The following is a 55,709-nucleotide window of genomic DNA, read 5'->3' on the forward strand; positions in this document are numbered from 1 at the left end:
AGCGTTCGTCCTGAGCCAGGATCAAACTCTCCATAGAAAAGTTATCCTTAGCTTTTGTACGCTTTTCGCTTCGTTCAGTTTTCAAGGAACATCTCCGTCAAACGACGGCTTGGTTATTCTAACATTTCTTTTTGTTATTGTCAATCACTTTTTTCTATCGTCAGTCGTTTTTTCGTCGCTGACGACGTTTATTAATTTAACATACGTTTTATTTTATTGTCAACAGTATTTTTTTAAAAAATGTTCTCATTTATTCATTAATCATATCGTGTTATTTCTTGCATAAGATGGTCATAAAAAGGACAAGGGGGGACAAATATTGAAGTTTTTTTATATACTCGACGGAAAAAAAATTAAAAAATGGCTTCTCATTATATCAATCGCCTTTGTCACAGCCTCTATTTTTTATATTCAACAACTTGCAAGCGAATCTGTATTTTCTACCGATCCCGGACCAAAAGCCATTTACAAAGTCGAAAATAAAAAAAACGAGCTTGCTTTGACATTTGACATTAGTTGGGGTGAAACAAATGCTTTAACTGTTTTAAACGTATTAAAAAAACACGGGGTAAAAGCTACATTTTTCTTATCTGCTTCTTGGGCGGAACGTCACCCTCGCATCGTAAAAAAAATTGCTGAAGATGGTCACGAAATCGGTAGTATGGGTTATGAGTACAAAAATTATACTGAACTTGAGCGGGGAAAAATTATTCGCGACTTAGCACAAGCTAAGAAAGTGTTTGATACGTTAGGCATTAAACATACTCCTTTTCTTCGTGCGCCGACAGGAAATTTTAATAAAAACGTTTTGAAAGTTGTTCACTCCTTTGGCCATACGGTCGTCCACTGGAGTGTTGATTCAAAAGATTGGCTTAATCCTGGAGTACATGCCATTGTTGAAAACGTCACGAAAAACGCTAAAAGCGGTGATATTGTGCTGCTTCATGCATCAGATTCAGCTAAACAAACGGCCTCAGCATTAGAACAAATTATCATATGGATGAAAAAAGAAGGATATAGGAGCGTAACGATATCCGATCTTGTCAACAACGCTCATATCAAAAGTAAAGAAATAAAATGAGGCGGCAAGCCTCATTTTATTTTCGTAAAAGCCTATGCAACGTAAGCAATTGGTACGCATTGCAAATTAATAACGGGAACAACATTAAATATAACCAATTTTCTTCATTAATTCGCAATACCGGGAACCATTCAATCACCGTAACAACAACCATAAAAAATAAGGCGGGAATAAATGCTTCTTTGTTCGTTTCACGCATTTTCACGTATGCAACAATGAGTCCAAACAGGAAAATGAATAAAGCAACAAGCACGTAACTAACAATTGATTCTCCTTCTTTAGCAAACAGTTGATAACGAAAATAAACGAGATCAAATAAAACAAAAGCAATGAGAACGATTTGTACCGCATTCCATAAACTGACGGAACGAAAAACTCCGAGACCAAAACGATGAATCGTTAAATACGCAAAAAAACCCATTTGACTAATGACGCTAAAAATGAAACCAACTCCAATCAGCCAAACGAGAACAGATAAAATTTCTTTTATCTCAAACGATGTAAAAAGATGTGCGTATTCATTCCACTTCACAGCAAATCCAACAATCCCTGTACTTATTCCACCGACAAACAATGTTGAAAAAAACAATTGAACCCACTTTCGACTGTTCACTTGTATACCCTCCACTTCTCAATATCCCTTTCAAAATTCTATCAACGAAATAAGAAAAATGCTAGCGAATATTTTTGCAAAGAATATTGAATATTAACAGTAAGGAAACTTGTTGAAAGGGGCCCTTGATGATGAATCGAACATTTTTGCTCCTCGCATTTAGTTGTGTATTAGCGCTAGCAGGGTGCGCCCAACAAGAAAAAACCCCTGCGCAACCTGATTACGATCAAACGAAAAAAATGGTCGTTGATATTTTAAAAACGGATGAAGGAAAAAAAGCGATTCAAGAAGTGATGAGCGATGAAAAAGTAAAACAGCAGCTCGTCATGGACCAAGAAGTTGTAAAGAAAACGATTGAGGAAACGTTAACTTCAGACAAAGGAAAAGCGTTTTGGAAAAAAGCATTTGAAGACCCAAAGTTCGCTCAAAATTTCGCGAAAAGCATGAAAGAAGAACATGAAAAATTATTGAAAGCGCTAATGAAAGACCCTGAATATCAAGCAATGATTGTAGACATTATGCAAAATCCAGAAATGAAAAAATTAATACAAACAGAGATGAAAAACAAAGATTTTCGCGCCCATTTGCAAAAAGTGATTACAGAGACATTTAGCAGCCCGCTATTTAAAGCAAAAATTGAAGATATTCTTATGAAAGCAGCAGAAGAAATGCAAGGCGGCAAGAAAAAACCTGATCAAGAGGGGTCGAGCGAGGATCAAACAGCATAAGGGTGTCCTTCGATTACTAGGACACCCTTTGTAAATAACATATGCACAATCCATCATCAAAGAAAGACGCCACTTCATCGTAACTTTGCGATAATTTTTTTAGCAATATCCATATACACTTTTCCAATTGGATGATCTTCACCATATACAGAAGGGGCAAAGTCATCATCGTTCCAGTCAGGTTGTCCGAGCGGTAGCTGTCCAAGTAAGTCCGTCTGTAATTCTTCAGCTAATTTTTGGCCACCGCCTTTTCCAAAAATATATTCTCTTTCACCTGTTGTTTTGCTTTCAAAATATGACATATTTTCGATAACACCGACAACTTCATGATTCGTCCGAACCGCCATCGCTCCCGCTCTTGCGGCAACAAAAGCAGCCGTTGGATGGGGCGTCGTCACAATAATTTCTTTCGATGTCGGAAGCATCGTATGCACATCTAACGCTACATCCCCTGTGCCTGGAGGTAAATCTAATAGTAAATAATCTAATTCTCCCCATTCCACTTCATCAAAAAAGTTTTTTAACATTTTGCCGAGCATTGGTCCGCGCCAAATCACCGGTGAATTATCTTCTACAAAAAACCCCATAGAAATTACTTTTACACCAAACCGCTCAACCGGAATAATTTTTTCTCCACGGACGATTGGCCGTTCTGTAATCCCCATCATATCTGGCACACTAAACCCGTAAATATCCGCATCGATTAACCCAACCTTTTTACCAAGCCGCGCAAGCGAAACAGCTAAATTAACGGATACCGTCGATTTCCCTACGCCACCTTTTCCGCTTGCAATGGCTAAATAAATCGGTTCATTCGTTGATCTTTCTTCTAACGGCAATTGAGCAAAACGAAGCCCAACAGATGATGCTCCTGCATCTTTTAAACGTTGGACAACCGTCTGTTGCACTTGAAGTTGTTCCGCCGTCCCAGTTTTAGCTAAAGCAATTTTTACGCTCACTAGCCCTTTTTCTTCATTTATTTTGACTTCTTGAATCGCTCCTGTTTCTTTAAACGTTTTTTTCAAAAAAGGGTCGTAAATCGTTTCAAGAAGCTCTACAACTTGTTTTTCTGTCAACATCGCGCCTCACCAATCCTTATGTATTCGGTTTCATACTTTCAATATAACATAATTTTCTGTATAAAAAAATGAATCCTTCTCACTCAGAAGGATTACGTTCATTTGATACGTAACGTAAAATACCTTTGTAAATCGAAGCGGCAAGCTGTTCTTGATACGTTGAAGATGCTAGTAATTCCCGTTCTTCTTCATTTGACAAAAAGCCGATTTCAACTAAAGCTCCTGGTTTTTTAGCCATTTTTAATAAATATACGGTTTGAATGGGCTTCGCCAATCGATGTGTATTTTCCAAATTGACGCGTAGCTCTTGTTGAATAAACTTAGCTAGCCTTGCATTTTCCTCTAATGAAGGATAGTAAAAAACTTGTGCGCCCCTCCATTTCGGCGAAGGGATGGCGTTTAAATGAATACTAATAAAAAAATCTGCCTCTGACTCATTCACAAATTGAACTCGCCGTTGTAAATCTTCTATTTTTCTTCGGCTATATCCCCTTGTTTGTTCACTTGCTAAATCATGGTCTCCCTCTCTTGTCATTTGAACGAGCGCACCTTGTTGTTGCAAATAATCGCGTAATTTTAACGCCACATCTAGTGCGACTTCCTTCTCCAAAACATCTCCCCCGACCGCTCCTCCGTCAGGTCCTCCATGCCCAGGATCAAGAACAATAATTTTTCCTGATAACGGTAAACTCCATGCTTTCCAAGAGCGATCATGAAAGACATAAAACTGTAAAAAAAGGGCAAAAACAATGAAAACAATAATAATACGTATTTTCATCCCTTCTCCTCCCCACTATTTATGTTATATGGGACAAGAGGAGAATTTAGAACGGTTACTTCAAACGAAGACGTTGACGGCGCAGTCCTTTTTCGATTCCTTCTTTCCACCATCCATCGATGTAACGGGCACATGCATCGTACATGTCATCTCCGTATTCTTTCATACGGTCATACAATTCATCAATGAGTTGCATATATTCATCGATACAACGTCTTCTGACCGTTTCCTTTGACTCACCATAATATATAAAGCGGCTATAATGCGCTCCGATCAAATACGCTTCAATCGCCACATCGATACATATCGTTTCGATACATTCAGAAACAATGATGTATCGTTGCCAATACGTGCGCATACGTTGCCATAGTTCACGATAAGAAAGATCGCGCAATGCATTTCGTTCATCAGTTAGCTGCTTTTCTATCTTTTTTGCTGTAAACGATGTAAGTATTCCCATTTTTTTATCCCTCCTCATACATATTGTTCGCATGAAAATGAGAGACATACAAAAAAATCTCGGCAAATAATTGCCGAGATTTTTTGACATTAACGTTTTGAGAATTGTGGTGCACGACGAGCGCCTTTAAGACCGTATTTCTTACGCTCTTTCACACGAGAATCGCGCGTTAATAAGCCTGCACGTTTTAATGTTTGACGGTATTCAGGGTCAACTTGTAACAATGCACGAGCGATACCGTGACGGATCGCACCTGCTTGACCTGTAAATCCACCACCGCTTACGTTTACTAATACATCGTAGCTACCGAACGTTTCTGTTAAAACAAGTGGCTGTTTTACAACTTCCACTAACGATTCATATGGAACGTAGTCACGAATGTCACGACCATTTACGATAATGCGTCCTTCACCTGGAACGAGACGCACGCGCGCAACTGAACTTTTGCGACGGCCTGTGCCGTAGTATTGTACCTGTGCCAAAATAATGCCCTCCTTTAATCAATTATCCGCGAAGTTCATAAACTTCTGGTTTTTGTGCTTGATGCGGATGTTCACTTCCGCGATAAACGTGCAATTTTTTGAACATTTGACGACCAAGGCTACCTTTTGGAAGCATGCCGCGAATTGCTTTTTCAAGCATTTGCTCTGGGTAATTTGTGCGCATTTCAAGAGCTGTTCTTACTTTTAACCCACCTGGATGTAAGCTGTGGCGATAGTATAATTTGTTTGTTAATTTTTTACCTGTTAATTCAACTTTTTCTGCGTTGATGATGATCACATGATCACCTGTGTCAACATGCGGTGTGTAAGTTGGTTTATGTTTACCGCGCAAAATTGCAGCAACTTCGCTAGCAAGACGTCCTAACGTTTTGCCTTCTGCATCAACAACGTACCATTTACGTTCTACTTCATTTGGCTTCGCCATATACGTACGCATTTGTTTTCCCTCCTAAAATAAAAAATAAACAAGCGATATTTATTTCAACACGATTAATTTCCGGGGCTAATCGTGGGTTTAAAATACATACCATATGATATAATATCTCTTTCATAACCTAATGTCAAGAAAATGTTACACCTGGATTAGTTGTCATAAGAAACGTGCCATAAATATAGGCCGTGACCTGGAGCCGTCTTCCCCGCAGCACTTCGATTTTTTTGTTGCAAAATCGTTTTCATCTCTTCAGCACGTCGTTCCCCGCGCCCAACTTCTAGCACTGTTCCAACAATAATGCGAACCATATTGTACAAAAAGCCGTTTCCAACAAGACGGAAGATTAGCTCTTCTCCTTCTTGAATCACTTCCGCTTCATAAATGGTACGAACTTTATCGTCAATTTCCGTTTTTGCCGAACAAAAACTTGTGAAATCATGCGTCCCGATCACATAACGAAGCGCTTCGTTCATCGCCGTGACATGAAGCTTGTACGGATAGTGATATACATAATGGCGTAAAAATACGTTTTTCTCTCCTATCCAGACGCGGTAACGATATTCTTTCTTTTTCACGCTAAATCGGGCATGAAAAGAAGGGGGTACTTCACTTGCTTCTTTGACAATGACGTCATCCGGGAGAAGAGCATTTAACGCCTTTGGCCATTTTTCATCTGGAATCGCAAGCGGCGTATCAAAGTGAATCACTTGTCCATATGCATGAACCGTTGCATCCGTTCTTCCTGACGCATATACGCGAACAAATTGCCCTTTATGAATGATGGAAAGTGCATGCTCTAGTTCTCCCTGCACCGTTCGTTTTTGTTGTTGAATTTGATATCCAGCAAAATGCGTACCATCATATGCAATGGTACATTTTATTCTTCTCATGATTTTCGCTCCTTCTCATGAACGAAGTAACCATAACGCAATAGCCAATAAGCCGATGAAAAGCATAAAAGCCGTATCTATTCGTCCCCACGTCAACTCGCGCCATTTTGTTCGATTTTGACTACTACGATATCCACGTACTTCCATCGCGACAGCTAGCTCTTCTGCTCTTTTAAATGCGCTAATAAATAGCGGAACGAGCAACGCCGTCATCGCTTTCATTCGTTCTTGTAACGGACCGCTCGAAAAATCGACACCACGAGCGGTTTGAGCTTTCATAATTTTTTCGGTTTCTTCCATTAACGTCGGAATAAAACGAAGAGAAATCGACATCATGAGCGCTAGTTCATGAACAGGTACATTCCATTTTTTTAACGGCGAAAGTAACGACTCCATCCCATCTGTCACTTCAATCGGCGTTGTTGTTAACGTCAATAGCGTTGTGACGACAATAAGGAGCAAAAAGCGTAAAGAAATAAACGCCCCTTGTTGAATCGCTTTATCGTACACTTCCATGCCAAGCCATTGAAAAACGATATGTCCTTCTTTTGTTAATAGCACATGGAGAAAAAAAGTAAATACAATGACCCACAAAACAGGTTTTAACCCTCTAATCATAAATGAAAAAGGAATGCGTGATAAAAACAACAAAAGGCATGTAAACAAAGTCAATATTCCATACGTCCATCCGTTGTTTGCAAGAAATACGATAAACACATAAATAAACATGAGCAACAGTTTTGTACGTGGATCGAGCCGATGAATAAAAGAATCCCCAGGAACATATTTTCCGATAATCATACCGTTCATCATATACGCTTCACCCTAGTAAATAACGTTTGTAAAGATCGTTCGACGTCTTCTATCGTCAAACATGGTTCTGGAAATTGTATCCCGAATTTTTGTTCGATTGCCCGCTGAAACAAAACTGTCTCAGGGACATCTAATCCAAGATGTATTAAATCATCGACGTTACGGAAAATTTGTTCTGGTGTCCCTCTTCGAACGATCGTTCCTCGATGCATAATAATAATATCATCCGCGTAACGTGCTGCCTCTTCCATGCTATGTGTCACAAGTACAATGGTCATCTTTTTTTGCCGCTGAAGGTTTGCGAACATATCCATCATTTCTTTTCGTCCGCGAGGGTCTAATCCTGCCGTAGGTTCATCTAACACAAGCACTTCCGGCTCCATGGCTAACACACCTGCGATCGCTACGCGGCGCATTTGTCCGCCGCTTAAAGCAAATGGAGATTTATGTCGCACTTCTTCCGGCAATCCAACAAGCGCTAACCACTCGCCAACACGAGCTTTTGCTTCTTGTTCTGACATGCCGAAATTCATCGGTCCAAAGCAAATATCTTTTTCTACTGTTTCTTCAAACAATTGATGTTCAGGGAATTGAAAAACAATGCCTACTTTTTTCCGTAAAGGCTTTAAATGTTTTTCTTTTTTTCCCGCTACAATTGTATAATCGCCAAGGTGGACGGTTCCTTTTGTCGGTTGAAGTAAACCATTGAAATGTTGTAAAAGGGTAGACTTGCCCGACCCTGTATGACCGATTACCGCTACATATGAGCCGCTGCGAATATCAACATGAATATCGTACAACGCTCGCTTCTCGAAAGGGGTATTTATTTGGTAACGATGTTCGACATCGTGGAATACAATGTCCATAATTCACTCACCAACCCCTCCATTGTTAAATGATCAGCTGTCATTGGAATGCCATTGTTCTTCAATCGTCGACTTAGTTGTAGCGAGAATGGTAAGTCTAACCCCATCTCTTCTAACTTCTCCCCGTATGAAAAAATATGTGCAGGCGTTCCTTCGAGCACAATTTTTCCTTTATTCATCACAATAACCCGATCTGCTTTTGCGACTTCATTTAAATCATGAGTAATCGAAATAACCGTCATATCGTGTTCGCGACGAAGCGACTGCATCACATGAAGAACTTCTTTTTTCCCGCTGGGGTCAAGCATGGATGTCGCCTCATCTAAGATGATGACATTCGGCTGAAGGGCAATGGCGCTTGCAATGGCGACGCGTTGTTTTTGTCCACCTGACAAGCGATGCGGCTCATGATGAATGAAATCTTCCATTTTTACTTTTTTTAACGCTTCGTTTATGCGTTTTTTCATTTCCTCTTTTTGTATCCCTCTATTTTCAAGACCGAAAGCAACGTCATCTTGAACCGTCGTTCCAACAAACTGGTTGTCTGGATTTTGAAATACAATGCCTAATTGCTCACGTACGTCCCATATCGTTTCTTCATTTAATGGTATTCCACATACATGAATCGTTCCACTTGTCGGTGGCAATAAACCAATTAACAACTTCGCTAATGTTGATTTACCTGATCCATTATGCCCGACAATTGTTACCCATTCACCTTTATACACTTGAAACGATATGTTTTGTAGAGCATACGTTTGTTCATTTGCGTATTGAAAACTTACATCGTCCACACGTACTGCAACTTCCACGACTCTCTCCTCATCTCTTCTGAATGTTCTTACTCTCTACTCTACTACAAAAAAGAAAACAAAAAAAGGGCATAGATCCAGTTCAAAAACTGTCTCGCCCTTATAAAAACGTATTAAACTAGTTCAATAATTACCATTGGCGCACCGTCACCGCGGCGTGGTCCAAGTTTCATAATGCGTGTGTAGCCACCTTGACGGTCTTGGTAACGAGGTGCGATGTCGCTAAACAATTTTTGAATCGCATCTTGACCTGTTTCTGTGTTTGCTACTTCTTTGCGAACGAATGCCGCAGCTTGACGACGTGCATGCAAATCGCCACGTTTTCCTAATGTAATCATTTTTTCTACAACAGAACGCAATTCTTTTGCACGAGCTTCTGTTGTTTCAATTCGCTCATTAATGATTAAGTCTGTCACTAAGTCACGAAGCAACGCTTTACGTTGAGAGCTTGTGCGTCCTAATTTTCTGTAAGACATGTGATGTCCCTCCTTTATTTCACTTTTAACATGAAAATGCCTAGTTAACCGAACGCTTAACTAGTCATCTTTACGTAAGCTTAATCCTAGCTCTTCTAACTTCGCTTTTACTTCTTCAAGCGACTTGCGGCCTAAGTTGCGCACTTTCATCATATCTTCTTCCGTTTTTTGCGCAAGCTCTTGCACTGTATTAATGCCAGCACGCTTTAAGCAGTTGTACGAACGAACAGAAAGATCAAGCTCTTCAATTGTCATCTCGAGCACTTTTTCTTTTTGATCTTCTTCTTTTTCGATCATGATTTCAGCGTGTTGCGCCTCATCTGTTAAGTTCACAAAAATGTTTAAGTGCTCCGTTAAAATTTTTGCCCCTAGTGAGATTGCTTCTTTCGGGCCGATGCTACCATCTGTCCACACGTCGATCGTTAATTTGTCGTAGTTTGTCATTTGACCGACGCGCGTATTTTCGACTTGGTATGATACGCGCGATACCGGCGTATAAATGGAATCGATCGGGATAACACCTATCGGTTGATCCTCGCGCTTATTAGCATCAGCTGGCGTATACCCACGTCCACGTTTTGCCGTCATTCTCATCCGTAAACGACCGTCTTTTGCTAATGTCGCAATATGAAGGTCAGGGTTGAGAATTTCTACATCGCTATCGTGAGTAATATCAGCAGCTGTAACGACTCCTTCACCCTGTACATCAATCTCAAGCGTCTTTTCTTCGTCCGAATAAATTTTTAGCGCTAGCTTCTTAATGTTTAAAATGATCGTTGTTACATCTTCCACGACGCCATCAATTGTTGAAAACTCGTGCAATACACCGTCTATTTGAACAGATGTTACAGCGGCACCAGGGAGTGAGGATAACAGGATAAGTCGTAAGGAGTTACCCAAATTTGTACCATATCCACGCTCAAGTGGTTCAACGACGAATTTGCCATATTTGGCATCCTCGCTGATTTCAACCGTTTCGATTTTCGGCTTTTCAATTTCTAGCATTCCTTTAACCCTCCTTCAAAACGTCGAAACCCCGATTAAACCGATGACAGCTCAATCGAAATTCCCCCATGAATAAGTTCCCGAATGTGCACAACAACTGTTTTTCATTTCCCTGTATAAGAATGACTATATCCCATTATTGACACATACGCAAATTCTATACAGAGAAATTAAACACGACGACGTTTTGGCGGACGGCATCCGTTATGTGGAACCGGTGTAACATCTTTAATTGCTGTAATTTCTAATCCAGCCGCTTGAAGTGCACGAATTGCTGCTTCACGACCAGCACCCGGACCTTTTACGTTTACTTCAACAGTTTTCATGCCATGCTCCATTGATGCTTTTGCAGCAGTTTCTGCAGCCATTTGTGCAGCGAACGGAGTAGATTTACGAGAACCTTTGAAACCTAACGCACCTGCACTTGACCAAGAAATTGCATTTCCATGAACGTCTGTAATTGTGACGATTGTGTTGTTAAAAGTCGAACGGATATGAGCGATACCAGATTCAATATTCTTTTTTACACGACGTTTACGCGTATTCGTTTTACGTGCCATTCGTTCATGAACCTCCTTTACTTAATTATTTTTTCTTATTCGCTACTGTACGACGTGGACCTTTACGTGTACGAGCATTGTTTTTCGTATTTTGGCCACGAACTGGCAATCCGCGACGATGACGAAGACCACGGTAGCAACCGATCTCCATTAAACGTTTAATGTTTAAAGATACTTCACGACGAAGATCTCCTTCTACTTTTAAGCGATCTACGATTTCACGAATTTTACCTAATTCTTCTTCTGTTAAGTCGCGAACGCGAGTGTCTTCAGATACGCCAGCTTCTGCTAAGATTTTTTGTGCAGTTGCTTTACCGATTCCGTAAATGTATGTTAATGAAATGACTACACGTTTGTCACGAGGAATATCTACACCTGCAATACGTGCCATAATTTGTACACCTCCTCAAGTTTTATCCTTGTTTTTGCTTATGCTTTGGATTTTCACAAATAACCATAACTTTTCCGCGTCTGCGAATGACTTTGCATTTTTCGCAAATCGGTTTTACAGATGGTCTAACCTTCATGTGAACTTACCTCCTTGTTCGTGCGGAGTGTTATTTATATCGATACGTAATTCTTCCACGTGTTAAATCGTAAGGTGACAATTCAACTGTCACTTTATCACCTGGTAAAATACGAATAAAATGCATGCGAATTTTACCTGAAACGTGAGCTAAAACGGTATGACCGTTTTCAAGTTCCACTCGGAACATCGCATTTGGCAACGTTTCAACGACTGTACCTTCCACTTCAATTACATCGTCTTTCGCCATTGAACGGCTCTCCCTTCTTTTTTGAAATGAGTAACATGTTCAACTAACACGACCAGTTTAAAGCTTACGATGCGCATCCGCAAAGAAGGTTAAAGCGTTCAAAGTGTTGTTAAAATTTCATACCCCGTCTCAGTAATAGCGATCGTATGCTCAAAATGAGCACATAGTTTGCCATCTACTGTGACGACCGTCCAATTATCTTCTAACGTGCGAACATAACGGGTTCCTGCATTCACCATCGGTTCAATGCACAGAACCATGCCTGGCTTTAACCGCGGCCCTTTATTTGGCGGACCGTAATGTGGGATTTGCGGATCTTCATGTAAGTCTTGACCAATTCCATGTCCAACATACTCACGCACAACAGAAAAGTTATGCGCCTCAACGTACGTTTGGATCGCATGAGAAATGTTCGTTAACCGTGCGCCAGGTTTCGCTTCTTCCAATCCGCGATACAATGACTGTTCTGTCACTTCTAACAGCTTTTTCGCCTCTTCGGAAATGGCTCCGACTGGATATGTCCAAGCCGAATCGCCATGATATCCGTTATATTTCGCGCCAATATCGATGCTAATAATATCTCCTTCGCGAAGCACACGGTCTCCCGGAATACCGTGAACGAGCTCTTCATTTACCGATGTACAAATGCTCCCACGGAATCCATTATATCCTTTAAACGAAGGAATTGCATCATGTTTGCGAATGAACGTTTCCGCAATATGATCGAGCTCTTTCGTTGTTATGCCTGGCTCAATATATTTTTGTAGTTCTTGATGAGTTAAGGCAACAATTCGGCCAGCTTCACGCATAATTTCGATTTCGCGTGGGGTTTTGCAAATGATCATTATTTTAAGCCCCCAAGTAATTCACAAATGTCAGCAAACACTTGATCAATATGTTGTTGTCCATTAATATTGCGCAAGTACCCTTTCGCTGCATAAAAATCAAGCAACGGTTGCGCTTGCTTCATATTGACTTCAAGGCGATTGGCTACTGTCGCTTCGTTATCATCTGCACGTTGATACAACTCGCCACCGCATTTATCGCAAACGCCTGCTTTTGCTGGTGGATTGAACACGAGATGATACGTTGCGCCACATTCTTTACAAATGCGTCTGCCCGTTAAACGTTCCATTAAAATGTTTTTATCTACTTCAATGTTAATCACATAATCAATGGAACGATTTAATTGTTGAAGAAGAGTCTCCAACGCTTCAGCTTGAGCGACTGTTCGCGGAAATCCATCAAGCAAAAATCCGTTTTGGCAATCATCTTTGCTTAATCGTTCACGAACAATGCCGATCGTCACTTCATCCGGAACAAGATCGCCGCGATCCATATATGATTTCGCCTGTAAACCGAGCTCTGTTCCTTCTTTCATCGCTGCTCGAAACATATCCCCAGTAGAAATGTGAGGAATTTTGTATTTCTCAACAATTTTCTCTGCCTGCGTCCCTTTTCCAGCGCCCGGCAGTCCCATTAATACTAAATTCATCAATTTCTCCCCCTCAGCTCTATATGAGGTAGAGGGAATAAAATTCCCAACACCTCTTTTTATTTAATAAAGCCTTTATAATGGCGCTTCACTAATTGGCTTTCTAGCTGCTTCATCGTCTCTAAAGCAACACCGACGACGATCAGCAAGCTCGTTCCTCCAATTTGAGCAGAAGGCGGTAGTTTAGCGAACTCGATAAAGAAGACAGGAAGAACAGCGATTGCTGCTAAAAATAGAGCTCCGACGAAAGTTAATCGATATAAAACGCGTGTAATGAATTCTTGCGTGTTCTTTCCTGGACGAATGCCTGGAATGTAACCACCTTGCTTTTTCAAATTGTCCGCCATTTGTTCTGGATTGACTTGAACAAACGCATAAAAATACGTAAAGGCAACAATTAAAGCGACGTATATGATCATACCAACTGGTTGCGTGTAGTCAAAAACCTTCTTAATCCACAATGTTACATCATTCGAGCCGAAAAACGATGCAATCGTCGGTGGAGTAATAATAAACGACACCGCGAAAATAACCGGAATGACACCTGCCGGATTCACTTTTAACGGAATGTGTGTCGAATGACCACCTACTGGACTACGTCCTTCTAATCGCTTTGCATACTGAATCGGGATTTTTCGAAACGCTTGTTGCATATAAATAACGCCAACAATAACTGCAACAACAGCTAAAGCGACTAACAATACTGTAACGATGCGTAAAAATAGCTGATCGCCAGCATTTTCAAACTGTTGGACGTAAATTTGGTTAAGCGTTGTTGGGATCCCTGATACAATTCCTGCAAAAATTAATACAGAAATACCGTTCCCAACACCTTTAGCTGTAATTTGCTCACCGAGCCACATTAAAAAAGCTGTTCCTGCTGTTAAAACGAGCGCAATAAGCAAATATGTCGGAATGCCTGGATTTTTAATAAGCACGCCTCCGGACATATTATGGAAACCATAAGACATAGCGAACGCTTGGATAAACCCAAGCACAATTGTGAAATAGCGAGTAAACTGAGCGAGTTTACGGCGGCCCACTTCTCCTTGTTTCGACCATTCCGTAAATTTAGGAACAACATCCATCTGCAATAGTTGTACGATGATGGATGCCGTAATGTATGGCATGACGCCCATCGCAAAAATAGAAAAGTTTTTTAAGGCGCCACCACCAAACGTGTTCAACACGCCAAAAGCGTTGAACTGATCTTGCATTTTTAACACATCTGCATTTACGCCCGGCACGGGAATAAACGTACCGATGCGAAATACAATGAACATAAGAAGGGTGAACATAATTTTTCTTCTTATATCACCCACGCGCATAAAATTGGAGATTGTTCGAAACATTAAATCACCTCAGTTGTACCGCCAGCAGCTTCGATCGCTTCTTTTGCAGAAGCAGAGAATTTATGAGCTTTTACTGTTAATTTTTTCGTAAGCTCACCATCACCAAGAACTTTGATGCCTGCTTTTAATTTGCTTACTACGCCTGTTTCAAGCAATAATTCTGGTGTGACTTCCGTACCGTCTTCAAAGCGATTTAATACTTCAAGGTTAACGATCGCATATTCTTTACGATGGATGTTTGTAAAGCCGCGTTTTGGTAAACGACGGAATAAAGGTGTTTGACCACCTTCGAAGCCGATGCGTACACCGCCGCCAGAGCGAGCGTTTTGCCCTTTATGTCCTTTACCAGAAGTTTTTCCGTTACCAGAGCCAATACCACGACCAACACGGTTGCGTTCTTTACGGGAACCCGGTGCTGGTTGCAATTCATGTAGCTTCATGCCGAGGCACCTCCTTATTCTTCTAATTCTTTTACTGTTACAAGGTGAGAAACTTTATTAATCATTCCACGAATGGCTGGATTGTCGTTATGAACAACTGTTTGATGCAATTTTCGTAAACCTAATGTTTTAACCGTCACGCGTTGGTCTTGCGGACGACCGATTACGCTGCGAGTGAGGGTAATTGCTAATTTTTTCGCCATCATTTTTCCCTCCCTTATCCTAACAGTTCCTCAACTGTTTTACCGCGCAATTTTGCTACTTCTTCGGCACGTTTCAATTGTTTCAAACCGTCGATTGTTGCGCGCACCATGTTAATTGGTGTGTTGGAACCGATTGACTTCGATAAAATATCGCTAACACCTGCTAACTCTAATACCGCACGGGCAGGACCACCAGCGATAACTCCTGTACCTTCAGATGCTGGTTTTAAAATGATTTGACCTGCACCGAAATGTCCGATCACTTCATGTGGAATTGTTGTACCAACGATCGGTACAGTAATTAAATTTTTCTTCGCGTCTTCAATCGCTTTGCGAATTGCATCTGGAACTTCTTGAGCTTTTCCAGTTCCAAATCCGACATGACCGTTTTTGTCACCAACAACGACTAACGCAGCGAAACGGAAACGACGTCCACCTTTTACTACTTTAGCTACGCGGTTAACGGCAACAACGCGTTCTTCTAGTTCAAGTTTATTTGGATCAATGCGACGCATCTCTGTCCCTCCTTCTTAATTAGAATTGTAATCCAGCTTCACGAGCAGCGTCTGCAAGTGCTTTAACACGTCCATGATATAAATATCCGCCACGGTCAAATACAACCGATGTAATGCCTTTTTCAAGTGCACGTTTAGCAATTAACTCGCCCACTTTTTGAGCTGCTTCAACATTGCCTGTTGATTCTAAGTCGAATTCTTTATCTAAAGTTGACGCGCTAACAAGCGTCACTGCTTTCATATCGTCGATAATTTGCGCGTAAATGTGTTTGTTTGAACGGAACACATTTAAGCGTGGACGTTCCGCAGTTCCTACTACTTTACGACGAACACGAGCGTGTCTTTGTTTGCGAACTGCATTTTTATCAAGCTTAGTGATCATTCGTGTCACTCCTTTCATTTACCTAAGCAGCATTATTTCTTACCTGTTTTACCTTCTTTACGGCGCACAACTTCGCCTTCGTAACGAATACCTTTTCCTTTGTAAGGTTCTGGTGAACGAACGGCACGAATGTTTGCTGCTAATTCACCAACACGTTGTTTGTCCGCACCTTTAACGATAATTTTTGTTTGTGAAGGAACTTCGATTTCAAGTCCTTCTTCAGGCTCGATTTCAACAGGATGAGAGTATCCAACGCTTAATACAAGCTTTTTGCCTTGTTTTGTTGCACGGTAACCGACACCGACAAGTTCAAGAGCACGCTCATAGCCTTTTGAAACACCTTCAACCATGTTTGCGAGCAAGCTGCGAGTCGTTCCGTGAAGCGCACGATGATGCTTCTCATCGCTTGGACGCTCAACTGTTAAAACATTACCTTCTACTTTAATGACCATATCTGGATGGAACGTACGAGTAAGTTCACCTTTCGGACCTTTTACAGTAACTGTGTTACCGTCTAATGTAACTGTAACACCAGCTGGAATTTCCAATGGTTTTTTACCAACACGTGACATGTACTACACCTCCATTCGTTGCAAAATAATTACCAAATGTATGCTAACACTTCGCCGCCAGTACGTTTTTGACGTGCTTCTTTGTCAGTTAAAATACCTTGAGATGTTGAAAGAATTGCGATTCCTAAACCGTTCAATACGCGCGGTACTTCGTCAGCTTTTGCATATACGCGTAAACCAGGTTTGCTAATACGTTTAAGGCCTGTAATTACACGCTCGTTATTTGGACCGTACTTTAAGAAAATACGAAGAATACCTTGTTTGTTATCTTCAATGTATTCGACATCACGAATGAAACCTTCACGCTTTAAAATTTCAGCGATTTCCTTTTTAATTTTTGAAGCAGGAACTTCAAGTTTCTCGTGACGCACCATGTTCGCATTACGAATGCGAGTAAGCATATCTGCAATTGGATCTGTCATCACCATTATGTTTTACCTCCTTCCCAACTCATGGGTTTATTACCAGCTTGCTTTTTTCACACCAGGAATTTGACCTTTATACGCTAATTCACGGAAACAAATACGGCAAAGTTTAAATTTGCGATATACAGAGTGCGGACGTCCACAACGTTCACAACGAGTGTACGCTTGCACTTTAAACTTTGGTGTGCGTTTTTGTTTCGCGATCATTGATTTTTTAGCCACGTTTTCGCCTCCCTCTTTTTACGAATGGGAATGATTATTTTTGGAATGGCATACCGAGCAATGCAAGTAATTCACGAGCTTCCTCGTCTGTTTTCGCAGTTGTAACGATCACGATATCCATACCGCGAACTTTGTTTACTTTATCGTAATCAATTTCAGGAAAAATTAATTGTTCTTTTACACCTAATGTGTAGTTTCCGCGTCCGTCGAACGATTTTTTAGAAACGCCACGGAAGTCGCGAACACGCGGTAAAGAAACGGAAACGAGCTTATCAAAGAACTCGTACATACGCTCACCGCGAAGCGTTACTTTCGCACCGATTGGCATTCCTTCACGAAGGCGGAAGCCAGCGATTGATTTTTTCGCACGTGTAACAACTGGTTTTTGACCAGAAATTAACGCGAGTTCTTCTACTGCGTTATCTAACGCTTTTGCGTTTTGTACCGCATCACCAACACCCATGTTGATGACGATTTTTTCGATTTTCGGAACTTGCATCACAGATTTATAGTTAAACTTGCTCATCAGAGCAGGAACAACTTCTTTCAAATACTTTTCTTTAAGGCGGTTCATTTGAGTACCTCCCTTCCTCAGTCACTTCATTATTTGTCTAAAATTTCACCAGAACGTTTCGCATAGCGAACTTTTTTACCGTCAACTACTTTGTATCCAACACGAGTTGGTAATCCTGTTTTTGGATCAAGAGGCATTACGTTTGATACGTGGATTGGCGCCTCTTGGCTGATGATGCCGCCTTGTGGATTTGCTTGAGAAGGTTTTACGTGTTTTTTCACGATGTTTACACCTTCAACAAGCACTCGGTTTTTCTTTGGAAACGCAGCAAGAATAACGCCTTGTTTTCCTTTATCTTTACCAGAGATCACTTGTACTTTATCACCTTTTTTTACATGCATCTGAATCGCACCTCCTTAAAAGGCTTTTCCTTTTCATTAAATCACTTCTGGAGCTAAAGAAACGATTTTCATAAAGTCTTTTTCACGTAATTCGCGAGCAACTGGTCCGAAAATACGCGTACCACGTGGGCTCTTGTCATCACGAATGATTACGCAAGCATTTTCATCAAAGCGGATGTAAGAACCGTCTGCACGGCGTACGCCACGTTTTGTACGAACGACGACCGCTTTAGCAACTTGACCTTTTTTAACAACGCCACCTGGTGTTGCATCTTTAACTGTCACCACAACGATGTCGCCCACGTTCGCATAACGACGACCAGAACCACCTAGCACTTTAATGACAAGCACTTCACGTGCACCAGAGTTATCAGCAACTTTCATACGAGTTTCTTGTTGAATCATTGACGAAACCTCCTTTCGGATTTGTATCCATCATCCCGAACAATATTAATTAAACGATAACAGCTTTTTCAACTACTTCAACAAGACGGAAACGTTTTGTCGCAGAAAGAGGACGTGTTTCCATAATTTTTACGATGTCGCCCACTTTTGCTACGTTGTTTTCGTCATGTGCTTTATATTTTTTCGAATACTTTACGCGCTTGCCGTAAAGAGGATGCTTTTTATAAGTTTCTACAAGAACCGTAATTGTTTTATCCATTTTATCGGAAACAACACGGCCGACGAGAACTTTACGATTGTTGCGTTCACTCATTGTGCGAACCTCCTCTCGATATCAATTATTTATTAGCAGCGATCTCTCTTTCGCGAATCACAGTTTTCATACGCGCAATCGCTTTGCGTACTTCACGAATACGAGCTGTATTCTCTAATTGACCTGTTGCCAATTGGAAGCGAAGGTTGAATAACTCTTCTTTCAACGCTTTAATTTTTTGTTCAATCTCGGCAGTGGTAAGTTCACGAATTTCTTTAGCTTTCATTTGATTCACCACCAATTTCTTCACGTTTTACGAATTTGCATTTGATTGGAAGTTTGTGAGAAGCAAGGCGCAACGCTTCACGAGCTACTTCTTCAGAAACTCCCGCAATTTCAAACATAACTTTACCAGGTTTCACAACAGCTACCCAACCTTCAGGAGCACCTTTACCGGAACCCATGCGCACTTCAAGTGGTTTCGCTGTATATGGTTTTGAAGGGAAAATTTTAATCCATACTTTACCGCCACGTCTCATGTAACGAGTCATCGCACGACGAGCAGCCTCGATTTGACGGTTTGTGATCCATGCTGGCTCTAACGCTTGTAAGCCGTATTCACCAAAATGTACTTCTGTACCGCCTTTCGCGCGACCTTTCATGCGACCGCGATGTTCACGACGATATTTTACGCGTTTTGGCATTAACATGATTAATTTCCTCCTTCCTCAGTTTTCTTTTTCGTAGGAAGGACCTCTCCACGATAAATCCATACTTTCACGCCGATTTTTCCGTATGTTGTGTCCGCTTCTGCTGTCGCATAGTCAATGTCAGCGCGAAGAGTATGAAGTGGAACTGTTCCTTCGCTGTAATGTTCTGAGCGAGCGATATCTGCTCCACCTAAACGACCAGATACCATTGTTTTAATTCCTTTTGCACCTGCGCGCATTGTGCGTTGGATTGCTTGCTTTTGCGCACGACGGAATGATACGCGGTTTTCAATTTGACGCGCGATATTTTCCGCAACAAGTTTTGCTTCTAAGTCTGGCTTTTTGATTTCAACGATGTTGATATGAACGCGTTTGCCAGTTAATTCGTTTAACGCTTTACGAAGCGCTTCAACTTCAGATCCACCTTTACCGATAACCATTCCTGGTTTCGCTGTATGGATTGTGATATTTACACGGTTTGCTGCACGCTCGATCTCAATGCGAGAAACAGCTGCATCGCTTAAGCGCTTTGTGAGGTATTCGCGAATTTTAAGATCTTCGTGTAAAAGGTCCGCATAATCTTTTTCAGCGTACCATCTTGATTCCCAATCACGGATAATACCGATGCGAAGACCGATTGGATTTACCTTTTGACCCACTGATTATCCCTCCTTCTTTTCTGAAACGACGATCGTGATATGACTTGTGCGTTTGTTAATTGCGCTCGCACGACCTTGTGCACGAGGACGGAAACGTTTCAATGTTGGTCCTTCGTTCACATAAGCTTCCGTAACAACGAGCTTGTTAACGTCCATGTCATAGTTATGCTCTGCATTTGCAACTGCAGATTTTAATACTTTCTCGATAATTGGAGAAGCAGCTTTTGGCGTATGGCGAAGAATCGCAACTGCTTCACTCACTTGCTTTCCTCGAATTAAATCAATAACTAAACGAGCTTTACGAGGAGCAATTCGAACCGTTCTAGCAACAGCTTTAGCTTGCATAAATGAAGCCTCCTCTCATATTAACGTTTTGTTTTCTTGTCATCAGCAGCGTGACCTTTGTATGTGCGCGTTGGCGCGAACTCACCGAGCTTATGACCGACCATGTCCTCTGTGATGTAAACTGGAACGTGTTTACGACCATCGTAAACAGCGATTGTGTGACCGATGAATTGTGGGAAAATTGTCGAACGACGAGACCATGTTTTGATCACTTGTTTTTGTCCAGTTTCATTCAATTTCTCGATTTTTTTCATTAAATGATCATCACAAAAAGGACCTTTTTTCAAGCTGCGACCCATAAGTGAACCTCCTTTCGTGATTGCTCTACGGTTCTTTTGAACCGTAGCTCAACCCCGTTATTTTTTACGACGACGTACGATAAATTTATCGGATTTATTTTTCTTCTTACGCGTTTTGAATCCAAGCGTTGGTTTACCCCATGGAGTCATTGGAGACTTACGTCCGATTGGTGCTTTACCTTCACCACCACCATGTGGGTGATCAACAGGGTTCATAACAGAACCGCGAACTGTTGGACGAATGCCTAACCAACGAGCGCGTCCAGCTTTACCGATGTTCACAAGCTCATGTTGTTCGTTACCAACTTGACCGACTGTCGCACGGCAAGTTGCCAAAATCATACGAACTTCACCTGAAGATAAACGAACAAGTACGTATTTACCTTCTTTACCAAGCACTTGTGCAGATGTACCTGCAGCGCGTACTAATTGTCCGCCTTTACCAGGTTTTAATTCGATATTATGAATAACTGTACCGACTGGAATGTTTGCTAAAGGTAATGCGTTACCTACTTTAATGTCCGCATCTGGACCTGACATAACTTCCATACCAACTTGCAAGTTTTTCGGTGCGATGATGTAACGTTTTTCACCATCAGCGTAATGAATTAAAGCGATGTTCGCAGAACGATTTGGATCGTACTCGATTGTAGCAACGCGTCCTGGAATGCCATCTTTATCGCGTTTGAAGTCAATAATACGATATTGACGTTTATGACCGCCACCTTGGTGACGAACAGTTAATTTACCTTGGTTGTTACGACCACCTTTTTTCTTTAAAGGCGCAAGTAACGATTTTTCCGGCTTATCTGTTGTAAGCTCAGAGAAGTCTAAAACCGTCATACCACGACGACCGTTAGACGTTGGCTTATATTTTTTAATCGCCATGTCCGTTTCCCTCCTTCACTTTTAAACTTATACTTCAAATAGTTCGATCTCTTTGCTGTCTGGCGTTAACGTAACAATCGCTTTGCGGCGGCGGTTTGTTAATCCGCTATAACGACCAACACGTTTGAACTTTCCTTTATAGTTCATAATGTTGACCTTCGCTACTTTCACGCCGAAGATCGCTTCGATCGCGTCTTTTACTTCTGTTTTGTTCGCTTTCACATCAACTTCGAACGTATATTTTTTCTCACCCATTAACTCTGTTGAACGTTCAGTAATGACGGGGCGCTTAATAATATCGCGAGGATCTTTCATTATGCAAGCACCTCCTCTACTTTTTCCACGGCAGCTTTTGTAATGACAAGCTTGTCGTGGTTGAGTACATCGAGAACGTTAATTCCGCTTGCTGTCACAACTGTCACTCCTGGAATGTTGCGAGCTGAAAGAATGACGTTCTCATTCGCATCTGCTGTTACGATTAACGCTTTGCGATCAACAGAAAGGTTGTTTAAAATTTTAACCATTTCTTTTGTTTTTGGTGCTTCAAGTGCTAGATTGTCTAATACAACGATGTTGTTTTCAAGCACTTTTGAAGATAATGCTGATTTAATTGCTAAGCGACGAACTTTTTTCGGAAGTTTGTAGCTGTAGCTGCGTGGAACTGGACCGAATACAACACCACCGCCACGCCATTGTGGAGAACGAATCGATCCTTGGCGAGCACGTCCAGTACCTTTTTGGCGCCATGGTTTACGACCACCGCCGCTTACTTCTGCACGATTTTTTGTTTTATGAGTTCCTTGACGCAAGGAAGCACGTTGCATAATTACCGCTTCAAATAACACACTTTTGTTCGGTTCAACACCAAATACGGCATCGTTTAATTCGATTTCACCGATGTTTTCTCCGTTTTGGTTATACAATGCTACTTTTGGCATTGGGTATTTCCTCCTTTCTTAAAGAAATTATTTCGCTTTAACCGCGCTTTTAATAATAACAAGCCCTTTGTTTGGACCTGGTACGTTTCCTTTAATTAAGATTAAGTTGCGTTCTGGGTCTACTTTCACAACTTTTAAGTTTTGTACTGTTACACGCTCGCCACCCATGCGACCTGGAAGCTCTTTTGATTTGAATACACGGTTTGGAGCGATTGGACCCATTGAACCAGGACGACGATGGTAACGAGAACCGTGAGCCATTGGTCCGCGAGATTGTCCATGGCGTTTAATTACACCTTGGAAACCTTTACCTTTTGACGTACCAGTTACGTCAACGATTTCACCCTCGTTGAAAATGTCCACTTTTACTTCTTGACCTACTTCATATTCCGCAAGGTTCACACCACGAATTTCACGAATGAAGCGCTTAGGTGTGGTGTTTGCCTTCGCAGCATGACCTTTTTGAGGCTTGTTCGCTAACTTCTCACGCAAATCTTCAAAACCTAATTGAATCGCTTCGTAACCGTCGTTTTCAACTGTTTTCTTTTGAAGAACTACGTTTGGAGTAGCTTGAATGACCGTTACAGGAATAAGATCTCCGTTTTCAGCGAACACTTGAGTCATGCCGATTTTTCTTCCTAAGATTCCTTTCATCTTTCACACCTCCTATATCGCAATTACAACTTGATTTCAATATCGACACCAGATGGTAAGTCTAAACGCATTAAAGAATCTACTGTTTGTGGAGTCGGATTGACGATGTCAATTAAGCGTTTATGTGTGCGCATTTCGAATTGTTCACGAGAATCTTTGTATTTATGAACCGCACGTAAGATCGTGTATACCGTTTTTTCAGTTGGTAACGGAATCGGTCCAGATACAGTTGCGCCTGAACGCTTTGCAGTTTCCACAATTTTCTCAGCAGATTGATCAAGAATTCGATGATCATACGCTTTTAAACGAATACGAATTTTTTCTTTTGCCATTATTTTCCCTCCTTCTTCGCCTATTTTCAAAATAGACATTCTCCATGGAAATTTCCTTCACACTCGCCATGGCAAAGCGGCCGGGTGTGTCAGCAACCTTCCACTTCATCGCAGTCAAAGACCAACGTTTATTATTATATATAAAATTCATGGTCAATGCAAGCTTTTTATTTCTTTTCTCAACAAACTGCCTTTCCCATTATACATATTTCACAACTTATTTTCAATGGAACAAAAAAATAAGTGGCCTAGCTTGTCGCTAGACCACGTTTATCGATTACTCGATGATTTCAGATACAGAACCTGCACCTACTGTACGTCCACCTTCGCGGATCGAGAATTTTGTACCTTCTTCGATCGCGATTGGAGCGATTAATTCTACTGTCATTTCGATGTTGTCGCCAGGCATAACCATCTCAACGCCTTCTGGAAGTTGGATGATACCTGTTACGTCCGTTGTACGGAAGTAGAATTGTGGACGGTAGTTAGAGAAGAATGGAGTATGACGTCCACCTTCTTCTTTTGTTAATACGTAAACTTGCGCTTTAAATTTTGTGTGTGGAGTGATTGTTCCTGGTTTCGCTAATACTTGACCACGTTGTACTTCGTCACGAGAAACACCGCGAAGAAGCGCACCGATGTTGTCACCAGCTTCAGCTTGGTCAAGAAGCTTACGGAACATTTCAACACCTGTAACAGTTGTTGCTTTTGGCTCTTCAGAAAGACCGATGATTTCTACTTGGTCACCAACTTTTAAGATACCACGCTCAACGCGACCTGTAGCAACTGTACCACGACCAGTGATTGAGAATACGTCCTCAACTGGCATCATGAATGGTTTGTCAACTTCGCGTTGTGGAGTTGGGATGTACTCATCAACAGCGTTCATAAGCTCGATGATTTTTCCTTCCCAAGCTGGATCTCCCTCAAGCGCTTTTAACGCAGAACCTTTAATTACAGGAACTTCGTCTCCAGGGAAGTCGTATTCAGATAATAGATCGCGAACTTCCATTTCAACAAGCTCTAAAAGTTCTTCGTCGTCTACCATGTCGCATTTGTTTAAGAATACAACGATGTAAGGTACGCCTACTTGGCGAGAAAGAAGAATGTGCTCACGAGTTTGTGGCATTGGACCGTCAGCAGCAGATACAACAAGGATTGCGCCGTCCATTTGCGCAGCACCTGTGATCATGTTTTTGACGTAGTCAGCGTGACCTGGGCAGTCAACGTGTGCATAGTGACGGTTGTCAGTTTCATACTCAACGTGTGCAGTTGAGATTGTAATTCCGCGCTCGCGCTCTTCTGGAGCAGCGTCGATTTGATCATACGCGCGTGCTTCTGCTTTACCTTGTTTCGCAAGAACTGTTGTGATTGCAGCTGTTAAAGTTGTTTTACCATGGTCAACGTGGCCGATTGTACCAATGTTGACGTGTGGTTTCGTGCGTTCGAATTTCGCTTTAGCCATTATAATATCCTCCTTAGTGTTTTTTTATAAGTATAGAATGCTCGGAAGTGAAAGTGCACAGCACGTCCACTTCCAAGTCTTACATAAGTATTTATACTTGAACAATGCTAGAAAATCAATTATTCACCTTTATTTTTTTTGATGATTTCCTCAGCAATGCTCTTCGGAACTTCTTCATAATGGTCAAACACCATTGTGAACGTTCCGCGACCTTGTGTATTTGAACGCAATGTAGTTGCGTATCCAAACATTTCAGAAAGTGGAACCATTGCACGCACAACTTGTGCGTTACCACGAGCTTCCATACCTTCGACGCGACCGCGACGAGAAGTGATGTCACCCATAATGTCACCTAAATATTCTTCAGGGACGATGACTTCGACTTTCATGATCGGCTCAAGCAATACAGGGTCACATTTTGCTGCTGCGTTTTTCAACGCCATTGAAGCAGCGATTTTGAACGCCATTTCGCTTGAGTCAACATCGTGGTAAGAACCGTCGAATAGCTTCGCTTTAATGTCGACAACTGGATATCCAGCAAGGACACCGTTTTGCATCGCATCTTCAAGACCTGCTTGGATTGCAGGGATGTATTCTCTCGGAACAACCCCACCAACGATCGCATTTTCGAATTCGAAGCCTTTTCCTTCTTCGTTTGGCGAGAACTCGATCCAAACGTGACCGTATTGACCGCGACCACCAGACTGGCGCACAAATTTACCTTCAACTTGTGCAGACTTACGGAATGTTTCGCGGTACGCAACTTGTGGAGCACCAACGTTCGCTTCGACTTTAAATTCGCGACGCATACGGTCAACGATAATATCAAGGTGAAGCTCACCCATACCTGCGATAATTGTTTGACCTGTTTCTTGGTCTGTCCATGCACGGAATGTTGGGTCTTCTTCTTGAAGTTTTTGTAACGCTGTGCTCATCTTATCTTGGTCAGCTTTTGACTTCGGTTCGATCGCGATTTGAATAACTGGTTCTGGGAATTGCATAGACTCCAAGATTACTGGGTCTTTTTCATCACACAAAGTATCACCAGTTGTTGTATCTTTTAAACCTACAGCTGCCGCAATGTCACCCGCATAAACTTGTGCAATTTCTTCGCGGTGGTTTGCGTGCATTTGTAGAATACGACCGATACGTTCACGCTTACGTTTTGTTGAGTTCAACACGTAAGAACCAGAGTTTAATGTACCTGAGTATACGCGGAAGAACGTCAACTTACCAACGTAAGGGTCTGTCATAATTTTGAACGCTAACGCTGCAAATGGAGCATCGTCGCGCGCTTCACGAACTGTTTCTTCTTCTGTATCAGGAACAGTTCCTTTGATCGCAGGAATGTCGACTGGAGATGGTAAATAGTCAACAACCCCGTCAAGCATTAATTGAACACCTTTGTTTTTGAATGCAGAACCACAGAATACAGGGAAGAATTGCACAGAAATTGTCGCTTTACGAATGGCAGCTTTTAATTCTTCATTCGTAATTTCTTCCCCTTCTAAATATTTCATCATTAATTCTTCATCAAGCTCTGCAACCGCTTCGATTAACTTACCGCGATATTCTTCTGCCATATCACGATAGTCTTCAGGAATCTCGATGCGCTCGATATTTTTTCCTAATTCATCGTGATAATGGTACGCGCACATTTCAACAAGGTCGATGATGCCCGTAAATTGATCTTCTGCACCAATCGGTAATTGAACAGGGTGCGCATTCGCTTGTAAACGTTCATGAAGCGTTTTAACAGAGTATAAGAAATCTGCGCCAATCTTGTCCATTTTGTTGACGAAAACGATACGTGGTACGCCGTATGTAGTCGCTTGGCGCCATACTGTTTCTGTTTGCGGCTCTACGCCTGATTGTGCGTCTAATACCGCGACTGCACCGTCTAATACACGCAATGAACGTTCAACTTCTACCGTGAAGTCGACGTGTCCAGGTGTATCGATGATGTTAACGCGATGGCCTTTCCATTGAGCTGTTGTTGCCGCGGACGTAATTGTAATTCCACGCTCTTGCTCTTGCTCCATCCAGTCCATCGTTGCTGCGCCCTCATGAACTTCACCGATTTTATGAACGCGTCCTGTGTAGAAAAGAATACGCTCTGTCGTTGTTGTTTTACCGGCGTCAATATGGGCCATGATTCCAATATTGCGAGTGTTTTCTAAGGAGAACTGTCTTGCCATATGGATTTTTTCTCCTTCCTTATAATGAAGTATCGTAATTTAATTTACATATAGGAATATAGGCGAATGAGCGATGGGCATGCTTTTTTAGTTTCAACCGCATCGCTCTCACCTATTCTTAATTTAACGAAAAAATTACCAACGATAGTGTGCAAACGCTTTGTTTGCTTCTGCCATTTTGTGTGTATCTTCGCGTTTTTTCACAGCTGCACCTGTGTTGTTTGCAGCATCCATGATTTCGTTCGCTAAACGCTCTTCCATCGTTTTTTCTCCACGAAGACGAGCGTAGTTAACGATCCAGCGAAGACCTAATGTTGTACGGCGCTCTGGGCGCACCTCAACAGGAACTTGATAGTTTGCACCACCAACACGGCGTGCGCGAACTTCAAGAACTGGCATAACGTTTTTCAACGCTTGCTCAAACACTTCCATTGGATCTTTACCTGTGCGCTCACGAATGATATCGAACGCTGTGTAAAGAATTTTTTGCGCTTTACCTCTTTTACCGTCAATCATAATTTTGTTGATTAAACGTGTAACTAGCTTTGAATTGTAAATTGGATCTGGTAACACATCTCGTTTAGGAACCGGACCTTTACGTGGCATAGTTTTTCCTCCTTTCAGTAAAAATCAGCGAAAAATGATGCATGTTATTTCTTAGCTGCTTTTGGTTTTTTCGCACCGTATTTTGAACGACCTTGCATACGGTTCGCTACACCTGCAGTATCTAAAGCACCGCGAACGATGTGGTAACGTACCCCTGGTAAGTCTTTTACACGTCCACCGCGAATTAATACAACGCTGTGTTCTTGTAAGTTATGACCGATACCCGGGATGTAAGCAGTTACCTCGATACCGTTAGATAAACGTACACGGGCATATTTACGAAGCGCGGAGTTTGGCTTCTTTGGTGTCATTGTACCTACACGTGTACATACTCCACGTTTTTGCGGAGAGTAAACAGTTGTTTGAACTTTTTTGAAGCTGTTATACCCTTTATTTAACGCAGGTGATTTAGATTTCACTACCTTTTTTGTACGACCTTTGCGTACAAGCTGGTTAATTGTAGGCATGGTAAGTTTCCTCCCTTCACAATTAAATTCAAGCCCACACATCCAGGTGGCTCATTTTTATGCAAAAACAAAGTTTTTGTAGTAAACCCACAAAAACAGTTTTTAACGAATGATTGCAACAGCCGCTGCTCCTACATCGATTTTGCATGCTTTTCCGAGCTTTTTCATCGAGTCGACTTTATAAACAGGCACATTCGCTACATTCGCAGCTTCGATCACTTTGTCAATGATCGCTTGATCCGCATCTTCTGCGATCACAAGTTCATGTACCTTTCCATCTTTCAGAGCTCGTACTGTTTGTTTTGTTCCTACGATAATTTGTTTAGCCTGTGCGACTTTTTCATAAGACATGTAACATATCCTCCAAAGTGACAGGTTTTCGGAACACCTTTATTATGCTATCACTTTCTGAGAGCTATGTCAACTATATTTTTTCAACCTATTGCTAGCGAATGATGCTAGCAATAGGTTGACCGTTATTTTGTTGTCACAGCATCTTCATCTTTTGTTGTTTTAATGACCGGTTTTACTTTGCGATAGCGTGCCATTCCTGTTCCTGCTGGAACAAGTTTACCAATAATGACGTTCTCTTTTAATCCGAGCAATTCGTCGCGTTTTCCTTTGATCGCTGCATCCGTTAAGACGCGTGTCGTTTCTTGGAATGATGCCGCAGACAAGAACGAGTCTGTTTCAAGCGACGCTTTCGTAATTCCAAGCAATACTGGGCGAGCTGTTGCTGGACGTTTCCCTTCCATCAACACTTTCGCATTCGCATCCGTAAATTGATGGATGTCAAGCAACGTTCCTGGCAACAAGTCCGTATCCCCTGCGTCAATGACGCGAACTTTTCGAAGCATTTGGCGAACCATCACTTCGATATGTTTATCGCTAATTTCTACCCCTTGCATGCGGTATACTTTTTGCACTTCGCGCAACAAGTACTCTTGAACAGCATTCATATCTTTGACTCTCAATAGTTCTTTCGGGTCAATCGAACCTTCTGTTAGTTCTTGACCACGTTCAACCTTCTGTCCTTCTTGTACTTTGAGACGTGCGCTATAAGGGGCTGTATACGTACGCGTCTCGACTTCACCTTGGATGACGATCTCACGTTGACGATCACGCGTTTCATTAACGGCCACAACAACACCATCAATTTCTGAAATGACCGCTTGCCCTTTCGGATTACGCGCCTCAAACAATTCTTGTACGCGCGGTAAACCTTGTGTAATATCGTCTCCTGCTACCCCACCTGTGTGGAACGTACGCATTGTCAGCTGTGTACCCGGCTCACCGATCGATTGTGCTGCGATAATACCAACCGCTTCACCAACTTCCACTTCTGCACCAGTTGCCAAGTTGCGTCCGTAACATTTTTTACATACACCATGACGTGTATTACATGTAAATGCCGAACGAATCCACACTTCTTCAATGCCAGCTTTTACAATAGCATTTGCGATATCTTCTGTAATCATTTCATTTTCACGCACAAGCACTTCGCCTGTTTCCGGATGTTTCACCGTTTTGCGTGCGTAACGTCCAACGAGACGCTCTTCAAGCTTCACAATCACTTCTGTACCGTCTTTTAACGCACGAATTAACGTGCCGCGGTCTGTACCGCAATCGTCTTCACGAATAATGACGTCTTGTGCAACGTCAACGAGACGACGTGTTAAATAACCAGAGTCAGCTGTTTTTAACGCTGTATCTGCAAGACCTTTACGCGCTCCGTGAGTCGAAATAAAGTACTCAAGTACCGTTAATCCTTCACGGAACGAAGATTTAATCGGAAGCTCGATAATACGTCCTGCTGGGTTCGCCATTAATCCGCGCATACCTGCAAGCTGCGTAAAGTTCGATGCGTTACCGCGGGCTCCTGAGTCACTCATCATGAAAATTGGATTTCGTTTATCAAGCGACTCCATTAAGCGGCCTTGAATTTTATCTTTTGCCGCACTCCAAATTGAAATGACACGTTCATAACGCTCTTCATCCGTAATTAAACCGCGTCTAAATTGTTTTAATACCGTATCAACTTTCGCTTGCGCCTCTTCTAAAATTTCTTGTTTTTCCGGCAAGACAACAATGTCAGCTACACCGATTGTGATACCTGCTTTTGTTGAGTATTTAAAGCCAAGGTCTTTCATACGGTCAAGCATTTTAGACGTTTCTGTAATTTTGAAACGTTTAAATACTTCCGCAATGATGTTACCAAGAATTTTCTTCTTAAACGGCGGAACGAGTTCGCGTTTGCGAATTTCTTCTTTCACGTTCACACCTTTATCAAGGAAATATTTATCTGGTGTTCGTTCTTCAATGTTTTCTTGCGTCGGTTCATTAATATATGGGAATGACTTCGGCAAAATTTCATTGAAGATTAACTTTCCGACAGTCGTTACAAGCAACTTATTATTTTGCTCTTCTGTAAACGTTTCGTTTTTTAGCGAACCTGCATGGACAGCAATACGTGTATGCAGGTGAACATAACCGTTATGGTAAGCCAGCAACGCCTCATCAGTATCTTTAAACACCATTCCTTCGCCGACTGCACCTTCACGTTCCATCGTTAAATAGTAGTTTCCTAAAACCATGTCTTGTGAAGGAGTAACAACTGGTTTTCCGTCTTTCGGGTTTAAAATATTTTGCGCCGCAAGCATCAGTAGACGTGCCTCAGCTTGTGCCTCTGCCGAAAGCGGTACGTGCACAGCCATTTGGTCGCCGTCAAAGTCTGCGTTATAGGCAGTACATACAAGCGGATGCAAGCGGATTGCACGACCTTCTACAAGCGTCGGCTCAAACGCTTGAATGCCAAGACGGTGAAGCGTTGGTGCACGGTTTAATAGCACCGGGTGTTCTTTAATGACAGACTCTAAAACATCCCAAACTTCTGGGTGCACGCGCTCAATTTTCCGCTTCGCACTTTTAATGTTGTGCGCTAAGCCGCGTTCCACTAATTCTTTCATAACAAACGGCTTAAACAATTCAAGCGCCATTTCTTTTGGCAAGCCGCATTGATACATTTTTAAGTTCGGGCCGACGACGATAACGGAACGACCAGAATAGTCAACGCGCTTACCGAGCAAGTTTTGACGGAAACGACCTTGCTTTCCTTTTAACATATGGGAAAGCGATTTAAGTGGACGATTTCCTGGTCCTGTGACCGGACGGCCACGACGACCGTTATCAATTAGCGCATCAACCGCTTCTTGAAGCATTCGTTTTTCGTTTTGAACAATAATGTTCGGCGCTCCAAGGTCTAATAGACGTTTTAAGCGGTTGTTTCGGTTAATGACTCGACGATATAAGTCGTTTAAGTCAGATGTCGCAAAACGTCCACCGTCTAACTGTACCATCGGACGCAACTCCGGCGGGATGACCGGAAGCACGTCTAATACCATCCACGATGGGTCGTTACCAGAGTTACGGAACGCTTCAAGCACTTCAAGACGTTTAATCGTGCGAGCACGACGTTGTCCTTGTGCTGTTTTTAGTTCTTCTTTTAACGTCTCTACTTCTTTTTCAAGATCGATATCTTGTAACAGTTTTTTAATCGCCTCTGCACCCATTGAAGCTTGGAATGAATTTCCGTACTTCTCGCGATATGCGCGATACTCTTTTTCAGAAAGCAATTGTTTCTTTTCTAATGGCGTATCGCCTGGATCCGTCACGACGTAAGATGCAAAGTAAATGACTTCTTCTAGCGCACGAGGGGACATGTCTAAGACAAGTCCCATGCGGCTAGGAATTCCTTTAAAGTACCAAATATGTGAAACAGGGGCTGCTAGTTCAATATGACCCATGCGCTCACGGCGAACTTTTGCACGTGTCACTTCAACACCGCATCGGTCACAAACGACACCTTTATAACGAACGCGCTTATATTTTCCGCAATGACATTCCCAGTCTTTTGTCGGACCAAAAATGCGTTCGCAAAACAGACCATCTTTTTCAGGTTTTAATGTTCGATAGTTAATCGTTTCTGGTTTTTTAACTTCACCATACGACCAAGAACGAATTTTCTCGGGTGAAGCGAGTCCGATCTTCATATATTCAAACTTATTTACATCTAACAAGGGGCCTACCTCCCTTTTAATATCCAGGTTTTACCCTTATGTCCAAACGTTATTCTTTTACAACAACGCCTTCATCTTCTTTGGCTGACTCATCTGTAGGTGGGATGATGTCAACTGGTTGAACGTCATCATCTTCCCCGAAGTTTTCCATACTAATTTCTTTTTCATCGCTTGATAACACTGTTACGTCCATACCTAAGCTTTGTAGCTCTTTAATTAATACTTTGAAAGATTCAGGAACGCCTGGTTCTGGAACGTTTTCACCTTTCACGATCGCTTCGTACGTTTTCACACGACCAACGACGTCGTCTGATTTGACAGTTAAAATTTCTTGCAATGTGTAAGCTGCACCGTATGCTTCAAGCGCCCATACTTCCATCTCACCGAAACGCTGACCACCAAACTGCGCTTTTCCGCCGAGCGGTTGTTGCGTAACAAGTGAATATGGACCTGTCGAGCGAGCATGTAACTTATCGTCAACCATGTGCGCGAGCTTAATCATATACATAATACCGACAGAAACACGATTATCAAACGGCTCTCCTGTGCGTCCGTCATATAAAACTGTTTTCGCATCGCGCGCCATTCCTGCCTCTTCTAACGTTGCCCATACATCTTCTTCGCGAGCACCGTCAAATACAGGTGAAGCGACATGAAGGCCTAGCTTTCTCGCTGCCATTCCGAGATGCAACTCTAGCACTTGCCCGATATTCATACGCGAAGGTACGCCTAGCGGGTTTAACATGATATCAACTGGTGTACCATCTGGTAAAAACGGCATATCTTCTTCAGGTAAAATGCGCGAAATAACACCTTTATTTCCGTGGCGACCTGCCATTTTGTCACCTTCAGAAATTTTTCGTTTTTGTACAATATACACACGAACAAGCTGATTCACGCCCGGTGGCAACTCATCGCCATCTTCGCGAGTAAACACTTTAACATCAAGAACGATTCCGCCTCCACCGTGCGGTACGCGTAAAGACGTATCTCGAACTTCACGCGCCTTCTCTCCGAAAATCGCATGAAGTAATCGTTCTTCAGCTGTTAATTCCGTAACCCCTTTTGGTGTTACTTTTCCAACGAGCAAGTCGCCATCTTTTACTTCTGCACCGATGCGTACAATCCCGCGCTCATCTAGATTGCGAAGCGCGTCTTCACCGACGTTCGGAATATCGCGCGTAATTTCCTCTGGACCGAGCTTCGTATCGCGCGCTTCAGATTCGTATTCCTCGATATGAATGGACGTATATACATCGTCTTTAACGAGACGCTCGCTCATAATAATCGCATCTTCGTAGTTGTATCCGTCCCATGTCATAAACGCAACAAGCACGTTGCGACCAAGCGCTAATTCACCTTTTTCCATCGACGGACCGTCGGCTAAAATTTCACCCTTCTCAACGATATCTCCAGCCTTAACGATCGGGCGTTGATTGTAGCACGTTCCCTGGTTTGAACGAACAAACTTCAACAGACGATATTTATCTAAGTCACCTTTGACTTCTTTTCCATCGACTTCGATTAAACGGCGTACCCAAATTTCTTTCGCCTCGACTCGCTCAACAATTCCGCGATGCTTACAAATAACTGCTGCTCCGGAATCTTTCGCTGCGACATATTCCATTCCTGTACCGACAATTGGTGCCTCTGGCTGCATAAGCGGAACAGCTTGACGTTGCATGTTCGCACCCATAAGCGCACGGTTCGAGTCATCGTTTTCTAAGAACGGAATGCACGCTGTCGCCACCGACACAACTTGTTTTGGAGAAACGTCTACATAGTCGACACGATCTCGCTTAACAACGATGTTTTCACCACGGAAGCGAGCAACAACGTTTTCTTCTAAAAATGTTCCATCTTCCGCAATCGGAACGTTCGCTTGGGCAACGACGTAATTATCTTCCTCATCCGCCGTTAAATAGTCAATTTGATTCGTTACTTTCCCTGTTTCAGGATCGACTCGGCGATAAGGAGTTTCAATAAAACCAAATTTATTCACTTTCGCATATGTGGAAAGCGAGTTAATTAATCCGATGTTCGGACCTTCTGGCGTTTCGATTGGACACATGCGTCCATAGTGCGAGTAGTGAACGTCACGCACTTCAAAGCCTGCGCGTTCACGCGTTAAACCACCTGGACCAAGGGCAGAAAGACGACGTTTATGTGTCAATTCTGCAAGCGGGTTTGTTTGATCCATAAATTGCGATAACTGCGAGCTTCCGAAAAACTCTTTAATAGCCGCAATGACTGGACGAATATTAATGAGTTGCTGTGGTGTAATTGTGTTTGTATCTTGAATGGACATCCGCTCGCGAACGACGCGCTCCATGCGCGAAAGTCCGATTCGGAATTGATTTTGCAGCAACTCGCCAACAGAACGAAGTCGACGATTTCCTAAATGGTCGATATCGTCTGTATCACCGACTCCATGCAATAAGTTAAAGAAGTAGCTAATAGATGCAATAATATCTGCAGGTGTAATATGTTTTACCGTTTCTGGAATATATCCATTACTAATGACCGTGATGACTTTTTCGCCATCTGGGTCGTTTGGAGCATAAATTTTGATCGCTTGCAAAGCAAATTCATCTTCGACAACGCCCCCAAGCGGCTGGTATTTGCGCATACCAATCCCTTTTTCAAGCTCAGGTAAAATGCGGTCGAGCGTTCTCCGATCGAGAACCGTTCCTTTCTCAGCAATCACTTCACCCGTTTCCGGATGAACGAGCGTCTCCGCTAAACGTTGACCAAATAAACGGTTTTTAATATGGAGCTTTTTGTTAATTTTATAACGACCAACACTTGCTAAATCATATCGTTTTGGATCAAAGAAACGAGAGATGAGCAAGCTTTTTGCGTTTTCAACGGTAGGCGGCTCCCCTGGACGTAACCGTTCATAAATTTCAAGCAACGCTTTTTCTGTACTTTCTGTATTGTCTTTTTCTAACGTATTACGAATATACTCATTATCACCAAGTAAATCGACAATCTCTTGGTCCGAGCCAAAGCCTAACGCTCGTAATAATACGGTTACAGGCAACTTACGCGTACGATCAATGCGAACGTAAACAACGTCTTTTGCATCTGTTTCGTATTCAAGCCATGCACCGCGGTTCGGAATAACAGTAGCCGTAAAGCCACGTTTTCCGTTTTTATCTACTTTTCCGCTGTAATATACGCTCGGTGAACGAACAAGCTGAGAAACGATAACACGTTCAGCACCATTAATAATGAATGTGCCCGTTTCTGTCATTAATGGGAAGTCTCCCATAAATACATCTTGTTCTTTTACTTCACCTGTTTCTTTATTGATTAAGCGTACTTTCACCCGAAGCGGTGCTGCGTATGTAACATCGCGTTCTTTTGACTCTTCTACAGAGTACTTCGGCTCTCCTAAGCTGTAATCAATAAATTCTAGTGACAAATTTCCTGTAAAATCTTCGATCGGTGAAATGTCTTGAAACATTTCACGCAATCCTTCGTCGAGAAACCACTGGTAAGAAGAAGTTTGAATTTCGATTAAGTTCGGTAACTCCAACACTTCACTAATGCGCGCATAACTTCTTCGTTGGCGGTGTCGTCCGTATTGAACTAGTTGACCTGTCAACTGATTCACCCCTCAAATCAAACATTAATAACTTGTCATCAGACAAAAAAGAAATGGTTTCTTATAAGAAAACCACATGTTTGACCTATTATATATTTTATAAGTTTTTCCTTTAAAACTAAAATTATACATACATACACAGCATACGTAAACTAAAAAAAATACACATTTAGCATTTTATAATGGTACCATACACAAAATTGAGCGTCAAGCTTTTTGTGCTCGAATAATAAAGTAACCTTTTTTCTTTTCCACAACATCAACTTCATCAAAAATCGTTTTTAACTTTTCTAATGCAGATGGAGCCCCTTGCTTCTTTTGAATGACAACCCATAACTGTCCGCCAGAAAGCAAGTAGTTTGCACTTTGTTCAAAAATCGAATGGACGACTGCTTTTCCAGCACGAATCGGTGGGTTTGTCACAATGGCAGCAAACGTTCCTTCTACTCGCTGAAATAAATCACTTATGTAAATTCGTGCATTTTCAATACCGTTTTGCTGTTTGTTTTTCTTGGCTAGTTCGATTGCTCGCTCATTTACATCGATCATATGCACAGTTCGATGCGGGAAATCTTTTGCTAGCGCTAAACCGATCGGCCCATATCCACAACCTACATCGAGAATATTTCCTTGCACATTCGGTTCAACAAATGTTTCAATTAGCAATCGCGAACCGAAGTCCACTTCTTTTTTTGAAAATACACCTTGATCGACCGTAAACAAAAACTGATGACCTCGCAACATATACGCCCATTGAAAAGGCTTACTTTCTACCGTTGGCCGTTCAGTATAGTAGTGATCACCCATCGTCTTCACCTCTCTTTCCTTCATTGTAAACGAACGAACATAAAAACACAAAGAAGCTCGCTACTACGAGCGAGCCTCTTTACATCATTACTTAATTTCAACTTTCGCGCCAGCTTCTTCAAGTTTCGCTTTAATTTCTTCAGCTTCTTCTTTAGAAACGCCTTCTTTAACTGGCTTTGGAGTGTTGTCTACTAAGTCTTTTGCTTCTTTTAAGCCAAGACCAGTAAGCTCACGCACAACTTTGATAACTTTGATTTTTTGTGCGCCGCCATCTGCAAGGATAACGTCGAATTCAGTTTTTTCTTCAGCAGCAGCACCAGCAGCAGCACCGCCAGCAACTACTACAGGAGCAGCAGCAGTTACACCAAACTCTTCTTCAATTGCTTTTACTAAGTCGTTTAATTCTAAAACAGTCATATTTTTAACCGCTTCAATGATTTGTTCTTTAGTCATGATCGATCTTCCTCCTTAATGTTTTAATTTTAGGCGATTTGTAAATTAAGCACCTTGTTCTTCTTTTTTCTCAGCAACTGCTTTTGTAACAAGAGCGAAGTTGCGGATTGGTGCTTGAAGAACGCTAAGCAACATAGAGAGCAAGCCTTCGCGAGACGGAAGCTCTGCAAGTGCCTTAACTTCTTCAAATGTCGCTACGTTACCTTCGATGATACCTGCTTTAATTTTTAACGCATCGTTCTTTTTCGCGAATTCGTTTAAAATTTTCGCAGGAGCAACGACATCATCATTGCTGAATGCGATCGCATTCGGACCTGTTAACGTTTCATCTAAACCTTCTAAACCTAACTCAGCAACAGCACGGCGAGTTAATGTGTTTTTGTACACTTTGAACTCAATCCCTGCTTCGCGAAGTTGCTTACGAAGTTCTGTAACTTGCGCGACATTTAAGCCACGGTAATCAACGATGATCGTTGATTTGCTCGCACGAAGCTTTTCAGCAATCTCCGCTACTAACTGCTGCTTTTGTTCAAGTACGCTGCTCATGTCAACACCTCCTGTAGAAGTTGAGTTTCAACACCACTTATACCGTCCAATGAAAAACCTCCATGTCAACGTAGACATGGAGGCCCCTGAAAGTGCAAGCATGCACTTATTTATCAGTTTCAACACCTCGGTAGGAAATTAAGCCTGCTTGAGGCACCTACTGTCTACGGTACAAATGATATTCGCTTTTCAAACAATGAATATTGTACTAAAGCGTTTCTAAAAAGTCAAGATCTATATTAGCGCGCAACAGCAACAGTAGAAGGATCCACTTTCACACCAGGGCCCATTGTTGAAGCAACTGTTACATTTTTCACGTATGTGCCCTTCGCTGCTGCTGGCTTCACTTTCAAGATTGTTTCGTAAATTGTTGTGAAGTTTTCTACTAATTTTTCTGTATCAAACGATACTTTACCGATTGGTACATGGATGTTTCCAGCTTTGTCAACGCGATATTCCACTTTACCAGCTTTAATTTCGTTGACTGCTTTCGCCACATCAAATGTAACTGTTCCTGTTTTAGGGTTTGGCATTAATCCTTTCGGTCCTAAAATACGACCGATTTTACCAACTTCACCCATCATGTCAGGAGTTGCGACGATGACATCAAACTCAAACCAACCTTGTTGAATTTTGTTGATGTAATCTGTATCGCCTACATAATCTGCGCCAGCTGCTTCAGCTTCTTTCGCTTTTTCACCTTTCGCAAGCACTAACACGCGGCGAACTTTACCTGTACCGTGCGGCAATACAACTGCACCACGGATTTGTTGGTCCGCTTTCTTCGGATCAACTCCTAAACGGAAAGCAACTTCTACTGTTGCGTCAAATTTCGCAACATTTGTCTTCTTCACTAATTCGATTGCTTCTTGCACATTATATGCTTTTGAGCGATCAATTAATTTCGCTGCCTCTAAGTAGCGTTTTCCTCTTTTTGGCATGTTTTATTTCCTCCTTTTGTGGTTTTAACGGAAAGACCTCCCACGAATAAAGGTTGCGAAAACTATATAGTCCGCTTCCGCAACCTTCTCCAGCCAGATTAGTCTTCGATGACGATACCCATGCTGCGCGCTGTTCCTTCGATCATGCGCATAGCTGCTTCAATGCTCGCCGCGTTTAAGTCTGGCATTTTTGTTTCAGCAATCTCGCGAACTTTGTCGCGCTTTACTGTTGCCACTTTATTACGGTTTGGCTCACCAGAACCAGACTCGATACCAGCCGCTTTCTTCAGTAATACAGCAGCAGGTGGAGTTTTCGTAATAAATGTAAATGAACGGTCTTCATATACCGTAATTTCAACAGGAATAATTAAACCTGCTTGATCAGCTGTACGAGCGTTGAATTCTTTACAGAATCCCATGATGTTAACACCAGCTTGACCTAATGCTGGACCGACTGGTGGTGCTGGATTCGCTTTCCCTGCAGGAATTTGCAATTTGACAACTTTAATTACTTTTTTAGCCACGAGACACACCTCCTTAAGTCCGTGATGTGGTATTAGGGATGTTCCCTCCCACTCCATATATGAAAACAATCATCGCATTCGTCTCAATGATTGAGACATACTGACCTTAAAATATTATCACTTTTCTTTCCTATTTGCAAGTTGTTTACTATTATATTTTTTCGATTTGCGAAAAGTCAAGTTCTACCGGTGTTTCACGTCCGAACATATCAACAAGCACGGTTACTTTTTGTTTTTCCATCTCAATTTCTTGAATCGTTCCAACAAAATTTGCGAACGGTCCTTCTTTAATGCGAACCGCTTCATTCAATTCAAAATCAAATTCTAATTCAATCAAGTCGACACCCATTCGTTTTAAAATTGCCGAAACTTCTTCTTCGAGAAGCGGGGTCGGTTTTGATCCAGCGCCAGCTGAACCAACGAATCCTGTTACCCCCGGCGTATTGCGGACAACGTACCAAGAATCGTCTGTCATAATCATCTCTACAAGCACGTAACCCGGGAATACTTTCTTTTTAACAACTTTCTTTTTGCCGCCCTTTGTGTCTGTTTCTTCTTCTTCAGGCACGATGACACGAAAAATTTTATCTTGCATACCCATCGATTCAACGCGCTTTTCTAAGTTCGTTTTTACTTTATTCTCATAACCTGAATACGTATGAATAACATACCAATTCTTTTCCATTAGCTGGGACGATACCGTCCTTCCCTCCCTAAACAAATCTTTTTTAGGCAAAATAAAAACCCGTTACCGGGCTTTATTTCTGTTTGTTATCTTCCATTATACCATGGATATACTAGTCCTATTCAAGTATAAAACGAACTAACTCTGAAATTCCTAAATCGACAACCGCAAAAAATATAGTGAAAAATGCCACTGTCGCTAAAACAGTAATCGTATAATTCACTAGTTCTTTTCGTTTCGGCCAGCTGACTTTTTTCATTTCGCGAACAACTTCGCGGAAAAATTTCGTTACTCGTTGCATATAAAACCCTCCAACGTCTCGGGATCATCAACTACTTTGTTTCACGGTGAATCGTATGCGTATTGCATGTTTTACAAAACTTCTTCATCTCAAGTCGTTCATGGTGTTGCGCCACATTTTTCATCGTTGAATAATTTCTGTTTAAACATTGGCTGCACGCTAAAATTACTTTTTTGCGCATACGTTTTCCTCCGATATACTACGTCTTAAAAACTGTATCACACAATATTTTTTTATGTCAATATTATAAACGAATCCCTTGAATTTCTACATACTTTTCAAGCTTGCGTTTTACGCGTTGCAACGCGTTGTCAATCGATTTCACATGGCGATTGAGTTCTTCAGAAATTTCTTGATATGATCGACCCTCTAAATAAAGAAGAAGCACTTTCCGTTCTAAATCGCTAAGCAGTTCAGTCATTTTTTCTTCAATATGATCGAACTCTTCGCGATTAATGATTAACTCTTCAGGATTTGTTATTTTCGTTCCCGAAAGAACGTCCATTAATGTACGGGCAGAATCATCTTCGTAAATCGGCTTGTCCAATGAAACATAACAATTGAGCGGAATATGTTTTTGGCGCGTAGCCATTTTTATCGCCGTAATCATTTGCCTTGTGATGCACAGCTCGGCAAACGCCTTGAACGATGACTGCTTATCTTCTTTAAAGTCTCGGATCGCTTTATATAATCCGATCATTCCTTCTTGTACAATATCTTCGCGATCTGCACCGACTAAAAAATATGAACGTGCTTTCGCTCGGACAAAGTTTTTATACTTATGAATTAAATAGTCAAGCGCCTCACTATCACCTTGATGCACAAGTTCTACAATCGTTTCATCTTCTAGTTGTTCATAACGGCTTTGTTGTTTTTCATTTGCATTTGCGCTCACGCCGATCCCCCCGCCCTGCACATGGATAAAAGTATTATACAGTACATTTTTTTACAGGGTCAATCGTTCATTTTTCCCCTCTTCGCCATTTTTCGAAAATTTTTGCGACTTCATCCGTCAGAGGAATTTTTGATATCGGCTTTTTTTGTTGAATATGCTTGACGTTGCTTGAAATATTTCGCTGCACCGCATCCACCTCAATGAGTAGCTCTCGTGCTGATTTGCGCAACGCCCCTTGACCAAAAATCGCCCATTGTTCTGTATAATCTGATGTAGCCACGTATACTTTCGTCCGAACTTTTTGGAGCGACTTTGCCAATTTCTCGATATGTTCATCTGCGGTTTCATTTTCTTTTGTGAAAATGACTTCTACTTGATGATCGACATATTTTTTTGTTGTTCCTTGTACGAGGTGTGCGTCAAAAACAATAATCACTTTACAGCCGGTAAATGCTTGATACTCCGCCATTCTCTCGACAAGTCGATCGCGCGCCAAAGCTAAATCTACATCCCGTAGTTCTCGCAATTCCGGCCAAGCACCGATGATGTTGTAGCCATCAACGATTAAAATATCCATCTTACTCACCTAATGGATGACGTTTTCGATACACCTCATACATTAACAAGCTAGCCGCAACGGAAGCATTTAACGATGTAACATGTCCAACCATCGGCAAGCGAACGAGCACATCGCACTTCTCCCGTAATAAACGGCTTATTCCTTTTCCTTCACTACCAATGACTAACGCTAACGGGATGACCCCATCTAGTTGGCGATAATCTTCATTTCCTTTTGCATCCGTTCCAAAAATCCAAACTCCCCGATCTTTCAATTCATCTACTGTTCGTGCTAAGTTCGTGACACGCGCAACAGGAACATGTTCAATTGCACCCGTTGACGCTTTTGCGACTGTTGCGGTCAAACCGACCGAACGACGCTTCGGAATAATAATGCCATGAGCACCTACTGCATCAGCCGTTCGCATAATGGATCCTAAATTGTGTGGATCTTCAAGTTCGTCTAAAATGATAAAAAATGGTGCCTCTCCACGTTCTTCGGCTTTTTTGAACAAGTCATCTACGTCGTAGTATCGATATGCCGCAACTTGCGCAATGACCCCTTGATGATTCCCTTCGCTTAACTGGTCCATCTTTTTTTTAGGAACGTATTGCACCGTAATTCCCATCTCTTTAGCAAGCTGGATAATCGGCTGCATTTGACCGCGTTGCGAACCTTCAGCAATCCATATTTTATTCATTTCTCGTCCGGATTTTAATGCTTCCAATACCGGGTTTTTACCGATAATGAGATCCATGCGTTACATCCCCCTTTCCTCATCATTGTGTTGTACATCAAACACCCATTGCATTAATTGATGAAGCCTCTCTTCATTCCCATTTAGAAAATGGTAGCCAATTAATGCTTCAAACCCTGTACTTTGACGATACGTTTGTACGTCTGTATTTTTCGGAGTGCTCACAGATTTTGCATTACGTCCACGTCGAACAACAGCAATTTCTTGCTCAGATAATTGATTGTGATTCAGCAACCATTGCAACACTTTCGCTTGTGCTTTAGCACAAACATACGTTTTTGCTAAGTTGTGTAAATCGTTTGGTTTTACTTTTCCTAAGGCAAGGAGATGATGCCGTACGAATAACTCGTATACGGCATCACCAATGTAAGCTAACGTTAAACCGTTTAACTGTTGAAAATCTTTAATTTTAGGAAACAAATGCAACATCGTTTTATCCTCTTCTCCATCTCGTTCCTTGTGGTGTATCTTCTAAAATGATGTTTTTAGCTTTTAACTCATCACGAATGCGGTCAGCTAAAGCGAAATCGCGATTTTTCCGCGCTTCAATTCGTTGTTGAATGAGCGCTTCAATTTCTTCATCAAGCAATTCATCTTGTTTTAAAGAAAGACCAAGGACATCAAAAAGCTGTTCAAATTGTTGTAAAAACTTTTGAATAACCGCTTCAGATGTATGTTTCTCCATCAAATATATGTTCGCTTGTTTAGCTAGTTCAAACAAAACCGCGATCCCGTTTGCTGTGTTAAAATCATCATCCATTTCGCGAATAAATTCGTTTTTTAACTCCTCAATTTTCGCTAACCACTGTTCATCATTTGTCGTTAAATTTGTACTACTTTCTAAACGATGTTTTACATTCGCATACGCTGTCTTTAGACGTTCTAACCCACTTTTTGCACTGTCAAGCAACGGCTGGCTATAGTTAATTGGATGACGATAATGAACCGAAAGCATGAAGAAACGCAACACTTGCGGATCAACTTGCTTAATAATGTCATGCACTAAAATAAAGTTTCCAAGCGACTTTGACATTTTTTCATTATCGATATTAATATAGCCATTGTGCAACCAATATTTCGCAAAAACTTTCCCTGTTAACGCTTCTGATTGGGCAATTTCATTCTCATGGTGTGGGAACGTTAAATCTTGCCCACCGGCATGAATGTCAATCGTATCTCCTAAATATTTACGCGCCATGGCTGAACATTCAATATGCCATCCTGGTCGACCTTTCCCCCATGGACTATCCCAGTAAATTTCCCCTTCTTTTGCTGCTTTCCATAACGCAAAATCAAGAGGATCTTCTTTTTTCTCCCCAACCTCAATACGAGCGCCTGATTTTAATTCGTCAATCGATTGATGCGATAGTTTCCCGTAATCAGAGAAGCGACGTGTGCGATAATATACATCGCCGTCAACTTCGTACGCATATCCTTTTTCGATGAGCTGTTCAATAAATTCAATGATCGTATCAATGTTTTCTGTCACACGAGGATGAACATCTGCCTTTTTGCAACCAAGCGCTGTAATATCTTCGAAATACGCTTCAATAAACCGCTCTGCAATAGTCGGCACGTCTTCTCCTAGTTCTCTTGCCGCTCGAATAAGTTTATCGTCTACATCGGTGAAATTAGAAACATATTGAACTTCATACCCACGAAATTGTAAGTAGCGGCGAATAGTATCAAATACAATAGCCGGACGGGCATTGCCAATATGAATATAGTTATATACTGTCGGTCCGCACACATACATTTTTACTTTATTTGGTTCTAATGGGATAAACGGCTCCTTTTTTCGCGTTAACGTATTATACACTTGAATGCTCATGGTTCACCGTTCCTTTCTTTAGTTCTTCTAATTGTGTTTTTAGTTGCTCAATTTCTGCTTCTAACTCTTTAAAACGATCTGCAATTGGATCCGGTAAATCACAATGATTTAAATCTTTATTGACACGCACTCCATTTTGTACAACGACACGCCCTGGAATACCGACAACCGTTGAGTTCGGTGGTACATCTTTCAACACAACCGAACCGGCCCCAATTTTACTATTCTCCCCAATAGTAATGGAACCAAGCACTTTCGCACCGGTAGCAATCAAGCAGTTATCTTTAATCGTCGGATGACGTTTTCCTTTCTCTTTGCCTGTTCCACCGAGTGTGACACCTTGATACACCGTTACGTTATCACCGATCTCACACGTTTCCCCGATGACAACTCCCATGCCGTGATCGATGAAAAAGCGGCGACCAATTTTTGCCCCCGGGTGAATTTCAATACCGGTAAAAAAGCGGCTAATTTGTGAAATAAGGCGAGCTAAAAAGTAAAATTTTCGCTTATAAAGCGCATGTGCAATGCGATGTGCCCAAATCGCATGTAACCCAGAATACGTTAAAATGACTTCTAAATAACTTCTTGCTGCTGGATCTTGTTCGAAAATCACTTCAATGTCTTCTTTTAATGTTTTAAACATGCTGTTCCCCCCTTTGTTATCTTCTAAATAAAAAACGTCTCTGTGTACGATGACACAGAGACGCTTCATTAGCGCGGTTCCACTCTGTTTAGCCAAAAGGCTCACTCTTGCCCTTATAACGGAAGGGAATCCGCTCCATTCTACTGCAGAACGTCTCTGGTTCGAAAGGAGGCTCCGAGGTGCATTTCAAAAGAATCGAGCATAAACCACTTCCAGCCAAGGTGGTTCTCTCTGACATGCTGACTCTTTTTACTTCTCCTCATCGACGCTTTCACCGATATGACTTACACCTATTTTATTATATAGACAAAGAAATGTTAACCGATCAATTTCGCTAATCGGGACATAACCGTTTCTTTTCCGAGCAAACGAATAGCCTCCGGAAGCTCTGGACCGTGCGTTTGTCCGGTTACCGCTACACGGATCGGCATAAACAAGTTTTTCCCTTTTTGTCCCGTTTCCTTTTGTACCGCTTTAATTACCGCTTTAATATGATCACTATCAAACGTTGCAAGCTGCTCTACTTGCTCATAAAATGCTTTTAACACAAGCGGTACTTGCTCGCCACCTAAAACAACCTTCGCTTCTTCATCATACTCGATTTCTTGCTTAAAGAACAACTCTGATAACTGAACAATTTCGGCACCGTAACTCATTTGCTCTTGGTATAGCGCAATTAAATCACGAGCCCATTGTTTTTGTTCATCGGTCATTTGTTCTGGCAAGCGCCCCGCTCGAATTAAATGAGGAAGCGATAATTCAACTAGTCGATCTAAATCAAGCTTTTTAATATATTGGTTGTTCATCCATGTCAGTTTCTGCTTATCAAACATCGATGGAGATTTTGATAAGCGTGAAACATCAAAAATGCGAATAAGTTCTTCTTTTGAGAAAATCTCCTCTTCTCCTTCAGGAGACCAGCCCAACAGCGCAAAAAAGTTAAACATCGCTTCTGGTAAATATCCAAGCTCTTTATATTGGGAAACGAATTGAATAATTGACTCATCGCGCTTTGATAATTTTTTGCGATTTTCATTCACAATAAGCGTTAAATGTGCGTATTTTGGTGGCTCCCAACCGAAATATTCATATACCATTAACTGTTTCGGCGTGTTCGATAAATGCTCTTCGCCGCGAAATACATGTGTGATTTTCATTAAATGATCATCAATCACGACAGCGAAGTTATACGTTGGGATACCGTTCGCTTTTACGATGACCCAATCACCGATATCTTTCGATTCAAAAGATACTCGACCGCGCACCATATCTTCAAATTCATATACTTTTCCTTCTGGTACTTTTAAACGAATCGTATAAGGCTTGCCTTCCGCTTCTAGCTGTTGAACTTGCTCTGGAGTTAAATGACGGCATTTTCCGCTGTATTGTGGCGCTGCAATACCTGCCGCTTTTTGCGCCTCACGCTCTTGTTCTAACTCCTCAGGTGTACAAAAACATTTGTATGCATGTCCTTTTTCTAACAATTCGTTTGTATATTGGCGATATATGTGCAGACGCTCCGTTTGGCGATAAGGACCGTATCCACCATCTTTATCTACGGATTCATCATACTCAATACCGAGCCATTTCAAGTTTTCAAGTTGTGATTGCTCGCCACCTTCTACATTTCGCTCAATATCTGTATCTTCAATGCGAACGATAAATTTTCCTTCATGATGACGAGCAAACAAATAGTTAAATAACGCTGTGCGCGCACCACCAATATGTAAATGACCCGTCGGACTCGGTGCGTAACGCACCCTTACTTCCTGTGACATGCCATAACCTCCATCTACCTAATTTCTGTACCTCATTGTACCGTAAACGACATACAAAATCCATCATTCATTATTTTTTTGTAACAAAATGACGGCTTGTGCGGCAATTCCTTCTTCTCTCCCTGTAAAGCCAAGCTTTTCTGTCGTTGTCGCTTTGACGTTTACTTGTGAAACATCTCCTTCTAACAACTCGGCAATTCGTTTTTGCATGTTTGCAATATATGGCGCCATTTTCGGTTTTTGTGCAATAATTGTACAGTCAACATTCACAAGCGTATACCCATGTTGGCGTACAAGGCTCCATACACGTTGTAATAAGAGTGCAGAGTCAGCATCTTTGTAAGCCTCATCTGTATCCGGAAAATGTTTTCCAATATCTCCTTGACCGATCGCTCCTAAACATGCATCAGCAATTGCATGAAGCAATACGTCCGCATCGGAATGTCCGAGCAACCCTTTTTCATACGGAATGTGTATTCCACCAATGATAAGTGGACGCCCTTCAGCAAACTGATGGACATCAAACCCTTGTCCAATTCGATACATCATCGATCCCCTCTCGCACGTAAAATGGCTTCCGCAAATAATAAATCTTCTTGTGTTGTAAGTTTAATGTTCGTATATTCTCCTTCTACAACAACGACGCGATGACCGATCCGCTCAACGAGACTCGCATCATCTGTTCCGATAAACTGTTCTTTTTTCGCTCGTTCATGAGCATCAATAATTAATGGCATGGAAAAAGCTTGTGGCGTTTGTACAGCCCACAAGCTCGATCGATCGACCGTTTTTTCAACTTGGCCATCGATCACCTGTTTCATCGTATCTTTGACAGGAACAGCTAACACAGCTGCTCCCGTTTTTTTTGTTACTCGAACGAGTTCGTGAATTTTACTTATCGTTACAAACGGACGAGCACCATCGTGAATGAGTACAATATGACCGTCATTCACCGCTTTTAACCCATTATAGACGCTCTGCTGTCTTTCTTCCCCTCCTGAAACGAGGGCTTTCACTTTTTTTATTTCAAAACGATGAAGCATATGAACAAACTGCTCACGTTCTTGATCATTAATGACTAACACAATGCCTTGACAAAAATCATCTCGTTCAAATACACGTAACGTATGGATAATAACGGGTACTCCTTCAAGCTCGATAAATTGTTTATTCATTCCTGCATTCATTCGTTTTCCTTGACCAGCTGCCGGTATAACGACATGATAATTCATTTTCCTAACTCCTAACAGCTTATAATGCTTTTTCAAGTAGCTTTAGTTTAGCAAAAATCATTCTTCCAGCTGATGTTTGTAACACGCTCGTCACGAGCACATCAACTCGTTTTCCGATATAGTCCTTCCCATCTTCTACAACGATCATCGTTCCATCATCTAAATAAGCAACACCTTGATTTTGTTCTTTCCCATCTTTAATGACATGAACATTTAATTCTTCTCCCGGAAGAACAATCGGTTTTACCGCGTTCGCTAAATCGTTAATATTTAACACAGGAACATTTTGTAATTCACACACTTTATTTAAGTTGAAGTCATTTGTCACAACAACTCCTGATGTCAATTGCGCCAATTTTACAAGCTTGCTGTCGACTTCTTGAATTCCTTCAAAATCGCCTTCGTATATTTCAACGTTAATAGCTAACTCTTTTTGAATACGGTTTAAAATATCTAACCCTCTTCGTCCGCGATTTCTTTTTAACGCATCGGAAGAATCAGCAATATGTTGCAATTCTTCTAGAACAAAGCGTGGAATGACAATCGTCCCTTCCAAAAAGCCCGTTTGACAAATATCCGCAATACGACCGTCAATAATGACACTCGTATCTAAGATTTTCAGCGATTTACCTTTTTTCTCTTCTTCTTCGCTACCTTTTTTCTTTCCTGTCCGATTTGGCAAAGAAAATAAGTTCATTAACTCATCGCGCTTTTTAAATCCGACTTGAAATCCTAAATACCCTAACAATAGCGTAAGGAAAATGGGCAAGATCGTATTAACAAGCGGAATTTGAATAGAGTTTAATGGAATAACGATTAAAAAGGCTACAATCAATCCGAAAATTAAACCGAGACTTCCAAATAACAAATCAGTTACAGGTGCTTTGACTAACGTTTCTTCCATCCAATGAATAAGTCCAACCACATGATCGACTAACCAAAACGTGAGAAGGAATACGATGATCGCACCAACTGGGGCCGCTACATATGGGCTATCGACATAAGGAAAATCGTCTAAGTGCAACAGCTTCAACAAAGTAGGAAAGAAAATGATTCCTAACATACCCCCAGTAATTAAAAAAGATGCTTGCACAATTCGTTTTAACACGTTTTTTTCACCTCCTCTATTACATTATAAACAGTTTCCAATGTTTGAAACCAATCTGAACATGATTTTTAATGATTTTTTAATGGTTTTGTTAAAATATTGGGCGATTTTTCCCTTCTCCTAATGCATAATATAGCGCTTCTTCTACATTGGCCACCCCAATAACTTCAACATCTTTTGGAATGTTCCAGCCACCGATGTTGCTTTTTGGAATAATGATGCGTTGAAAGCCGAGCTTCGCAGCTTCTTGTACACGCTGTTCAATGCGAGACACGCGACGTACTTCACCTGTCAATCCGACTTCCCCAATCACGACATCCGTATGATTTGTTGGTTGATCACGAAAACTCGAAGCAATACTTACAGCAATGGCTAAGTCAATCGCAGGTTCATCTAACTTTATGCCACCAGCTACTTTTAAATAAGCATCTTGGTTTTGGAGGAGCAAACCAACCCTTTTTTCAAGCACAGCCATTAGTAAAGAAACGCGATTATGATCTATTCCTGTTGCCATTCGACGCGGCGTTCCAAAGCTAGTCGGTGATACTAATGCTTGAATTTCCACTAACACCGGTCTCGTTCCTTCCATAGAAGCAACGACCGTTGATCCAGCAGCTCCTTTAGAGCGCTCTTCTAAAAAAATTTCTGATGGGTTTTTTACTTCAGCTAGCCCTGCTTCTTTCATTTCGAAAATACCGATTTCATTTGTAGAACCAAATCGATTTTTCACCGCCCGTAAAATACGATACGTATGATGACGCTCTCCTTCAAAATACAATACGGTGTCAACCATATGCTCTAAAATGCGTGGTCCGGCAAGCGCCCCTTCCTTCGTAACATGCCCAACAATAAAAATCGCAATCCCTTTCGTTTTAGCTACTCGCATCAACTCTGCTGTACATTCACGAACTTGTGAAACACTCCCTGGTGCAGATGTGATCTCTGAGCGATATATCGTTTGAATCGAGTCGATGACAACGAACGCTGGCTTCATGTCATCAACAGTTTGGATAATATGCTCTAAATTTGTTTCAGACAAAACATATAAATGTTCAGCAGTTACATGTAACCGCTCGGCGCGCAACTTCGTTTGTTTTACTGATTCTTCCCCGGAAATATATAATACAGGATGAGCATCGTTTGCGAGTTGAGCACAAATTTGCAACAATAATGTTGATTTCCCAATACCAGGATCCCCACCAATCAAAACAAGGGAGCCACGAACAATTCCACCCCCGAGCACGCGATTAAACTCTGTAAACTTCGTATCGATTCTCGGTTCTTGTGTTGTTTCTACCGTCGTAATCGATACAGGCTTGGCTGCTACCCCTTCTGTATGCACAAATAGCGCACGGTTATGTGGTTTTACTATTTCCGTTTCTTCGACCATTGCGTTCCATGAATGACAGCCTGGACATTTCCCCATCCATTTCGCAGTTTCATATCCACAATGTTGACAAACGAATTTCGTTTTCCGCTTAACCATTACTCCATTCCTTTCATTATGAAAAACAAGGTATGCGTGTAAGCATACCTTGTTTTCGTTATTTTACTGTCTCTGTTGTTAACACAACAAACTGACCGTCTTTTACGTCCATAACAACTTTTTGTCCGCTTCCAATCGTTCCTTTTAACAGTTCTTCAGATAAACGATCTTCAATATGTTTTTGAATTGCTCGACGCAATGGACGCGCTCCGTACTCTAAATCGTAACCTTCTTCTGCTAATTTTTCAATTGCGGCATCCGTTAATTCTAAATCGATTTGTTGTTCTTGTAGGCGTTTTTTCAATTGCTCAACCATTAATGAAACAATTTCGTTCAAATGTTTCTTTTCAAGTGAATGGAAAACAATAATTTCATCAATTCGGTTTAAAAACTCCGGACGGAACGCCTTTTTCAACTCGTCCATCACTTTCCCTTTCATATCTTTATATTGTTGGCTTTCGTCTTGCACATTAAAGCCGACATATTTATTTCTTTTTAAAGCGTCAGCACCAACGTTTGATGTCATAATAATAATCGTATTGCGGAAATCAACTGTGCGTCCTTTCGAATCTGTTAAACGTCCATCTTCTAGCACTTGTAATAAAATGTTAAATACATCTGGATGCGCTTTTTCAATCTCATCTAACAAGATGACAGAATACGGTTTGCGGCGAACTTTTTCGGTTAATTGTCCACCTTCTTCATAGCCGACGTACCCTGGAGGTGAACCGACAAGACGTGATGTCGAATGTTTCTCCATATATTCAGACATATCGATACGAATCATCGCATCTTCATCACCAAACATCGCTTCAGCAAGCGCTCGTGCTAACTCTGTTTTTCCTACACCCGTTGGTCCAAGGAAAATAAACGAGCCAATCGGGCGCTTTGGATCTTTTAATCCTGCCCGAGCACGACGAACCGCTTTTGCAACGGCCTTCACCGCCTCTTCTTGCCCAATGACACGAGAATGTAAAATCTCCTCTAACTTTAATAATCGTTCTGTTTCTGTTTGAGCTAATTTAGATACCGGAATTCCGGTCCAACTTGACACAACAGCCGCAATATCTTCTACAGTCACTTCAGAGTTTTCTTGACCTTGTTTCTCTTTCCATGCTCGCTTTGTTTCTTCAAGTTGTTCGCGTAATTTTTGTTCCGCATCGCGTAATGATGCTGCTTTTTCAAACTCTTGGCTTTGTACAGCTGCATCTTTTTCTTTGCGAATTTCCTCAAGTTTTTGTTCGAGCTCTTTTAAATTTGGTGGAGTCGTAAACGAACGTAAACGTACTTTCGAGCAAGCTTCGTCAATTAAATCAATTGCTTTATCTGGTAAAAATCGATCCGAAATATAGCGGTCTGAAAGCTTCACTGCCTGCTCAATCGCCTCATCTGAAATAGAAACGCGATGGTGAGCTTCGTAACGATCTCGCAAACCTTTTAAAATTTGAATAGATTCCTCAACCGTCGGTTCCCCAACATGAATTGGTTGGAAGCGTCTTTCTAACGCTGCATCTTTTTCAATATATTTTCGGTATTCATCTAACGTTGTCGCCCCAATGCATTGTAATTCCCCGCGAGCAAGAGAAGGTTTCAAAATATTTGACGCATCAATAGCCCCTTCAGCACCGCCAGCTCCAATGAGCGTATGCAATTCGTCAATAAACAAAATGATGTTGCCAGCCTGGCGAATTTCATCCATCACTTTTTTCAATCGATCCTCAAATTCCCCGCGATATTTTGTTCCTGCAACGACTGTTCCCATATCAAGCGTCATGACACGCTTATCGCGAAGTGTCTCTGGCACTTCGTTATTGACAATTTGTTGAGCTAGTCCCTCGGCAATCGCCGTTTTCCCTACACCTGGCTCTCCGATTAAAACAGGATTATTTTTCGTCCGGCGACTTAACACTTCAATGACACGTTGAATTTCTTTACTTCTTCCAATCACAGGGTCTAAACCGCCTTCACGTGCAATAGCTGTTAAATCACGTGCTAAACTGTCTAATGTCGGCGTGTTCGCATGCGTTGTTCCCCCATGATGTCCTGAGGCCGATTCGTTGCTTCCTAATAATTGAAGCACTTGCTGACGAGCTTTATTTAGGCTTACCCCTAAATTATTTAAAACACGTGCAGCAACACCTTCTCCTTCACGAATAAGTCCAAGTAAAATATGCTCTGTTCCAACGTACGAATGTCCAAGCTTTCTAGCTTCATCCATTGACAATTCAATCACTTTTTTTGCGCGAGGCGTATAGTGAATCGTTTGTCCTACTTCGTTTCCACGTCCAATGAGTGATTCTACTTCTTTTTGAATTTTATCTGGTCCTAATCCAAGCGCCATAAGCGCTTTTGCTGCAATTCCTTCCCCTTCGCGAATTAAGCCAAGCAAAATGTGCTCTGTTCCAATATTGTTATGTCCCAAACGAACCGCTTCTTCTTGTGCTAGTGCTAACACTTTTTGTGCTCGCTCTGTAAAACGTCCGAACATCATTCTCATCAACCTCCTTTAATTTACTTCCATTGGTATAATCGTTCACGAATGAGTGATGCACGGCGAACATCTCGCTCTTGCGGACGCAACGCACCACCTGCATATTTTTGTAAAAAACCGGGCTGTGTCAAAATCATTAGCTCTGTTAAAATCGTTTTTGGCACGTTCGTAATATACCCTAAATCAATACCTAATCGTACATCGGATAAACATTGTGCCGCTTCTTTTGAACCGATGATTCGACTGTTCGTTAAAACACCGTAAGAACGATATACCCTATCTTCTAATTGTATGTTAGAAGTTTTGACTAATGCCTCACGAGCCATTCGCTCTTGTTCAATTAATTGACGAACAACTCCCGTTAAATCCTCGACAATATCTTCTTCACTTTTTCCTAATGTAATTTGATTTGATATTTGAAAAATATTCCCTAATGCTTCACTGCCTTCTCCATACGTGCCACGAACAACTAAACCAAGCTGATTAATAGCTGGAATTACTTGATTTATTTGTTGTGTTAATACAAGTCCTGGTAAGTGCATCATAACGGATGCACGTAATCCTGTCCCCACGTTTGTTGGGCAACTAGTTAAATATCCGTATTTTTCATCAAAAGCATAGTCGACATGTTGTTCAATGCAGTCGTCTAAAGCGTTAGCCATTTTTAACGCTTCTTTTAATTGAAAGCCTGCAAACAAACATTGAATACGAATATGATCTTCCTCATTGATCATAATGCTTGCTTCTTCTTGTTCCGATAATAAACATGCACCAAATGTACAATCTTCAGCTAAATGAGGACTAATCAAATGTTTTTCGACTAACACACGCTTTTCAATCGATTGTAATTCATTCATTTTTAATAAGAAAAAGGGACCGATATGACCGAGACGTCTTTGTGAAAATAACTGTTCAAACAATTGAACGATTTGCATCGCTTCTTCATTTGTAAATACGGTCGGGAACGAGTATTGTTTCATGTTTCTCGCTAGACGAATGCGACTACTTAACACAATGTCGGAATCTGGACCTTCTTCGTTCATCCATGGGCTTAGAGCGCGTTGAAAAAATACATATTCATTCATATATCAAGCGCCCCCTTCTGCGTTTAGTTTTGTCTCAAGCTCCCGAATTTGATCACGCACTTCAGCGGCTTTTTCGAACTGTTCTTTAGCAATAAGCTCCTGTAACATTTGTTTTAACTGTCCAATTTGTTTACGAACATATAATGTGCCACCGACCCGCTTCGGAATTTTCCCTTCATGGGCTACATGCCCGCCATGCAGTCTTCGGAAAATAGGGGGCAAATAGGTACGAAACGTCTCATAGCAACTCGCACAACCAAAGCGACCAACTTTTACAAATTGGGCATATGTCATTTTGCAATGCTCGCATTGTAATATATGCTCATTATGAAAAGAGGGCGCTTTTGGTTCTTTTAGTGATGCATCCATATTTAATAATCCTGCAATTAAATTGTTAATGGAAAAAGCGCCTTGATGAGGGAACATAAACATTTCACCTTTTTCATGCGCACATTGTTCACAAAGATGAATTTCTGTTTTTTCCCCATTCACAATTTTAGTAAAATGAAGCGTCGCTGGCCGTTGATTGCATTCTTGACATATCAAAGTATTCACCCTCTTTACATATACTTTAGCGATGTCAGCATTGCTTTTAATATGCGTGCACGCAGTTCATCACGATCAGGAAGGTCAATAGACAAAACTGCGCGATCAATAATGCTTAACATCATATTCGCTTCCCGCTGTGAAATTACCTTTTCATCTAACAATCGTTGAATAATATGTTCTCCATTCGTTTGACTAATTCGATCCCGAACGATGGACAATAAATGGTCAATGAGCTGAGAAGCATTTTGGGCTTTTACTTTCATAATACGAATGTAACCGCCACCGCCCCGTTTACTTTCAACAATATATCCTCTCTCTAACGTAAAACGCGTATTAATGACATAGTTAATTTGCGAAGGAACACACTGAAATTTATCCGCAATTTCACTTCGTTTAATCTCGACGATATCTTTTCCGCTCATATTTAACACTTGCTTTAAATATTGCTCAATGACATCAGAGATATTCCTCACATAATCCCTCCTCTGTCAGTTGACTTTGACTATATTTGACTTTAATTTTAATATATACGGAATTCTGCAAAAATGCAAGAATCCCTTCTTTTCTTCTCATATATTTTACCCATTGCATTCACTCAATAAAACAAAAAGACCAAGACAATTTTCGTCTTGGTCTTCTCTTTGCCCGGCAACGTCCTACTCTCGCAGGCGGTGTCCCGCCAACTACCATCGGCGCTGGAGAGCTTAACTTCCGTGTTCGGGATGGGAACGGGTGT

72 protein-coding genes, 1 rRNA gene and 2 other annotated features are annotated in these 55,709 nt (G+C 41.5%); of the genes, 2 read left to right on the top strand and 71 right to left on the bottom strand.

What is annotated here, in order from left to right:
- Window positions 1-319: 319 nt before the first annotated feature.
- The gene (pdaB, locus tag HNR63_RS12325; RefSeq protein ID WP_085788813.1) at window positions 320-1,081 is read left to right on the top strand and encodes a polysaccharide deacetylase family sporulation protein PdaB; all 762 of its coding nucleotides are present in this window, start codon (window positions 320-322) and stop codon (window positions 1,079-1,081) included.
- A gap of 16 nt (window positions 1,082-1,097) precedes the next feature.
- On the opposite strand, the gene HNR63_RS12330 is transcribed toward pdaB, so the two are convergent.
- Window positions 1,098-1,694 carry a KinB-signaling pathway activation protein gene (locus HNR63_RS12330; protein ID WP_181520898.1) on the bottom strand — a complete coding sequence of 199 codons (597 nt, stop codon included), beginning with the start codon at window positions 1,692-1,694 and terminating at the stop codon, window positions 1,098-1,100.
- Window positions 1,695-1,825: 131 nt separating this feature from the next.
- Here HNR63_RS12330 and gerD point away from each other — a divergent pair, with 131 nt between their 5' ends.
- Window positions 1,826-2,422: a spore germination lipoprotein GerD gene (gerD, locus tag HNR63_RS12335; RefSeq protein WP_035063339.1), complete on the top strand. Its 597-nt coding sequence runs from the start codon at window positions 1,826-1,828 to the stop codon at window positions 2,420-2,422.
- 74 nt (window positions 2,423-2,496) lie between these two features.
- Here gerD and HNR63_RS12340 read toward each other — a convergent pair whose 3' ends face one another.
- From HNR63_RS12340 to rrf, 70 genes are all read right to left on the bottom strand, one after another.
- Window positions 2,497-3,501: an Mrp/NBP35 family ATP-binding protein gene (locus HNR63_RS12340; protein WP_085788811.1), complete on the bottom strand. Its 1,005-nt coding sequence runs from the start codon at window positions 3,499-3,501 to the stop codon at window positions 2,497-2,499.
- A gap of 79 nt (window positions 3,502-3,580) precedes the next feature.
- Entirely contained in the window at window positions 3,581-4,279 is a 699-nt protein-coding gene (gene cwlD, locus HNR63_RS12345; RefSeq protein ID WP_181520899.1) for an N-acetylmuramoyl-L-alanine amidase CwlD, read from the bottom strand.
- Between the two features lie 55 nt (window positions 4,280-4,334).
- Window positions 4,335-4,739 (bottom strand): DUF2521 family protein, encoded by a 405-nt coding sequence (locus tag HNR63_RS12350; protein ID WP_085788809.1) that lies wholly within the window; start codon window positions 4,737-4,739, stop codon window positions 4,335-4,337.
- 89 nt (window positions 4,740-4,828) lie between these two features.
- Entirely contained in the window at window positions 4,829-5,221 is a 393-nt protein-coding gene (gene rpsI, locus HNR63_RS12355; RefSeq protein WP_003397701.1) for a 30S ribosomal protein S9, read from the bottom strand.
- Window positions 5,222-5,243: 22 nt separating this feature from the next.
- Window positions 5,244-5,678, bottom strand: coding sequence for a 50S ribosomal protein L13 (rplM, locus tag HNR63_RS12360; protein ID WP_021095320.1), 435 nt, complete (start codon window positions 5,676-5,678; stop codon window positions 5,244-5,246).
- A gap of 146 nt (window positions 5,679-5,824) precedes the next feature.
- Window positions 5,825-6,565, bottom strand: a complete 741-nt coding sequence (gene truA, locus HNR63_RS12365) for a tRNA pseudouridine(38-40) synthase TruA (RefSeq protein ID WP_042535894.1) — start codon at window positions 6,563-6,565, stop codon at window positions 5,825-5,827.
- A 15-nt stretch (window positions 6,566-6,580) separates the two neighbouring features.
- Entirely contained in the window at window positions 6,581-7,378 is a 798-nt protein-coding gene (locus HNR63_RS12370; protein ID WP_181520900.1) for an energy-coupling factor transporter transmembrane component T family protein, read from the bottom strand.
- Window positions 7,375-8,244, bottom strand: coding sequence for an energy-coupling factor ABC transporter ATP-binding protein (locus HNR63_RS12375; RefSeq protein WP_181520901.1), 870 nt, complete (start codon window positions 8,242-8,244; stop codon window positions 7,375-7,377). The genes HNR63_RS12370 and HNR63_RS12375 overlap by 4 nt, the downstream gene beginning before the upstream one ends.
- Window positions 8,202-9,056, bottom strand: coding sequence for an energy-coupling factor ABC transporter ATP-binding protein (locus HNR63_RS12380; protein ID WP_181520902.1), 855 nt, complete (start codon window positions 9,054-9,056; stop codon window positions 8,202-8,204). The genes HNR63_RS12375 and HNR63_RS12380 overlap by 43 nt, the downstream gene beginning before the upstream one ends.
- Before the next feature lie 113 nt (window positions 9,057-9,169).
- Entirely contained in the window at window positions 9,170-9,532 is a 363-nt protein-coding gene (rplQ, locus tag HNR63_RS12385; protein WP_003397694.1) for a 50S ribosomal protein L17, read from the bottom strand.
- A 60-nt stretch (window positions 9,533-9,592) separates the two neighbouring features.
- Entirely contained in the window at window positions 9,593-10,537 is a 945-nt protein-coding gene (locus HNR63_RS12390; RefSeq protein ID WP_181520903.1) for a DNA-directed RNA polymerase subunit alpha, read from the bottom strand.
- A gap of 170 nt (window positions 10,538-10,707) precedes the next feature.
- On the bottom strand, window positions 10,708-11,097 hold the full coding sequence (rpsK, locus tag HNR63_RS12395) for a 30S ribosomal protein S11 (RefSeq protein ID WP_021095325.1): 390 nt from the start codon (window positions 11,095-11,097) through the stop codon (window positions 10,708-10,710).
- Between the two features lie 25 nt (window positions 11,098-11,122).
- Window positions 11,123-11,488, bottom strand: coding sequence for a 30S ribosomal protein S13 (gene rpsM, locus HNR63_RS12400; RefSeq protein ID WP_003397691.1), 366 nt, complete (start codon window positions 11,486-11,488; stop codon window positions 11,123-11,125).
- A gap of 22 nt (window positions 11,489-11,510) precedes the next feature.
- Window positions 11,511-11,624: a 50S ribosomal protein L36 gene (rpmJ, locus tag HNR63_RS12405; RefSeq protein ID WP_000868344.1), complete on the bottom strand. Its 114-nt coding sequence runs from the start codon at window positions 11,622-11,624 to the stop codon at window positions 11,511-11,513.
- Between the two features lie 30 nt (window positions 11,625-11,654).
- Complete coding sequence (infA, locus tag HNR63_RS12410) at window positions 11,655-11,873, bottom strand: translation initiation factor IF-1 (RefSeq protein WP_003247618.1); 219 nt, start codon at window positions 11,871-11,873, stop codon at window positions 11,655-11,657.
- Window positions 11,874-11,971: 98 nt separating this feature from the next.
- Complete coding sequence (gene map, locus HNR63_RS12415) at window positions 11,972-12,718, bottom strand: type I methionyl aminopeptidase (protein WP_021095326.1); 747 nt, start codon at window positions 12,716-12,718, stop codon at window positions 11,972-11,974.
- Window positions 12,718-13,368: an adenylate kinase gene (locus tag HNR63_RS12420; RefSeq protein WP_021095327.1), complete on the bottom strand. Its 651-nt coding sequence runs from the start codon at window positions 13,366-13,368 to the stop codon at window positions 12,718-12,720. The genes map and HNR63_RS12420 overlap by 1 nt, the downstream gene beginning before the upstream one ends.
- 59 nt (window positions 13,369-13,427) lie before the next feature.
- A complete protein-coding gene (secY, locus tag HNR63_RS12425; protein WP_181520904.1) occupies window positions 13,428-14,720 on the bottom strand; it encodes a preprotein translocase subunit SecY in 1,293 nt (430 codons plus the stop codon).
- Entirely contained in the window at window positions 14,720-15,160 is a 441-nt protein-coding gene (gene rplO / locus HNR63_RS12430) for a 50S ribosomal protein L15 (RefSeq protein ID WP_021095329.1), read from the bottom strand. The genes secY and rplO overlap by 1 nt, the downstream gene beginning before the upstream one ends.
- Window positions 15,161-15,174: 14 nt before the next feature.
- Entirely contained in the window at window positions 15,175-15,363 is a 189-nt protein-coding gene (gene rpmD / locus HNR63_RS12435) for a 50S ribosomal protein L30 (RefSeq protein ID WP_003397685.1), read from the bottom strand.
- Between the two features lie 14 nt (window positions 15,364-15,377).
- Entirely contained in the window at window positions 15,378-15,878 is a 501-nt protein-coding gene (rpsE, locus tag HNR63_RS12440) for a 30S ribosomal protein S5 (protein ID WP_021095330.1), read from the bottom strand.
- A gap of 19 nt (window positions 15,879-15,897) precedes the next feature.
- Window positions 15,898-16,260, bottom strand: coding sequence for a 50S ribosomal protein L18 (gene rplR, locus HNR63_RS12445; RefSeq protein WP_021095331.1), 363 nt, complete (start codon window positions 16,258-16,260; stop codon window positions 15,898-15,900).
- Window positions 16,261-16,292: 32 nt separating this feature from the next.
- Window positions 16,293-16,832 carry a 50S ribosomal protein L6 gene (gene rplF, locus HNR63_RS12450; protein ID WP_009361495.1) on the bottom strand — a complete coding sequence of 180 codons (540 nt, stop codon included), beginning with the start codon at window positions 16,830-16,832 and terminating at the stop codon, window positions 16,293-16,295.
- A gap of 29 nt (window positions 16,833-16,861) precedes the next feature.
- On the bottom strand, window positions 16,862-17,260 hold the full coding sequence (gene rpsH, locus HNR63_RS12455) for a 30S ribosomal protein S8 (RefSeq protein WP_009361494.1): 399 nt from the start codon (window positions 17,258-17,260) through the stop codon (window positions 16,862-16,864).
- Between the two features lie 33 nt (window positions 17,261-17,293).
- The gene (rpsN, locus tag HNR63_RS12460; protein ID WP_003397678.1) at window positions 17,294-17,479 is read right to left on the bottom strand and encodes a 30S ribosomal protein S14; all 186 of its coding nucleotides are present in this window, start codon (window positions 17,477-17,479) and stop codon (window positions 17,294-17,296) included.
- Between the two features lie 34 nt (window positions 17,480-17,513).
- A complete protein-coding gene (rplE, locus tag HNR63_RS12465; protein ID WP_003397677.1) occupies window positions 17,514-18,053 on the bottom strand; it encodes a 50S ribosomal protein L5 in 540 nt (179 codons plus the stop codon).
- Between the two features lie 29 nt (window positions 18,054-18,082).
- On the bottom strand, window positions 18,083-18,394 hold the full coding sequence (gene rplX, locus HNR63_RS12470; protein ID WP_003397676.1) for a 50S ribosomal protein L24: 312 nt from the start codon (window positions 18,392-18,394) through the stop codon (window positions 18,083-18,085).
- Between the two features lie 36 nt (window positions 18,395-18,430).
- Entirely contained in the window at window positions 18,431-18,799 is a 369-nt protein-coding gene (gene rplN / locus HNR63_RS12475) for a 50S ribosomal protein L14 (RefSeq protein WP_021095332.1), read from the bottom strand.
- Window positions 18,800-18,848: 49 nt separating this feature from the next.
- A complete protein-coding gene (gene rpsQ / locus HNR63_RS12480) occupies window positions 18,849-19,112 on the bottom strand; it encodes a 30S ribosomal protein S17 (protein ID WP_003397674.1) in 264 nt (87 codons plus the stop codon).
- A 25-nt stretch (window positions 19,113-19,137) separates the two neighbouring features.
- On the bottom strand, window positions 19,138-19,338 hold the full coding sequence (gene rpmC, locus HNR63_RS12485; protein ID WP_003397671.1) for a 50S ribosomal protein L29: 201 nt from the start codon (window positions 19,336-19,338) through the stop codon (window positions 19,138-19,140).
- On the bottom strand, window positions 19,328-19,762 hold the full coding sequence (rplP, locus tag HNR63_RS12490; protein ID WP_003397670.1) for a 50S ribosomal protein L16: 435 nt from the start codon (window positions 19,760-19,762) through the stop codon (window positions 19,328-19,330). Before rplP ends, rpmC begins: the two co-directional genes overlap by 11 nt.
- A gap of 2 nt (window positions 19,763-19,764) precedes the next feature.
- Window positions 19,765-20,421, bottom strand: a complete 657-nt coding sequence (gene rpsC, locus HNR63_RS12495) for a 30S ribosomal protein S3 (protein ID WP_003397666.1) — start codon at window positions 20,419-20,421, stop codon at window positions 19,765-19,767.
- Window positions 20,422-20,424: 3 nt separating this feature from the next.
- A complete protein-coding gene (gene rplV / locus HNR63_RS12500) occupies window positions 20,425-20,766 on the bottom strand; it encodes a 50S ribosomal protein L22 (RefSeq protein ID WP_006322652.1) in 342 nt (113 codons plus the stop codon).
- Between the two features lie 20 nt (window positions 20,767-20,786).
- On the bottom strand, window positions 20,787-21,065 hold the full coding sequence (rpsS, locus tag HNR63_RS12505; protein WP_004888674.1) for a 30S ribosomal protein S19: 279 nt from the start codon (window positions 21,063-21,065) through the stop codon (window positions 20,787-20,789).
- A gap of 57 nt (window positions 21,066-21,122) precedes the next feature.
- Window positions 21,123-21,953, bottom strand: a complete 831-nt coding sequence (gene rplB / locus HNR63_RS12510; protein WP_009361493.1) for a 50S ribosomal protein L2 — start codon at window positions 21,951-21,953, stop codon at window positions 21,123-21,125.
- A 27-nt stretch (window positions 21,954-21,980) separates the two neighbouring features.
- Complete coding sequence (gene rplW / locus HNR63_RS12515; RefSeq protein WP_004888670.1) at window positions 21,981-22,268, bottom strand: 50S ribosomal protein L23; 288 nt, start codon at window positions 22,266-22,268, stop codon at window positions 21,981-21,983.
- Window positions 22,268-22,891, bottom strand: a complete 624-nt coding sequence (gene rplD / locus HNR63_RS12520; RefSeq protein WP_021095334.1) for a 50S ribosomal protein L4 — start codon at window positions 22,889-22,891, stop codon at window positions 22,268-22,270. Before rplD ends, rplW begins: the two co-directional genes overlap by 1 nt.
- Before the next feature lie 27 nt (window positions 22,892-22,918).
- The gene (rplC, locus tag HNR63_RS12525; protein ID WP_009361490.1) at window positions 22,919-23,545 is read right to left on the bottom strand and encodes a 50S ribosomal protein L3; all 627 of its coding nucleotides are present in this window, start codon (window positions 23,543-23,545) and stop codon (window positions 22,919-22,921) included.
- 23 nt (window positions 23,546-23,568) lie between these two features.
- The gene (gene rpsJ / locus HNR63_RS12530) at window positions 23,569-23,877 is read right to left on the bottom strand and encodes a 30S ribosomal protein S10 (protein ID WP_021095335.1); all 309 of its coding nucleotides are present in this window, start codon (window positions 23,875-23,877) and stop codon (window positions 23,569-23,571) included.
- A gap of 277 nt (window positions 23,878-24,154) precedes the next feature.
- Complete coding sequence (gene tuf / locus HNR63_RS12535; protein ID WP_032101424.1) at window positions 24,155-25,342, bottom strand: elongation factor Tu; 1,188 nt, start codon at window positions 25,340-25,342, stop codon at window positions 24,155-24,157.
- A 119-nt stretch (window positions 25,343-25,461) separates the two neighbouring features.
- A complete protein-coding gene (gene fusA / locus HNR63_RS12540; protein ID WP_021095337.1) occupies window positions 25,462-27,540 on the bottom strand; it encodes an elongation factor G in 2,079 nt (692 codons plus the stop codon).
- 135 nt (window positions 27,541-27,675) lie between these two features.
- Window positions 27,676-28,146 (bottom strand): 30S ribosomal protein S7, encoded by a 471-nt coding sequence (gene rpsG / locus HNR63_RS12545; protein ID WP_021095338.1) that lies wholly within the window; start codon window positions 28,144-28,146, stop codon window positions 27,676-27,678.
- Window positions 28,147-28,190: 44 nt separating this feature from the next.
- Window positions 28,191-28,613 carry a 30S ribosomal protein S12 gene (rpsL, locus tag HNR63_RS12550; RefSeq protein ID WP_003397652.1) on the bottom strand — a complete coding sequence of 141 codons (423 nt, stop codon included), beginning with the start codon at window positions 28,611-28,613 and terminating at the stop codon, window positions 28,191-28,193.
- Window positions 28,614-28,715: 102 nt separating this feature from the next.
- Window positions 28,716-28,964, bottom strand: a complete 249-nt coding sequence (locus HNR63_RS12555; RefSeq protein WP_085788800.1) for a 50S ribosomal protein L7ae-like protein — start codon at window positions 28,962-28,964, stop codon at window positions 28,716-28,718.
- Window positions 28,965-29,089: 125 nt separating this feature from the next.
- Window positions 29,090-32,689: a DNA-directed RNA polymerase subunit beta' gene (rpoC, locus tag HNR63_RS12560; protein WP_085788799.1), complete on the bottom strand. Its 3,600-nt coding sequence runs from the start codon at window positions 32,687-32,689 to the stop codon at window positions 29,090-29,092.
- Window positions 32,690-32,738: 49 nt separating this feature from the next.
- Window positions 32,739-36,299 (bottom strand): DNA-directed RNA polymerase subunit beta, encoded by a 3,561-nt coding sequence (gene rpoB, locus HNR63_RS12565; protein WP_009361485.1) that lies wholly within the window; start codon window positions 36,297-36,299, stop codon window positions 32,739-32,741.
- Between the two features lie 207 nt (window positions 36,300-36,506).
- Window positions 36,507-37,106 carry a class I SAM-dependent methyltransferase gene (locus HNR63_RS12570; RefSeq protein WP_021095341.1) on the bottom strand — a complete coding sequence of 200 codons (600 nt, stop codon included), beginning with the start codon at window positions 37,104-37,106 and terminating at the stop codon, window positions 36,507-36,509.
- 87 nt (window positions 37,107-37,193) lie between these two features.
- Window positions 37,194-37,559 (bottom strand): 50S ribosomal protein L7/L12, encoded by a 366-nt coding sequence (rplL, locus tag HNR63_RS12575; RefSeq protein WP_003397647.1) that lies wholly within the window; start codon window positions 37,557-37,559, stop codon window positions 37,194-37,196.
- Window positions 37,560-37,604: 45 nt separating this feature from the next.
- Entirely contained in the window at window positions 37,605-38,105 is a 501-nt protein-coding gene (rplJ, locus tag HNR63_RS12580) for a 50S ribosomal protein L10 (protein WP_009361483.1), read from the bottom strand.
- A gap of 42 nt (window positions 38,106-38,147) precedes the next feature.
- Window positions 38,148-38,293: a sequence feature (ribosomal protein L10 leader region), on the bottom strand.
- A 51-nt stretch (window positions 38,294-38,344) separates the two neighbouring features.
- Window positions 38,345-39,046, bottom strand: a complete 702-nt coding sequence (rplA, locus tag HNR63_RS12585; RefSeq protein WP_009361482.1) for a 50S ribosomal protein L1 — start codon at window positions 39,044-39,046, stop codon at window positions 38,345-38,347.
- Window positions 39,047-39,144: 98 nt separating this feature from the next.
- Complete coding sequence (gene rplK / locus HNR63_RS12590; protein ID WP_003397643.1) at window positions 39,145-39,570, bottom strand: 50S ribosomal protein L11; 426 nt, start codon at window positions 39,568-39,570, stop codon at window positions 39,145-39,147.
- A gap of 151 nt (window positions 39,571-39,721) precedes the next feature.
- Window positions 39,722-40,255, bottom strand: a complete 534-nt coding sequence (gene nusG, locus HNR63_RS12595) for a transcription termination/antitermination protein NusG (protein WP_042535881.1) — start codon at window positions 40,253-40,255, stop codon at window positions 39,722-39,724.
- Window positions 40,256-40,373: 118 nt separating this feature from the next.
- On the bottom strand, window positions 40,374-40,556 hold the full coding sequence (gene secE, locus HNR63_RS12600; RefSeq protein ID WP_021095343.1) for a preprotein translocase subunit SecE: 183 nt from the start codon (window positions 40,554-40,556) through the stop codon (window positions 40,374-40,376).
- Between the two features lie 31 nt (window positions 40,557-40,587).
- Window positions 40,588-40,737 carry a 50S ribosomal protein L33 gene (gene rpmG, locus HNR63_RS12605; protein ID WP_042535879.1) on the bottom strand — a complete coding sequence of 50 codons (150 nt, stop codon included), beginning with the start codon at window positions 40,735-40,737 and terminating at the stop codon, window positions 40,588-40,590.
- Window positions 40,738-40,800: 63 nt separating this feature from the next.
- On the bottom strand, window positions 40,801-41,451 hold the full coding sequence (gene sigH / locus HNR63_RS12610; RefSeq protein WP_009361481.1) for an RNA polymerase sporulation sigma factor SigH: 651 nt from the start codon (window positions 41,449-41,451) through the stop codon (window positions 40,801-40,803).
- 67 nt (window positions 41,452-41,518) lie between these two features.
- On the bottom strand, window positions 41,519-42,028 hold the full coding sequence (locus tag HNR63_RS12615) for an NYN domain-containing protein (RefSeq protein ID WP_021095344.1): 510 nt from the start codon (window positions 42,026-42,028) through the stop codon (window positions 41,519-41,521).
- Between the two features lies 1 nt (window position 42,029).
- A complete protein-coding gene (gene rlmB / locus HNR63_RS12620; RefSeq protein ID WP_085788796.1) occupies window positions 42,030-42,767 on the bottom strand; it encodes a 23S rRNA (guanosine(2251)-2'-O)-methyltransferase RlmB in 738 nt (245 codons plus the stop codon).
- Between the two features lie 3 nt (window positions 42,768-42,770).
- Window positions 42,771-43,196, bottom strand: coding sequence for a Mini-ribonuclease 3 (locus tag HNR63_RS12625; protein ID WP_042535875.1), 426 nt, complete (start codon window positions 43,194-43,196; stop codon window positions 42,771-42,773).
- 4 nt (window positions 43,197-43,200) lie between these two features.
- Window positions 43,201-44,598 (bottom strand): cysteine--tRNA ligase, encoded by a 1,398-nt coding sequence (gene cysS, locus HNR63_RS12630; RefSeq protein WP_085788794.1) that lies wholly within the window; start codon window positions 44,596-44,598, stop codon window positions 43,201-43,203.
- The gene (gene cysE / locus HNR63_RS12635; protein WP_009361476.1) at window positions 44,579-45,244 is read right to left on the bottom strand and encodes a serine O-acetyltransferase; all 666 of its coding nucleotides are present in this window, start codon (window positions 45,242-45,244) and stop codon (window positions 44,579-44,581) included. Before cysE ends, cysS begins: the two co-directional genes overlap by 20 nt.
- Window positions 45,245-45,297: 53 nt before the next feature.
- Window positions 45,298-45,519, bottom strand: a binding site (T-box leader).
- 42 nt (window positions 45,520-45,561) lie between these two features.
- Window positions 45,562-47,022: a glutamate--tRNA ligase gene (gene gltX, locus HNR63_RS12640; RefSeq protein WP_181520905.1), complete on the bottom strand. Its 1,461-nt coding sequence runs from the start codon at window positions 47,020-47,022 to the stop codon at window positions 45,562-45,564.
- A gap of 63 nt (window positions 47,023-47,085) precedes the next feature.
- Window positions 47,086-47,568 (bottom strand): 2-C-methyl-D-erythritol 2,4-cyclodiphosphate synthase, encoded by a 483-nt coding sequence (ispF, locus tag HNR63_RS12645; RefSeq protein ID WP_035063336.1) that lies wholly within the window; start codon window positions 47,566-47,568, stop codon window positions 47,086-47,088.
- The gene (ispD, locus tag HNR63_RS12650) at window positions 47,568-48,254 is read right to left on the bottom strand and encodes a 2-C-methyl-D-erythritol 4-phosphate cytidylyltransferase (RefSeq protein ID WP_181520906.1); all 687 of its coding nucleotides are present in this window, start codon (window positions 48,252-48,254) and stop codon (window positions 47,568-47,570) included. The genes ispF and ispD overlap by 1 nt, the downstream gene beginning before the upstream one ends.
- A gap of 19 nt (window positions 48,255-48,273) precedes the next feature.
- Window positions 48,274-49,362, bottom strand: coding sequence for a PIN/TRAM domain-containing protein (locus HNR63_RS12655; protein WP_085788790.1), 1,089 nt, complete (start codon window positions 49,360-49,362; stop codon window positions 48,274-48,276).
- 91 nt (window positions 49,363-49,453) lie between these two features.
- Window positions 49,454-50,848 carry a DNA repair protein RadA gene (radA, locus tag HNR63_RS12660; RefSeq protein ID WP_085788789.1) on the bottom strand — a complete coding sequence of 465 codons (1,395 nt, stop codon included), beginning with the start codon at window positions 50,846-50,848 and terminating at the stop codon, window positions 49,454-49,456.
- 58 nt (window positions 50,849-50,906) lie between these two features.
- A complete protein-coding gene (clpC, locus tag HNR63_RS12665; protein ID WP_021095353.1) occupies window positions 50,907-53,339 on the bottom strand; it encodes an ATP-dependent protease ATP-binding subunit ClpC in 2,433 nt (810 codons plus the stop codon).
- Between the two features lie 20 nt (window positions 53,340-53,359).
- Entirely contained in the window at window positions 53,360-54,424 is a 1,065-nt protein-coding gene (gene mcsB / locus HNR63_RS12670; RefSeq protein ID WP_181520907.1) for a protein-arginine kinase McsB, read from the bottom strand.
- 3 nt (window positions 54,425-54,427) lie between these two features.
- Complete coding sequence (mcsA, locus tag HNR63_RS12675; protein WP_021095354.1) at window positions 54,428-54,970, bottom strand: protein-arginine kinase activator protein McsA; 543 nt, start codon at window positions 54,968-54,970, stop codon at window positions 54,428-54,430.
- A gap of 14 nt (window positions 54,971-54,984) precedes the next feature.
- Window positions 54,985-55,446, bottom strand: coding sequence for a CtsR family transcriptional regulator (locus HNR63_RS12680; RefSeq protein ID WP_021095355.1), 462 nt, complete (start codon window positions 55,444-55,446; stop codon window positions 54,985-54,987).
- A 170-nt stretch (window positions 55,447-55,616) separates the two neighbouring features.
- A 5S ribosomal RNA gene (gene rrf / locus HNR63_RS12685) occupies window positions 55,617-55,709 on the bottom strand; the annotation flags it as partial.

Origin of the sequence: Anoxybacillus ayderensis, from assembly GCF_013761015.1 — a bacterium.
Classification (GTDB): Bacteria; Bacillota; Bacilli; order Bacillales; family Anoxybacillaceae; genus Anoxybacillus; species Anoxybacillus ayderensis.

Excerpts from the sequence above, each read along its gene's own strand:
- gerD (WP_035063339.1), top strand. The coding sequence starts at position 1,826 with ATGAATCGAACATTTTTGCTCCTCGCATTTAGTTGTGTATTAGCGCTA.
- HNR63_RS12340 (WP_085788811.1), bottom strand. The coding sequence starts at position 3,501 with ATGTTGACAGAAAAACAAGTTGTAGAGCTTCTTGAAACGATTTACGAC.
- cwlD (WP_181520899.1), bottom strand. The coding sequence starts at position 4,279 with ATGAAAATACGTATTATTATTGTTTTCATTGTTTTTGCCCTTTTTTTA.
- HNR63_RS12350 (WP_085788809.1), bottom strand. The coding sequence starts at position 4,739 with ATGGGAATACTTACATCGTTTACAGCAAAAAAGATAGAAAAGCAGCTA.
- rplM (WP_021095320.1), bottom strand. The coding sequence starts at position 5,678 with ATGCGTACGTATATGGCGAAGCCAAATGAAGTAGAACGTAAATGGTAC.
- truA (WP_042535894.1), bottom strand. The coding sequence starts at position 6,565 with ATGAGAAGAATAAAATGTACCATTGCATATGATGGTACGCATTTTGCT.
- HNR63_RS12370 (WP_181520900.1), bottom strand. The coding sequence starts at position 7,378 with ATGATGAACGGTATGATTATCGGAAAATATGTTCCTGGGGATTCTTTT.
- HNR63_RS12375 (WP_181520901.1), bottom strand. The coding sequence starts at position 8,244 with ATGGACATTGTATTCCACGATGTCGAACATCGTTACCAAATAAATACC.
- rplQ (WP_003397694.1), bottom strand. The coding sequence starts at position 9,532 with ATGTCTTACAGAAAATTAGGACGCACAAGCTCTCAACGTAAAGCGTTG.
- HNR63_RS12390 (WP_181520903.1), bottom strand. The coding sequence starts at position 10,537 with ATGCTAGAAATTGAAAAGCCGAAAATCGAAACGGTTGAAATCAGCGAG.
- rpsK (WP_021095325.1), bottom strand. The coding sequence starts at position 11,097 with ATGGCACGTAAAACGAATACGCGTAAACGTCGTGTAAAAAAGAATATT.
- rpsM (WP_003397691.1), bottom strand. The coding sequence starts at position 11,488 with ATGGCACGTATTGCAGGTGTAGATATTCCTCGTGACAAACGTGTAGTC.
- rpmJ (WP_000868344.1), bottom strand. The coding sequence starts at position 11,624 with ATGAAGGTTAGACCATCTGTAAAACCGATTTGCGAAAAATGCAAAGTC.
- infA (WP_003247618.1), bottom strand. The coding sequence starts at position 11,873 with ATGGCGAAAGACGATGTAATTGAAGTGGAAGGTACAGTCGTTGAAACG.
- map (WP_021095326.1), bottom strand. The coding sequence starts at position 12,718 with ATGATCATTTGCAAAACCCCACGCGAAATCGAAATTATGCGTGAAGCT.
- HNR63_RS12420 (WP_021095327.1), bottom strand. The coding sequence starts at position 13,368 with ATGAATTTAGTATTAATGGGACTGCCGGGCGCTGGAAAAGGGACGCAG.
- secY (WP_181520904.1), bottom strand. The coding sequence starts at position 14,720 with ATGTTTCGAACAATCTCCAATTTTATGCGCGTGGGTGATATAAGAAGA.
- rplO (WP_021095329.1), bottom strand. The coding sequence starts at position 15,160 with ATGAAGCTACATGAATTGCAACCAGCACCGGGTTCCCGTAAAGAACGC.
- rpmD (WP_003397685.1), bottom strand. The coding sequence starts at position 15,363 with ATGGCGAAAAAATTAGCAATTACCCTCACTCGCAGCGTAATCGGTCGT.
- rpsE (WP_021095330.1), bottom strand. The coding sequence starts at position 15,878 with ATGCGTCGCATTGATCCAAATAAACTTGAACTAGAAGAACGCGTTGTT.
- rplR (WP_021095331.1), bottom strand. The coding sequence starts at position 16,260 with ATGATCACTAAGCTTGATAAAAATGCAGTTCGCAAACAAAGACACGCT.
- rplF (WP_009361495.1), bottom strand. The coding sequence starts at position 16,832 with ATGTCACGTGTTGGTAAAAAACCATTGGAAATTCCAGCTGGTGTTACA.
- rpsH (WP_009361494.1), bottom strand. The coding sequence starts at position 17,260 with ATGGTGATGACAGATCCAATTGCAGATATGCTTACTCGCATTCGTAAT.
- rplE (WP_003397677.1), bottom strand. The coding sequence starts at position 18,053 with ATGAACCGCCTTAAAGAAAAGTATTTGAAAGAAGTTGTTCCTGCTCTG.
- rplX (WP_003397676.1), bottom strand. The coding sequence starts at position 18,394 with ATGCATGTAAAAAAAGGTGATAAAGTACAAGTGATCTCTGGTAAAGAT.
- rplN (WP_021095332.1), bottom strand. The coding sequence starts at position 18,799 with ATGATTCAACAAGAAACTCGTATGAAAGTTGCTGATAACTCTGGTGCA.
- rpsQ (WP_003397674.1), bottom strand. The coding sequence starts at position 19,112 with ATGAGTGAACGCAACAATCGTAAAGTTCTCGTCGGCCGTGTTGTTTCC.
- rpmC (WP_003397671.1), bottom strand. The coding sequence starts at position 19,338 with ATGAAAGCTAAAGAAATTCGTGAACTTACCACTGCCGAGATTGAACAA.
- rplP (WP_003397670.1), bottom strand. The coding sequence starts at position 19,762 with ATGTTAATGCCAAAACGCGTAAAATATCGTCGTGAACATCGCGGTCGC.
- rplV (WP_006322652.1), bottom strand. The coding sequence starts at position 20,766 with ATGCAAGCTAAAGCTGTTGCTAGAACGGTTCGAATTGCTCCTCGTAAA.
- rpsS (WP_004888674.1), bottom strand. The coding sequence starts at position 21,065 with ATGGGTCGCAGCTTGAAAAAAGGTCCTTTTTGTGATGATCATTTAATG.
- rplB (WP_009361493.1), bottom strand. The coding sequence starts at position 21,953 with ATGGCGATTAAAAAATATAAGCCAACGTCTAACGGTCGTCGTGGTATG.
- rplW (WP_004888670.1), bottom strand. The coding sequence starts at position 22,268 with ATGAAAGATCCTCGCGATATTATTAAGCGCCCCGTCATTACTGAACGT.
- rplD (WP_021095334.1), bottom strand. The coding sequence starts at position 22,891 with ATGCCAAAAGTAGCATTGTATAACCAAAACGGAGAAAACATCGGTGAA.
- rplC (WP_009361490.1), bottom strand. The coding sequence starts at position 23,545 with ATGAAAGGAATCTTAGGAAGAAAAATCGGCATGACTCAAGTGTTCGCT.
- rpsJ (WP_021095335.1), bottom strand. The coding sequence starts at position 23,877 with ATGGCAAAAGAAAAAATTCGTATTCGTTTAAAAGCGTATGATCATCGA.
- tuf (WP_032101424.1), bottom strand. The coding sequence starts at position 25,342 with ATGGCTAAAGCGAAATTCGAACGCACGAAACCACACGTCAACATTGGT.
- fusA (WP_021095337.1), bottom strand. The coding sequence starts at position 27,540 with ATGGCAAGACAGTTCTCCTTAGAAAACACTCGCAATATTGGAATCATG.
- rpsG (WP_021095338.1), bottom strand. The coding sequence starts at position 28,146 with ATGCCACGTAAAGGTCCGGTTCCTAAACGAGATGTGTTACCAGATCCA.
- rpsL (WP_003397652.1), bottom strand. The coding sequence starts at position 28,613 with ATGCCTACAATTAACCAGCTTGTACGCAAAGGTCGTACAAAAAAGGTA.
- HNR63_RS12555 (WP_085788800.1), bottom strand. The coding sequence starts at position 28,964 with ATGTCTTATGAAAAAGTCGCACAGGCTAAACAAATTATCGTAGGAACA.
- HNR63_RS12570 (WP_021095341.1), bottom strand. The coding sequence starts at position 37,106 with ATGGGTGATCACTACTATACTGAACGGCCAACGGTAGAAAGTAAGCCT.
- rplL (WP_003397647.1), bottom strand. The coding sequence starts at position 37,559 with ATGACTAAAGAACAAATCATTGAAGCGGTTAAAAATATGACTGTTTTA.
- rplJ (WP_009361483.1), bottom strand. The coding sequence starts at position 38,105 with ATGAGCAGCGTACTTGAACAAAAGCAGCAGTTAGTAGCGGAGATTGCT.
- rplA (WP_009361482.1), bottom strand. The coding sequence starts at position 39,046 with ATGCCAAAAAGAGGAAAACGCTACTTAGAGGCAGCGAAATTAATTGAT.
- nusG (WP_042535881.1), bottom strand. The coding sequence starts at position 40,255 with ATGGAAAAGAATTGGTATGTTATTCATACGTATTCAGGTTATGAGAAT.
- secE (WP_021095343.1), bottom strand. The coding sequence starts at position 40,556 with ATGCAACGAGTAACGAAATTTTTCCGCGAAGTTGTTCGCGAAATGAAA.
- rpmG (WP_042535879.1), bottom strand. The coding sequence starts at position 40,737 with ATGCGCAAAAAAGTAATTTTAGCGTGCAGCCAATGTTTAAACAGAAAT.
- HNR63_RS12615 (WP_021095344.1), bottom strand. The coding sequence starts at position 42,028 with ATGGATATTTTAATCGTTGATGGCTACAACATCATCGGTGCTTGGCCG.
- rlmB (WP_085788796.1), bottom strand. The coding sequence starts at position 42,767 with ATGGATCTCATTATCGGTAAAAACCCGGTATTGGAAGCATTAAAATCC.
- HNR63_RS12625 (WP_042535875.1), bottom strand. The coding sequence starts at position 43,196 with ATGTTGCATTTGTTTCCTAAAATTAAAGATTTTCAACAGTTAAACGGT.
- cysS (WP_085788794.1), bottom strand. The coding sequence starts at position 44,598 with ATGAGCATTCAAGTGTATAATACGTTAACGCGAAAAAAGGAGCCGTTT.
- cysE (WP_009361476.1), bottom strand. The coding sequence starts at position 45,244 with ATGTTTAAAACATTAAAAGAAGACATTGAAGTGATTTTCGAACAAGAT.
- gltX (WP_181520905.1), bottom strand. The coding sequence starts at position 47,022 with ATGTCACAGGAAGTAAGGGTGCGTTACGCACCGAGTCCGACGGGTCAT.
- ispF (WP_035063336.1), bottom strand. The coding sequence starts at position 47,568 with ATGTATCGAATTGGACAAGGGTTTGATGTCCATCAGTTTGCTGAAGGG.
- ispD (WP_181520906.1), bottom strand. The coding sequence starts at position 48,254 with ATGAATTATCATGTCGTTATACCGGCAGCTGGTCAAGGAAAACGAATG.
- radA (WP_085788789.1), bottom strand. The coding sequence starts at position 50,848 with ATGGTTAAGCGGAAAACGAAATTCGTTTGTCAACATTGTGGATATGAA.
- clpC (WP_021095353.1), bottom strand. The coding sequence starts at position 53,339 with ATGATGTTCGGACGTTTTACAGAGCGAGCACAAAAAGTGTTAGCACTA.
- mcsB (WP_181520907.1), bottom strand. The coding sequence starts at position 54,424 with ATGAATGAATATGTATTTTTTCAACGCGCTCTAAGCCCATGGATGAAC.